The following is a 56316-nucleotide window of genomic DNA, read 5'->3' on the forward strand; positions in this document are numbered from 1 at the left end:
CCCTCGCGCGCCCCGCCGACGGTGATGCGCGTGTAGCGGCCGGGCACCTCGTCGAACTTGCCGGTGTCCTCGGCCCGCACCAGCACATGCCGGACGCGTCCGCGCTCCACCCGGTCGCGCAGGTCGGCGGGGCCGAGCAACGGGGTGGCCGGGATGACGACGGCGCGCAGCTTCATGGCGGCGAGGGCGGTCTCCCACAGCTCGGCCTGGTTGCCGAGCATGACGAGGACGCGGTCCTCGGCACGGACGCCACGCGCCCGCAGCCAGCCCGCGACGCGGGCGGACCGTTCGGCCATCTCAGCGAAGGACCGCCGGACCTCGCTGCCGTCCTCCTCGACGATGTGCAGCGCGGTGCGGTCGTTTCCGTCCGCGATGACGTCGAACCAGTCGAGCGCCCAGTTGAACCGTTCGGGCCGGGGCCAGGCGAAGCCCTCGTAGGCGGTGGCGTAGTCCTCGCGGTGCTCGAGCAGGAAGTCCCGCGCAGTGCGGAACAGCTCCGTCCCCGTCGTCATCTGTCCTCCTGGTTACCGGACCTTGCCGGGCGGCTCTCTGTCATCGTGTAATCCGTGACGTGGGTCTCACTACCCCCGAACGGGGGTGTGCGCTCGGGCAAGCCGCACTGAAAGGGCGAGTACGTGGCAGTGGACGCGGCCGCATCTGTGGAGATAAGGGGCGCGCTGGCGCGCCTGCGCCGCTCGACCGGGCTCCCGGTCGCCTTCGGCGGCCTGGTGGAGCCGGGGCGCCCGCGCATGCGCATCAGCGAACTGAACGGCACGGCCACCGGGTCCCTGAGCAGAGTCACGGTGACCGCGGGCAACGGCTTGGGCGGCAAGGCGGTGGCGCTGGCCCGCCCCTGCGCGGTCACGGACTACTCCGCCTCACGGCAGATCAGCCATGAGTACGACGCCGCGGTCGCCGCGGAAGGACTGCACTCGGTGCTGGCGGTCCCGGTCGTCGTACGGCGCCGGGTGCGCGGTGTCCTGTACGGCGCCCTGCGCACGGCCCAGCCGCTGGGCGACCGCACGTTGACGGCGGCCGTGGAGGCGGCGCGGGACGTGGAGCAGTCGCTGGTGGTGCGGGACGAGGTGCGGGGGCTGCTGGAGGCGGCCCGGCCGGAGCCGGCGCGGCCCGAGACGGCTCCGGCCGGGCGGGGCTCCGCGTGGGAGCAGGTCCGCGAGGCCCACGCGGCGCTGCGGGCCCTGGCCCCGCGCATCGGCGACCCCGCCCTGCGCGCGGAACTCCTGGACGTCTGCGGCCTGCTGACGGAGGGGCCCGCGCCGAACGGCGTGCAGTTGTCCCCCCGGGAACTGGACGTGCTGGCGTGCGTGGCCGCCGGGTCGACGAACGCGGTCGCCGCCGAGCGGCTGGGGCTGCGGGCGGAGACGGTCAAGGGCTACCTGCGGTCGGCCATGCGGAAGCTGGGCACGCACACCCGCGGTGAGGCGGTGGTGGCGGCTCGGCGGGCGGGGTTGCTGCCGTAGGCCCCGGGGGGCCAGAGGGCCGTAGGACTGCGGGACCGCAGGTCGCCCACCCTCGGTCGAGCCGGCCTGGTCGCCCCTCATTCATTCCGCCGAGCTTTGAATTTCCCCATGCTCCTCCGCTGTTATTTGCCTCACCATGTCTTCGGTCCGAATTTCAAAGATCCGTTGCCTAATATTGGCCCGAACACGACACACGGAGGGGAGCGGTGACCGTGCGACGGGACTTCAAGGAGCCTGCCAGATGCCGCCCCGACCAGGTCATCGGCAGGGAGGAGCTGTTCAGCACGGCGCGTGAGCAGCTCGGGCGGGGCGGCAGCGTGCTGCTTCACGGGCCTGCCGGAATTGGGAAGTCGACGGTCCTGCGGGCATTGGCCGGGGAATACGGCGGGGCGGCACGCACCGTGTTGCGCTGCTCGCCCACGGAGTCCGAATCCCACCTCCCCTTCCTCGCCCTGGCCGACCTCCTCGGCCTCGTCCTGGACGAGGTGTCCGAGCGGCTCCCCACCGCCCAGCGCATCGCCCTGGAGTCGGCGCTCACCGGCCGCGGTGAGTCCACCCTCCAGCGCGACGGCCTCGCCCTGCGGCTGGCCGTGCTGTCCACCCTGCGCGCCCTCGCCGACACCGGCCCCGTCCTCGTCGTCGTCGACGACCTCCAGTGGCTCGATCCGGCCAGCGCCGAGCTCCTCGGCTTCGCCGCCCGCCGCCTCGGCGACACCCCGGTGCGGATGCTGTGCGCGGTGCGGACCGACGGCCAGGAGTACGACCGCCATCTACGCGCGTCCCCGCCGGACACCCTGGCCGTACGGCTGGGGCCCCTCTCCCGCGCCCAGATGTCCGCTCTGCTCGATCACCGCGGCTACACCGGCCTGCCCCGCTCCACGGTCCGGGACATCCACCGCACCAGCGGCGGCAACGCCCTGTTCGCCCTCGAACTGGGCCGGGCGCTCGCCGAGAACTCCATCCCGCCCAGCCCCGGAGAGCCCCTGCCGGTGCCCACCTCGCTGCGCGCCCTGGTGCTGAACCGCCTGGAGATGCTGTCGGAGGAGGCCCGCCGCACCCTGCTCGTCGCGAGCGCGGGCGCCCGCCCCACGCTGACCCTGCTGCACGCGGCCGGCCGGGACAACGCCGAGGCCGAGACCGCCCAGGCCGCCGAACTCGGGCTGCTGGCGACCGAGCCCGAGGGGCCCGCCGTACGGTTCGCGCACCCGATGATCTCCGCCGCGCTCTACGCGGAGGCGCCCGCGCAGGAGCGCCGCGCCGCGCACGCCGCGCTGTCCACGGCGGCCTCCGACCCGATCGAGCGCGCCCGGCACCTGGCCCTCGCGACCACCGGCACCGACCCGGAGGTCGCGGCCCGCCTGGCCGAGGCCGCCGCCCTGGCCCGGGACCGGGGAGCGCCGTCGGTGGCCGCGCAGCTCTCCCTGCTCGCCGCCCGGCACACCCCGGCGGACGATCCGCGGAGCCCGGAGGTGCTGCGGCTGGAGGCCGCCGAGGACGCGATCACCGCCGGCGAGCTGGATCTCGCCCGGGACATCGCCCGCGAGGTCCTCACCCGGGCGACCGTGCCCGCGGACCGGGTGCGGGCCTGGATCGCGGTGATCGAGACGGCCGGCCATGCCATGGCGGAGGTCGACGCGATCTTCCCGCAGGCCCTGGCCGACGCGGGTGACGACCCGAAGCTGCTCGCCCTGGTCCACTACCAGCTGACGTGGCGCGCCCTGCTCGTGGAGGGCGACTTCGACGAGGCCCGGGGGGAGGCCGCCTACGTGGCGGAGCTGGCCGCGCGGGCCGGCGACCGCTACACCCAACTGATGGCGCTCGCCTTCCAGGCCCAGATCGAGACCCTCATGGGCCACGCGGACGCCCCCGCGACCATCCGACGGGCGCTGGAGGAACCCCAGGACCCGAGGGTGGCCTGCCACCACAACGGGGCCGGTTACTCCCGCTTCCGCTGGCTGATCATGAGCGACCAGCTGCCCGAGGCCCGCGCGGCGGTCACCGCGCTGCTGCGCGAGGTGCGCCGGCACGGCTGGGTGGAGAGCGAGGTGCACTTCCTGCGCGGGGTCGCGGAGACCGAGCTGCACTCCGGGCACTGCGGGCGCGCCCTCGACCTGGCCCGCGAGAGCCTGCGCCTCGCCCGGGACACCGGGATCGGCGAGGTGGCCTCCGCCGTGCTGACCTCGCTCGCGGAGGCGGCGGGCGGGGAGGTGGACCGGGCGCTGGCGCTGGCCCGGGAGGCGGTGGAGCACGCCGAGGAGGACGGCGACCAGATGTACGTCTCCCGCGCCCTGGCCGCTCTCGGGCACGCCCAGCTGGTGGCCGGGGACGTGGAGGCGGCGGTGCGTTCGCTGCGCCGGGTGCGCGAGGTGGAGCAGAGCCTCGGCATCACCGACCCTGCACGCGGCCGCTGGCACGGCGACCTGGCCGAGGCCCTGGTGCGCAGCGGAGAGTTCGCGGAGGCGCAGGACGTCATCGACGTCACACGCGAGCAGGCGCTGCGGCTGGACCGGGAGAGCGTACTGGCCGTCCTCGACCGGGCCGAGGCGCTGATCCGCGCGGCACGGGGCGAACAGGACGCAGCCCGGGCCCAGTTGACGTCGGCACAGGACCGGCTCGGCAAACTCGGCTACAGCCTGGAGGAGGCCCGGGCCGCCTTCGCGCTGGCCCAGCTGCGCACCAGCGCTCCGGGGCCGACGTCGTACGACGAGCCGGCCCGGCTGTTCCGCCGCTGCCGTGCGCTGCCCTGGCTCCGGCAGGTCGAGGCGGCGGCCGCGGCGCGGCCCGTGGAGGCGGCCCCCACCCCCGCCTCCACGCCGGACGGCCTCGACTGCCTGGACGGGCTCGCCTCGATGGAGCGTCAGGTCGCCGCGCTCGTCATGGAGGGCGCGACCAACCGGGAGATCGCCGCGCGCCTGTTCATCAGCGTCAAAACGGTCGAAGCGACACTTACTCGCGTATACCGCAAGCTCGGGATCCGATCGCGGGTCGACATCGTCAGACTGGCGGCGGGGCGGCGTACGAAGTGAGTTCGGGGCGCCGTACGACGTGAGTTCACCCGTCCTTGTCGGTCCGTGCAGGTTTAGCCGGACACGACCGAGGGTTTTCCCTGCCCAACTCCCTTAGGGGGTTCCCTCATTGGGAAGGGGAACTTCCGGGACCTACCTTGTGGATGTGCCGCTCGCCCGGGCACACGGGGGTCGGTCCCGCGACCCCCGTGCACACCCCCCACACCCGCGCGCCCCCCACCGGCAACACCCAATGAGGAGACTCATGTTCGGGCTCACCCGTGCCAGAAAGACCGCCGCCGTCGCGGCGACCGTTGCCGCCGCCGCGGCCGCACTGCTCAGCGCCCCCACCGCTGAGGCCGCGTCGACGCGCATCGTGGGCGGCACGACGACCACGACGACCGCGTACCCCTACGTCATGCAGATCACGGACGCCTCGCAGAACCAGTTCTGCGGTGGCACGCTCGTCTCCGCGACGAAAGTGATCACCGCCGCCCACTGCATGGTCGGCGAGACCCCGAGCGGCGTGCGGGTGGTCGGTGGCCGCACCTACCTGAACGGCACCAACGGCACGGTCCGCCAGGTCAGCGACATCTGGGTGCACCCCGACTACACCGACGCCACCAACGGCAACGACGTGGCCGTACTGACCCTGTCGTCCTCGATGCCGTACACGACGGCCTCGTACGTCGACGCCTCGGACACCGGCGTGTACGCGACCGGCGCCACGGCCCGCATCCTCGGCTGGGGCACCACCTCCTCGGGCGGCAGCTCCTCCAACCAGTTGCGCACGGCGACCGTGCCGATCGTCTCCAACTCCAGCTGTGCGAGCTCCTACGGTTCGGACTTCATCGCGTCCGACATGGTCTGCGCCGGATACACCTCCGGCGGCGTTGACACCTGCCAGGGCGACAGCGGCGGTCCCCTGCTCATCGGGGGCGTCCTGGCAGGGATAACTTCCTGGGGCGAAGGCTGCGCCCAGGCCGGTTACCCGGGTGTCTACACCCGGCTGACCACCTTCTCGGACGAGGTGACCGAACAGGTCGAGTCGTAACCGGGAACGGCACCCAGAAGGTCTCCTGAGCACACCTCAGGTGAAAGACCAGGGGGCGTTGCGGGCCTCCACGAGCGGCCCGCAACGCCCCCTATCCATGTCCGCATCCATGTCCGCATCCATGTCTGTTGTCAGTGGCGCCTGTTTGAATGGCTGACGGATGAGGGGGATGACCCTCGGGGGTGATGGGCATGGAGGTGATGGGCATGGTGTCCGCGGACCGTTTCCTGGCCTTCGCGGCGATGTCGCTGCTGGTGATCGTGATTCCGGGGCCGAGCGTGCTGTTCGTCATCGGCCGTGCGCTGGCCCACGGCCGGCGTACCGCCGTGGCCACGGCGGTCGGCAATGTCTTCGGCTCGTATCTGCTGGTGGTGGCGGTCGCCGTCGGGATCGGTTCGCTGGTCGAACGCTCGGTGGTCGTCTATATGACGGTGAAGCTGGCGGGCGCGGCCTATCTGGTCTACCTGGGTGTGCAGGCGTACCGGCACCGCGGGGAGCTGAAGGCGGCGGCGGTCAGAGCGACCCCGGCCGCACCGAAGCGCGGCGATCTGCGAACCGTCCTCGACGGCGTCCTCGTCGGTGTCACCAACCCGAAGGGCGTGGTGTTCTTCGCCGCCGTGCTCCCGCAGTTCGTGGACCACTCGGCGGGCCATGTCCCGCTGCAGATGCTGCTGTTGGGCCTGATACCGATCTCCATCGGCCTGGTCACGGACACCCTGTGGGGCCTGACCGCGTCGGCGGCCCGCACCTGGTTCGCCCGCTCCGATCGCCGGCTGTCGCTGATAGGCGGAGCGGGCGGCTGCACGATGATCGGGCTCGGAGTGACGGTCGCGGTGACGGGGCGGGCGGAGTGACGCCGTGGGGTGACGGTCTCCGGGGGTGGTCGGCCGACCGACGACGACGCGGTTGGGGGGCGTCCCCCTCTGAGGGAGCCCGCACCATACCCGCGACGTGGACATGATCCAGAAGACACCCCCACGCCCCTAAGGAATGAGGGTGCCGAAGCGGATGTCGTACGACGCCTCCGGATGCATCACCTTCAGCATCCGCTCCCCCTCCTCGGTCACCTCCCCGCGCTGGGCCTTGGTGAGTTCGGTGAACTCCTCGATGACGAGGGCGTCGCCGAGGATCCGCCACACGCCGGCGAGGAAGCCGTCGACGAGAAGGGGGCAGTAGAACGTGTTCGCCTGCCAGGTGCGGCCGCGGTTGGCCGGGGGAATCACCCGGGTGCGGTCGGCGTGGGAGAGGAGGAGGTTGTCGAACTCGGGCAGGAAACGGGGCGGCGCCGGGGTCTCCGGGTCCGGGCGTGGGGCCTCGGGGAGATCGAAGAGTTCGATGCCGCTCTCGTCCCGGAAGGTGACCAGTTCGGGGCGGAGCCGTTCGAAGACGGGACGCATCCGGGTCAGCCCGGACCAGGTCTGCATGTCCTTCACGGAGGCCGGGCCGAAGGCGGCCAGGTAGCGCAGGACGGTGGAGTCCGGGGAGGCGGCCGGCTCGGCGGGGCGGCCCAGCCAGTGCTCGGCAGTGGTGAGGGCGACCTGGGCACTACGGCCCCACAGTCCGCGCGGGGTGACCTGGACGAGGGGCAGCTTGCAGCGGGCGGCGACGGCGAGGGACTGCGGGTCGGCGCCCGGCCACTCGGCGCCGAGGGCCTCGCGCAGCTGCTTCATGGTGCGGGGCTCGGCCTCGACGAGGTCACGGGCGAGTACGGCGAGCCGCTCCAGGTCGACGCCGACGAGGCCCTTGCGGAAGTAGTTGATCTCACGGTCCCGGGCGGGCTGGACCAGCGGACGCAGGGTGAGACTGTCCTCGGCGGTGTGCAGGTGGATGGTCGAGCGCATGGTGACGATGCGCACGGCGGCACGGTCGGCGAGCAGCCCGGACAACTCCCCGGGCGTGAAACCGTCGAGGCGGGCGGCGAGCGCGTAGTACGGCGGCTTGACCTCCTGGCCCTGCAGGCCGACCAGATGCTCCACGACGGCCCTCGCGGCCAACGGCGAGCGGCGCAGCAGCAGCTGCCGGTCGAGGGTGGCGCGGTTGAGGGCGCGGGGGCTCAGCACGAGGCCGGCCGCGGTCGTCGTCTGTTTCGTGCTGCGCTCGGACGTGGCCGGCTCGGACGTGGCCGGCTCGCTCGCCGTCCGCTCGGACGTGGCCCGCTCCCTCGTCGCCCGCTCGGGCGTCGTCCGCTTGCTTGTGGTCCGCTTCGTCATGCTCCGCACGCTAGCGAGCGGACGGGCACCTTCCGCCCGCAATTCTCACCAAAACCCGAATCGACTCGGCCCCGCCCAGGTCATTCGCCCCGTATATCCTGCTCCGTGATCACGCACACGCATTCGTCGTCCCCACCGGGAGGCAGCCGCGATGTCCGAGCGACGCGCACGCCCCGCCTCGAAGAACCCCATGAAGTCCGTCTGGCGTCGAGCCGTTACCCCACCGCAGCCGCCCAAGCCACAGCAGCCGGAGCCCCCTGCGCACTCCGCGGCTGTCGACAGCTCCGAGGTGGCGAGCGTCGTGGAGGCGGCGCTGTACCAGGACGGCGTCCGGGTCTCCTCCCCCGCCACCCTCGCCGACACCTACCGTGAGCTGCGCGACCAGCCCTCCGGCATGGCATGGATCGGCCTGGCCCGCCCCACGGAATCCGAACTCCTCTCCCTGGCGGCGGAGTTCGACCTGCATCCGCTCGCGGTCGAGGACGCGATGGAGGCACACCAGCGGCCCAAGCTGGAGCGCTACGGTGACACGCTCTTCGTGGTCCTGCGCGCCGCCCGCTACCTGGACGCGCCCGAGGAGGTCGACTTCGGCGAACTGCACGTGTTCGTCGGCCCCGACTTCGTCATCACGGTCCGCCATGGCGCGGCCCCCGACCTGTCGGCGGTGCGTCGGCGTATGGAGGAGTCTCCGGAGCTGCTCAAGCTCGGCCCGGAGGCGGTGCTCTACGCGATACTGGACACGGTGGTCGACGGTTACGAGCCGGTCGTGGTGGGCGTCCAGAACGACATCGACGAGATCGAGACCGAGGTCTTCCGCGGCGACCCCGAGGTCTCCCGCCGTATCTACGAACTCTCCCGGGAAATGGTCGAGTTCCAGCGCGCCACCCGGCCTCTGGTCGGCATGCTGCACGGCCTGATGGCCGGTTTCTCCAAATACGGCACGGACGAGGAACTACAGCGCTACCTCCGCGACGTCGCCGACCACGTCACCCACACCAGCGAACGCGTCGACGGCTTCCGCCAAGCCCTCACCGAGATCCTCACGGTGAACGCGACGCTGGTCACGCAGCAACAGAACGCGGAGATGCGGGCGTTGGCGGAGGCGGGGTTCGAGCAGAACGAAGAGATCAAGAAGATCTCGTCCTGGGCGGCCATTTTGTTCGCTCCGACGCTGGTCGGAACCATCTATGGCATGAACTTCAAGCACATGCCGGAGTTGCACTGGGTGTTCGGATACCCCTTCGCTATCGCCCTGATGGGTATCGTGTGTACCAGTTTGTACGTCATCTTCAAGCGGCGATATTGGCTCTGAGTAATCGCCGTGGAGGGCTTCTGTGCTGGGCGCGTACAGCTCCGATCACAGGCGTGGACGACGCGTTTTAGGCCGCTGGGGAGAATCTGGGGAGAATGAGCCGCGCTCCGTTCGGGACGCTCTCCTGCGATCGTGGGCGCTGGCGTGCGAGAGCCTCGCCGCTGTGATGGCGTCTGGGAGCGTCGACGGTCACGGAATGTAGTGGTCTTCCGGGCTGAAACGCCGAAACGGATGGGCACAGCGAAGTGCTGTGCCCATCCGTTTCGTGGGTTGTGGAGGTTGCCGTCTACACGGCCGTGGTGACGACGGCAGGTCAGCCGAGCAGGGCGTCGATGGCCCCGCGCCCCTTGCCGCCGGCCTCGGGCATGAAGTGGGCGTAGTAGTCCAGGGTGATGGTCGGGCTGGAGTGGCCGAGCCAACGGGCAAGGGTGACGACGGACTCGCCCGCTTCGAGGATGACCGAGGCGTATGTGTGCCGGAGCACGTGAAATCCGTCCTTGCGAGACGCCTTCCAGCGCTCGCCCTTCTTCCGCATGGGGATGACACCGGCGGCGGCCAGGGCCGGCTTCCACACCTCGACGTTGAAGATGTTCGCGCGAAGGGCGTTGCCGTATGTCGTGGTGATGACGAGCGGGAACTTCTTGGTCTCCCGTTCGGGCTCCGGGCCACCCCACGGCAGCTCGACCTCGACTGCGGGGTACTCCATGAAGTACTGGGCCAGGGCTGCCGCGACCGACGGAGGCATGTCGACGACGCGCGTCTTGCCGCCCTTCGGCAGGGTGAAGTACAGGCGCCCGTGGAGGAGTTGTACCTGCCGGCGGACACGCAACACTCCACGTGCGAAGTCGACGTCCTCCGGTGAAAGGCCGAACACTTCGCCCTGCCGCAGCCCACAGCCCAGCGCGACCACGACCGCAATGCGGTAGCGGGCGTTGATCGCGTCCCGTACGCGCTGCGCGGTCTCCAGCGACCAGGCTTCCCTCTGGTCCTCCGGCACCTTGGGCCAGCGCACGGACTTGGCTCGCATCGGATTGCGCACCAGCCGCTTGTCGTCGATGGCGGTCTCGAGGATGTTCGAGAGCGAGGTGAGAATCTGCCGGGCGTATCGCGGCGAGCACTCGTTCTCCAGCGCGGCGATGTAGCCGCGCAGCACCGCCGGACTGATGTCCCGCAGGGCGACGGTACCCAGCTGAGGCCGGATGTGGAGGCGCACGCGTTCGTCGATGCGCTTGATCGTGCCGGGCGCCCCACGAACTCCCGCCTGCCAGAAGCGTGTCACGTAGTCGTCCAGCGTGATGGAGCCGTCGCGGGGGTCGACGAACTCGCCGCGTTCGCTGTCGGTGCCGGCCCTGCGCAGCCACGCCTTGGCGTCTTCGAGCGTGTCGAACGACTTGTCCCTGACGCCAGGGATGCCGGCCACACGGTACCTGGAGCCCTTGCCGTACCGGGTGGTGCGTTCCCGCTTGCCAGTAACCGGATCTTTCTTCTTCTTGAGCCAGCGGTCTTCGATATAGCAAGCCAAATATGCCCCTCCGGGGTAGGTTGCAATGCAGTGGGATCGAGTCGGGTGTCAGGCGCTCGGCGTGTAGTCGGAGCGGGCTTGTGGTGCCGCGTTCAGAGGACTGAGGGCCGCGTTGCAGCGCGCGTCGGCCTGCTCCTGTTCGCGGATCCAAGCGTCGAGGGCCTGGATCCGGTACATGACGCGACCGCGTGGCCCCATGCGAAAGCTGGGCGGTCCTTGGCGTCGGTGCCGCCAGACGTAGAGGGTGTGGGGTGAGAGGCCGAGGTACTGCGCTGCGTCCCTGACATTCAGGAACGCTTGGCCGATGGCTGCAGGCGCATCGGTCGGGGTGGACGGAGCGTGTAGCGGGCGTGGAGGCATGGGAAGTCCCGTGTGGGAAGTAGAGGGCCGCGGGCGGGTGGGAGCGCGGGGCTCGAGCGCCCGCGGCCTTTGCGGAAACGCGGTGAGATGCGCCGTACGCGGACTGACGAATCGCTAGAGATTCCGGGCAGCGCTCCTCGGCTCGCCTTCCAGGTCGGGTATGGCGAAGGCGGCTTCGATGAGGTCGTAGGAGACTTCACCCGACGGCTGGAAACAGTGCGGGAAGCGCCGCGCGAGTGAGGGGGCGCTGACGCCGACGCGCTCGGCCACTGCGAAGATCCCCCAGGCGGTGCGGTACCCGCTGAGCCAGTTTGAGATGCAGGCGTCTCGGAGGTCGGAGACACGCCTTCCGAGCGGCGAGTCGACCTCGTCCGCCTCCAGGACCGCCTCCCGTGCCGCGCGCCATGCCCTGCGGTAGAGACCGCCTGACAACGGCCGGCCATCATCGCGGATGAACAGCCTGTCATCGGGGTGGAGGCCGCGCCGGGCGACCTCCGCCCTCAGGACCTCGACAAGTTCCGGGCACGCCGGAACGATTCGCGGGGCACCCGCGCCCTCCGCTTCCTCGTCCCCGAGACGGCGGGGGTGAATCACCAGAGCGCCAGGACCTTCGTCGGGCAGGTGCGCATCACGAACCCGCAGCGCAAGTGCCTCCTGCGGCCTCAGCGCAGCAAAGGCGATGGTTGACAGGAAAGCGCGCAACGGTCGTCCGTCCCGCGGACGTTGACCGATCCAGCCCAACAGGCCATCACGTTGCTGATCCGACAGCAGGAAACTCTTATCGACAACAGCAGCAGACACAGGCAGAAACTCCTCGTACTGGGGGATGCACTTGCCGCGGGGCAAGGCGTTCTCGGCATCACGGCCGACGAACACCAGCAATGCTCCGCACAATCCCCGGTTTCGGTAACCGGGGATTGCGTGTTATAAGCCGAGGGGCGAAGTCCGACTTGCCCTTGAGGGACCAGTCGCTAAGACATCAGCAAGGACTTCAAAGACGTAGGAGGATCGGTATGCCGGCGCCTGCACGGCCATGCGGGAGGTATCGGACCACCCTCCCCTGACACCCACGACAGCCCTTACAACCCCCGACGTGATCAAGGTTCACATGCCTGCGGCGGGTACTTCCAGTCCGTTCCGCCCTGAATTAGTCTGCCGTCGCCGAACTACTTCGAGAGAGGGGCGTGCTGAATTGCGATCGACAGCAAAGGCCCCCTCCAAGGAAGTTCAGCTAGGGTTGAAGCATCTTTCCGCTTGATGTAAAGTCACAATTCACAGTGGGCTCTCAAGAGCTCTGAAACGCCCTTCCAAAGGCGTGACACACCACCGCCAAACCAGGGGAAAGAGCAACGGCCTCCGGAGCCGTGTGCGCAGGTTCGAATCCTGCCGGGGGCACTCCGGATCAAGCGGTCGCGAAGGCGGTGTTCCACGTAAGTACGCGGAACCGGCCAGCGGCTCCTGCGCCGAGTCCCGGCGGCTGAAGCCGTCGTCGATGCGGAAGGGACTGGAGCTGGGGGGTGTGGCGTAAGCCCTGTTGGCCGCCGCTCACTCCCTCGCCAACAGTGAAGCCTGGGCGATACGGGACATGGCCCGGATCGGGATGGAGAGCACAGCGCAGACCAGGCCGACCGCGGCCAGGGCCACCAGAAGTGCGGCACCGGTCATCGTCAATAGCCGTCCTTCCTAGAGACCCTGACCGATCATCAGGACCGTGGCCAGTCCCACGACGGCTCCGGTGAGGCCCCCCAGCAGGGCGAGGCCGGCGCCCTCGTACAGGGCGAACCGGCCGAGTCCGCGCCTGGACCAGCCGGTGGCGCTCAGCATGGCGAGGTCGGCGGCCCGCTCCCGCTGGGAGAGGACCAGTACGTCCACGGGGCCGGCCGCGCCGAGCAGCACGGACAGGGCGACGCTGAGGTAGTCGGCGGTGCGGGCCTGGGCGACGACGGCGTTGCCGAGGAGCGAGCAGACCACCTCGCCGCGGAAGGCGAAGGTGAGGGAGAGCAGCACGGTGAACGCGGCCACGCCGAGCGCCAGTCCGGCGGCGCCGAGCACGGTCCGGCCAGGGGGGGGGCGCGCAGCAGGTTGCGCAGCGCGAGGCCGGCCACGGAGCGGACGGCGACCGCCCGACGGGTGCCGGTGACCGGGGGTGTGACCGCGTCCAGCGGCTGGACCCGGGTCGCCCGCCGAGCGGGCAGTACGCCCGCGGTCAGCGCGAGCAGCAGGGCGACGGGCAGCACGAGGGCCGCCTTCGCCGCCGAGGTGGGCAGGCCGAGCAGGGCGCCCAGGCCGTAGGCGAGGAGGGCGCCGAGCGTGCCCGATCACCGCGAGTTCGCCGAGGATCAGCCGGAGGATCTCCGGCGCGCTCCAGCCGACGCAGCGCAGGGTGCCGATCTCGCTGCGGCGTGAGCGTACGGAGGCCAGGGCGGCCTGCGCGAGGAAGAGCCCGCAGACCACCAGGACCAGACCGAACAGCACCGCGCTCTTGGTATCCACGGCCCGCAGGATCTTCAGGGCGACGCCCTTGGCGACCCAGTACTCGGTGACCTTGACGCCCCTGGGCAGCGGGGCGGGCGAGCTGCCGACGGTGACGTCCACCTGGAGGTCGGGGTAGGCGGTACGGATCTGTCCGGCGACGGAGTTGGCCCGGGCACGGGAGGCCGGGTCGACGCCGGCTACCCGGATGCGGATGGCGCTGACCGGCGCCTTCTCCTGCGCGGTGGGCTTTCTGCGGCTGTGCGTGATGACGGAGAGCGAGTCGAGGGTGGTGAGCAGGGTGGGCGGCGGGCTGAGGCAGCCGCCGAGGTTGCGGTCGGGGCGCAGCGGCTGGTTGCCGAGGGCGACCCGGGAGGCCGCGTCTGCGCCGGTGAGCTGCGGGGACCGGTAGATCTCCAGAGGGACCTCGGAGAGGGTGGAGAAGCCGCGCAGTTTGTCGGTGTCGTAGCGGCCGACGATGTTCAGAATTGGCGTGGGACCGCGCCCGGCGTCTTCGCCCCTGCACGTCTTGGAACCCATGCAGCTGGTGGATGCGTGAGCGGTGACCTCGCGGAACTGGGTGCCGGTGTTCTCCTCCGGGACGTTCTGCACCAGGTCGTCCTCGAAGTGGTCCGCCTCAGGTCGCGCGGCTGGGTGGAGCGGGTCCGCGCGGTGAGGCCGTCCTCGGTGGCGCGGTAGTCGACGGGGCCGGCGGTCCAGTGCTGCCCGCCGGAGAGTTCGGACGGCAGGGCGTCGGCGCGGGCGGCAAGGCCGACGGCGTCCAGGAGTTCCATGGCGCGGGTCCTGCGGTCGAAGTCCACGCGGCGGGGCAGCACAGGCGCGAGGACGTTGTCCAGCACGGTGAGCGCGGGCAGTGGTGGACCCGCTGGAAGACGAACCCGATCCGCCGCCGGTGCGCGTCCAGTTGACGCGCCGTCAGTTCCGAGCCGTCGACCTCGATCGTCCCCTCGTCCGGCCGGTCCATGCCGCCGACCAGGTGCAGCACGGTTGACTTCCCCGACCCCGACGGGCCGGTGACCACGACCGCCTCGCCATCGCCGATCTCCAGATCGACGGAATCCAAGGCGACAAGCCCCGGATACCGGCGGGTCGCCGGTGTGGGTGCGGCGCAGCCGGGTCGGCCCGGCGAGTTCGGAGAGGTAGGTCTGCCGCTGCGCCGCGACGAACGCGTCCAGCGTTTCGGCGCCGAGCGCGCTGGCGCCGAACAGCTTCAGGAACAGCTCGTCGCGGAACCCGCCCGTGCGCACCCACGCGCTGGTGGCCCAGTCCCGCACCTCCTCCTGCCCGGCCGGGGTGAGCCGGTAGAGGGTCTTGTCGGGCCGGTCCGGCTGGGCCACCTGGGACCGTGTGACGAATCCGTCGCGGACCAGTTGGTTGAGGATCTGGTAGAGGTGGCCGATGTTGAGGCCGCCCCACTGCGGGCCGATGGCCTCCTCGAAGCGCCCCTTGAGCTCGTAACCGTGGCTCTCGCCCTCGGTCAGCAGGGCGAGCACGGCGTGGTGCAGCGGCAATTTACACACCCCCTGCATTGTCACAATGCAGGAGGAGCGGCAGTGGGTGTGAGGTTGAGGGGCGTGCCCCGTTGGTATCCCTCCTCCGCGACGCGGCCATCGGCCACACCAAGGCCGACCTGGAGCTGGTGGAGGGCGCGGCCGAGCGGCTCGCGCCGGCGGCCGGGCGGGGCGAGGCCAGGGCCGACGGCGGCATCGGAGAGGTCAGCCGCCGTCGCCGGGCCTGAAGGGGCTCACCTGCGGGACCGACGCCTTGCCCGTGTTGGAGACCTTGCCACCGCTCCAGGCCACCTTGATCGGCGCGGTCTCGTCGGGCGGGGTGACGAGGACCGCCGCCGGGGTCACGGTGGTCACGCCGGTGACCTCCGGGTTGGTGAACGTCAGCGCCGACCACGCACTGGCGCCAGGCTTCAGCGTGACCGTCGGCTCCTCCTGGCCGGTGGCCCGCTCGGGGTCCGGGGTGACCGCCTCGCCGTCGCCGTTGATGAAGGCGATGCCGGGGAAGCCGTAGACCGTGCAGGTGCGGGTGGAGTTGTTGGTGAGGAGGACAGCGAAGTTCTCCTGACCGGCTCCGGGATCGTTAGGGCCGATGGAGGCGCGCAGATCTGAAGTGTGGCAGCGGGCGGTCGTCGCGGGGGACGCGGAGGGCCGCGTCGGGGCCGCTGACGTTGCCGACGTACTCGCGTTCGGGGTGGTACCGGCGACCGAACCGCTGCCGGTGGCACCACCATCCGTATCGGAACCAGTGCATGCGGTCAGTACGACGGCGAGGGCCCCGGCCGCTGCCATGGCCAGGGTGGCTCGGTGGCGTGCGGGGTGATTCGGTTGGCTGGGCATGATGCTCCTGACTTGTTCCGCGCGGCGGTCCGGATCATGAGACCGCCCTGATCAGGCTAGGGAGGAGTCCGGGAGAAGGATTGACCGTCAGCGCACGGTCCGGGGCCTGGCAGTGCACGGGCCGGTCACCGCACGGCCGCGTTCACCACGGCTGTCCTTGCCCGGAGCGCGGCCACGGGGTCGGCCGGGGCAGCGGCGAGCGCAGCTGTGTCCTCCTTCTCTCCGGCGAGCACGACGGCGACCTCGACCCGGAGGCGTGGCGTGAAGGGACCTGACGCCCGGGCCTCTTGAGAGCCCATCCCTCCACTCCCGCCTGCTCGATCCGCTCAACGAATCACAGCGTCCGCCGCACGCCCGCCTGACGTTCGAGGTTGCGCAGCTGCACCGCCAGGTTCCCTTCGACGGCGTCGTGGGCGGGGCCCCGACGTCCTACGGGCAGAACCTCCTCGCCCCTCATGTCCTCCAGCATGAGCGCGAACGCGGCATACATCGCCACTCCCGCGAGGAGCAGTCCGAAGGCCCCGGACACGTAGCCGAGCCAGGCGGCACCAGTGAAGTTGAAGAGAGAGGCCACTGCGAAGCGTGGTACAGCCACGCACAGCACGAACCACATCGCGCGCTTGCGGTGCGCGACGGTCGCCATCATCAGGGCGAAAACGGCGAACACGAGATTGAGCACGCCAAGCGTCTCGGCACCCGCCGGCGGATCGAGGGCCAGTACCAGGGAGCTCGCCAGCCAGGTTCCGGAGAAGCACGCCATGAGCGTCGCCGCGAGCACGTCCCTCGCCCCGAATGCCAGGATGCTGACGATCAGTTGCAGGATGAAGGCCGGGAGGATCGTGAGGGCGACCGCCTGATGGGCGTCGTCGCCCAGGAAGCCCAGTTGCAGGCTTCCGACGATGATGGAGGCGATCGCCACCGCGAAGAATCCGACCGGCATCGGGGAGGCGATGGGGCGGAGGTGGATGCGGGTCATCGGCCGTAGGTCCGGTTCGAAATGCCTACCTGTCGGCTCGGCCCGCTCCCCGGGCGATTCGGGACTGGTCCTCATGGTGAACTCTCCTGTAAGTCGTGCTTGCAAGGGAGCGGGGGGTGGTCATCGCGACAGTCGGCATGCGACGCTCGGGCATTGCCACTGTCCGGCCCACCGAGGCCACGCCGTTCCAGCACGTGGTCGTGCCCGCTCCGTGGGACGTCGAAATTGCTGATCGTCAGTGCGCGCCACCGCCCACGCTCGCGATGTGTGCTTCGCTCGGCGGCACCGCGATCTGCTGCGTGGTGCGGTCGAAGAGGGGTCGACGCCCGGTTCCCGCTCAAGAGCCCGAGCCATGTCGGCACCGCGGAGTGACGCGTGCAGCCGCTGGGCTGCCGGCGTGAAGCCGAGGTGGCTCTGTCACCGGGACGACGGCTTCCACCAACCGCGGACTCACCCCGTGTAACGACACGCCGGTTCAGGCGCGGACCAGAGGGGTGTCCACCAAGTGCTCGGCCAGGAACCACGCCTGGAGTTCACCGGTCCGGATCACCTGTGAAACCAGCAGGTCGTTGGTGCCGTCGTCGCCCAACTCCCCGATGCGGGCCGCCGCGTCATGGGCCTCGATGAGGATGGTCTCGTGTGCCTCCAGCAGCCGCGACAGCATGGCCGGCACCTCCTCCACACCGTCCGGGGGCCGCGGGATCGACGTGATCTCGGCGACGTGCCGGGGGTCCCCCACCGCGACACCGCCCAGGGTCTGGACCCGTTCGGCGAGGGCGTCGACAAGTGCGAGCTGTTCTCCCGCGTGCTTGTCCAGCACCAGGTGCAGTTGGTAGAAGGTCGCGCCGCGCATCAGCCAGTGGTGCTTCTTGTAGAGGCCGTAGAGGATCTGCGTGTCGGCCAGGACTTTGTTGAGCCGCTGGCAGGAGTACATACGGGTCTCGTAGGACAGGCCGAGAGGGAACTGCTTGACGGTCCCGAACTCCTGGATGATCTCGCCCTTCTGATGCAGCCGCGGCTGGCTGCTCACGTGCTGGGAAGTGATGGTCATGATCCGCCTCCTGCGGTCTGGGCTCTGTTGGCACGAGTGACGCTAGGTACCCACACGGCGGACTCGTTGCCCAGGAGCGCACGCGGTGGTGCTCGGCAGCGCACTCGGCGAGGAGTCCGTGCCCGGTGTTCGCTCTCGGGCAAGTCACCGTGCGCTGACGGGCACGGCACGGTGCCCCGCCCCTTCTAGCCTCGGGCGCACGGCGCGAGCCGACGACCAGCAAGGAGAGGCATGAGGGTGAGCGAGCAGGCAGATGTGGTCGTCCTGGGGCTCGGGCCCGGGGGCGAGTACGTCGCGGGCACGCTGGCAGAGGCCGGACTGGATGTGGTGGGCATTGAGGCGGAGCTCGTCGGGGGCGAGTGCCCGTACTGGGGATGCGTGCCCAGCAAGATGATGATCCGGGCCGGGAACCTGCTCGCCGAGGCAGGCCGCGTGCCCTTCCTCGCCGGTGATGCGGAGGTGACGCCTGACTGGAGCCGGGTTGCCGGACGTATCCGGGGCGAGGCGACCGACGACTGGAACGACCAGGTGGCCGCCGACCGCCTCGCGGCGAAGGGCGGCCGGCTCGTCCGCGGAACGGGACGGCTCACCGGGCCACGGCAGGTGACGGTCGGCGAGCGTACGTTCCGGGCCCGGCAGGGTGTGGTCCTGGCCACGGGCTCCCGGCCCTGGATTCCCCCGGTCCCGGGCCTGGCCTCGACGCCGTACTGGACCAATCGGGACGCCATGGCGGCCAGGGAGCTGCCGGCCTCGATGGTCGTGCTCGGAGGGGGCGCCATCGGCGTGGAACTCGCCCAGGTCTTCGCCCGTTTCCGGTGCGCGGTCACCGTGGTGGAGGGAGAGGAACGGCTGCTCTCACAGGAAGAACCGGAAGCCGGGCAGCTGGCCGAGAAGGTCCTGAGGGAGGACGGCGTCACCGTCCTCACCTCGGCCCGGGCCCGGCAGGTCGGTCATGACGGCACCGGCTTCATCGTCCACCTCCAGGGCGAGGAGGAGCCCTTGCGCGCCGAGCGGCTTCTCGTCGCCACCGGGCGCCGCGCCGACCTCGCAGCGCTGGGCGTCGACGCGGCGGGGCTCGACCCTTCGGCACGAGCCGTGCGCACGGACGGGCAGATGCGTGCCGGGGAAGGGCTCTGGGCGATCGGCGACATCACCGGCCACGGCGATTTCACGCATGTGTCGATGTACCAGGCGGAGATCGCCGTCCGGGACATCCTCGCGCGTCCTGGTCCCGATGCCGACTACCGGGCGCTGCCCCGGGTCATCTTCACCGACCCCGAGATCGCGGCAGTGGGACTCACCGAGCGTCAGGCGCGCGACCAGCGGCTGCGGGTGCGCACCAGCGTGGTGCCGATCGACTCCTCCACGCGCGGCTGGATCCACGGGCGGGGCAACGAGGGGTTCATCAAGCTGATCCAGGACGCCGACCGGTACGTGCTGATCGGGGCCACCTCGGCCGGGCCGGCCGGAGGTGAGGTGTTGTACGGGCTGAATGTCGCCATCCACGCGGAGGTGCCCATCGAGCGCCTCAGGCACATGATCTACACCTACCCCACCTTCCACCGAACCGTGGAAGCCGCTCTGGGAGCCCTGCGCTGAGCCGTTTCTCCCCGGGGCGTACGCAGCGAGCCGGACGATGGCACCAGGGGCCCGGCGGCACCATGCCGGGCCGGGACCCCGGTGAACCGCACAGGACCGCCACGTCGCTGGAACTCCTCTTCGACCTGTGCTTCGTCATCGCGGTGGCACAGGCGTCCGAGAGCCTGAGCACAGCGGTGACCGGTGGGCACTACATCACCGGCTCTCTGCGCTTCGCGCTGGTGTTCTTCACCATCTGGTGGGCGTGGATGAACTTCACGTGGTTCGCGTCCGCCTACGACCCGGACGACGTCCCGTACCGGTTGACGGTGCTGGTCCAGATCACGGGGTCCCTCATTCTCGCCGCCGGCGTCCCGCGGGCGTTCGAGGACGGCGACCTGCGCGTCATCACGCTGGGATACGCCGTACTGCGCACGGCCCTGGCCGTCCTGTGGCTGCGTGCCGCGCGATCGGACCCCGCTCGGCGGCGGACGGCGCTCCGCTTCGCAGCCGGAGTGACGGGCTGCCAGATCGGCTGGGTCGCAATGCTCTTCCTCCCGGCCCCGGCACAACTGCCGGCCATCATCGGGTTGATCGTTGCCGAGCTTTCCGTCCCGGTGTGGGCGCAGTCAGCCGGGATGACCCCGTGGCATCCGCACCACATCGCGGAACGCTACGAACTGTTCACCCTCATCGTGCTCGGTGAGTCCGTCGCAGCCGCCGCAGCCGCGGTCCGCAGCGCCTTCGACCGGCACCACAACGCCGGTGCGCTGTACCTGATGGCAACGGGTGGCCTGCTCATGGTCTTCGCCATGTGGTGGCTGTACTTCGCCAGACCGGCGCACACTCTGCTCGCCACGACGCACCAGGCCCATCGCAAGAGGTTCACCTGGGCATACGGCCACTACCTGATCTTCGCTTCGGCAGCCGCCGAGGGGGCCGGCCTGGCGGCATACGCCGAGCTGATCACGCGGCGCGCCGATGTTCCGTCGCCTGCCGCAGGCGTCGCGATCACCATGCCGGCGGCGATCTTCCTGATCACCGTGTGGGCCATACACGTCCGGCCGCACCAGCAGAGCGGGGTCGAACAGCTTGCGTTTCCCGCTGTCGCGGTCGCTGTGCTGGTGGCCGGTCACACCCCGGCGCCGGCCGTAATCGCCGGTCTGCTGGCGGCGGCCCTTGTCGTCGTGGTCACGGTGGCTGACCGGACCGAACAAGTGCGGCATTGAGGTGGGAACACGGCTGCGCGGACGAAACGAGTTCGTCCGCGCAGCTGGTGTGCCCCTGGTCAGCTCGTCGCCCGTGCCGCGTCGCGGATCAGGTCGGCCACCTCCTTGGGCCGGGAGACGGCAACCGCGTGCGACGCGCCCTCGATCTCCACCACGGTCGCCCCGGCGCGCTCGGCGCCGAACCGCTCGACCTCGGGGTTGATCGCCTCGTCCGCGCCGGCGACCAGGGCCCAGGACGGCTTGGTCTTCCACGCGGCCGCGGCGGCCGTCTCCTCGAAGGCCGCGGCGGCCAGCGGCCGTTGGGCCACGGCCAGGACCCTGGTGAGGTCGGCGGGCACATCGGCGGCGAAGACCGACGGGAAGGCGTCGGCGTCGATGGTGACCTCGACGGCGGGGTCACCGCCTTCGACGGGGTACGTCCACTGCTTCAGGTTGCTCACCAGCGGCAAGGCGGGGAAGCGGCCCTGCAGCTCGCCGAGGCTCTCGCCCTCCTCAAGGACGTAGGCCGCCACATACACCAGCCCGACCACGTTCTCGGTGGTGCCCGCCACGGTGATCAGCGCCCCGCCGTAGGAATGACCGACCAGTACCACGGGGCCGTCGATCTGCGACGCCACGGACGCGACGTACGCCGCGTCGGCGGCCAGTCCGCGATGGGGGTCCCCCCGGTTCGAGCGCAGCCGAGAACTGGGGGAGGGTTGGGCGGCGCGATCACCGGGATGCCGTGACTGTGCAGTTCCGCGATGGCCCCGATCCAGCCGGCCGAATCGGCGAACGCACCGTGGACGAGGACGACCGTGAGGGTGGACGGGGTCATGGCGGTGCCTCTTCTCGCTGTCAGGGGGTACGCAGGGCGGCACGCAGAGTGCCGGCGGCCAGCGTGATGGCGGCCTCGGCCGCGTGGGTCTCGCGCAGGGCGTTGAGCATCACGAAGTCGTGGATGACGCCCTGGAAACGGACCGCGGTGACCGCCACGCCCGCCTCGCGGAGCTTGTTGGCGTACGCCTCGCCCTCGTCCCGCAGCACGTCGGCCTCGGCGGTGATGACGAGGGCCGGCGGCAGGCCGGTGAGCTGCTCGGTGGTGGCGCGCAGTGGGGAGGCGGTGATCTGCGCCCGCTCGGCCTCGTCGGTCGTGTACTGGTCCCAGAACCACTGCATGCCGTCGCGGCGCAGGAAGTAGCCGGTGGCGAACTGGTGGTACGAGCCGGTGTCGAAGCTCGCGTCGGTGACCGGGTAGAACAGCACCTGCTGCACCAGCGGGATGCCGCCGCGCTCCTTGGCCATCAGCGTCAGCGCGGCGGTCATGTTGCCGCCGACCGAGTCACCGGCGACCGCGATGCGGGAGCCGTCCAGCCCCTTCGTCGCGCCCTGCTGGACGACCCACTGCGCGACCGCGAAGTTCTGCTCGATGGCGACCGGGTAGCGGGCCTCGGGCGAGAGGTCGTACTCGGGGAAGACCACGGCGGCGCCCGCGCCGACGGCGAGTTCGCGCACCAGACGGTCGTGCGTGTGGGCGTTGCCGAACACCCAGCCCGCACCGTGGATGTAGAGGATCACCGGGAGGGTGCCCTCGGCGCCGGCGGGCTTGACGATCCGCGCACGGACGCTGCCCGTGGGCCCGCCCGAGACGGTGATCCACTCCTCGTCGACCGCGGGCTTGTCGATCTCGCCGGACTGCGCCTCGTCGACGGCCTTGCGCCCTTCCGCGGGGCCCAGGTCGAACAGGTACGGGGGATTGGCGGTCGCCGCGGCGAAAGCGGCTGCCGAGGGTTCCAGCACCGGCTGAACCGGCTCGACGGCATCGGACATGTGAATCTCCTGGAGTATTCGCGCGAACGCCGGTCCTTCCGGCAATCAGGCTCGGATCCCGCGAAGGCGTCCCGGAGCCGCTGTCCGCCACGCTAAGCCGCCGGGCGCACGGTCATTGCCTACGAGCGCACTACTGCTGTTCTCACAGTGCACGGGCGCCTTCGGGCTTCTCCCTTCGCATTTCAGAGCATGGATGAGCAGTGCGCTGTGAGGCAAAGCCCTGTGCGTTGACAGGACATAGGGGGTGCGTCTGTGGCGTCTATCGTGATGGCGAAGCAACCGCGGCCCTCATACACAGGGCCTGCCCTCGTTCTCAGGGCACGACGAGTGTCGGTGGAATTCACCCGGCTCGATTCGAGCAGACAGCATTTGAGCGTGGCCGAATCGCCAAAGGCCGCCTATATCGGCCATGACTTGGATCGAAGTCGTATTCCCAGAGGGGTTTCCAGAGATGTCAACAATGCCCGTCGGCGGGTTGGTTCCGCAGGCCATCGACGATGCCGCGGACCTCGTCGTCCGCAACGCGAAGATCCACACCGGAGACCCGGGCCGTCCGCATGCGGAGGCGCTCGCCGTCCGCGACGGCGTCATCACGGTCGTCGGTGACGACAAAGACGTGGCTCCCCACATCGGTGCGGGCACGAAGGTGGTCGACGCGCTCGGGCGACGGATGATCCCCGGCCTCAACGACTCCCACCTGCACGTGATCCGCGGGGGCCTCAACTACGTACTGGAACTGCGCTGGGACGGCGTGCGCAGCCTGCGTCAGGGCCTGGCGATGCTGCGTGAGCAGGCCGCTCGTACCCCGAAGGGCCAGTGGGTGCGGGTGGTCGGGGGCTGGTCGGCCGAGCAGTTCGCCGAAGGCCGGCTGCCGACCGTCGCCGAACTGAACGCCGCCGCCCCGGACACCCCGGTCTTCGTCCTGCACCTGTACCAGTCGGCCGTGCTGAACCGGGCAGCGCTCAAGGCCGCCGGCTTCACCAAGGACACGCCCGACCCCAAGGGCGGCCAGATCGTACGGGGCCGGGACGGGGAACCGACCGGCATGCTGCTGGCCGCACCCAGCGCTCTCATCCTCTACTCGACGCTGGCCAAGGCGCCGACCCTGGAGAGCGCGGAGGACCGGAAGACCTCCACCCGGCATTTCCTCCGGGAGTTGAACAGGTTCGGCCTGACCTCGGCGATCGACGCCGCGGGCGGTTTCCAGAACTTCCCCGACAACTACGCCACCGTCATCGAACTGGCCAAGGCCGGACAGCTGTCGTTGCGTATCGCCTACCACCTTTTCCCACAGACTCCCGGTCAGGAGATCGACGATCTCGCCCGCTGGATCGAAATGGCCCGCCCCGAGGACGGGGACGAATGGCTGCGGCTGAACGGCGCGGGTGAGAATCTCACCTGGTCGGCCGCCGATTTCGAGAACTTCACCCAGCCGCGTCCGGAACTCGCCCCTGACTACGAGGCGGAGTTCGAGAAGGCGGTGCGCCTGCTCATGGAGAACGGGTGGGGATTCCGGCTGCACGCCACGTACGACGAAACCATCCGCCGTGACCTCGCGGTGTTCGAGAAACTCGCCGCAGACGGGCTTTTCCCGGCCGGAAACCGGTGGCTCTTCGACCACGCCGAGACCGTCTCCGCGGACAGCCTCGACCGCATCGCCGCCCTCGGCGGTGCGATGTCCGTGCAGAACCGCCTGTCCTTCCAGGGCGAGGCGTTCGTACGGCGCTACGGCCCCGGCGCCGCGGCGGACGCCCCGCCGATCCGGGCCATGCTGGACCGCGGCCTGACCGTGGGCGCCGGCACCGACGCCACCCGAGTCTCCACCTACAACCCCTGGGTCGCCCTGCACTGGCTCGTCAGCGGTCGCTCGGTCGGCGATCTGGTGCTGCGCCCGCCGGCGAACCGCGTCGACCGGCAGACGGCACTGGCGATGTTCACCCGCGCCGGCGCCGCACTGACCGGCGAGGACGAGGTCAAGGGCGTACTGCGGCCGGGATGTTACGCGGACCTGGCGGTCCTGTCCGAGGACTACTTCGCCGTGCCCGAGCCGGACATCGCACACATCGAGTCGCTGCTGACGGTGACCGGCGGCCGGATCGTCTACGCCGCCGCCGAGTACGAGGGGCTCGACGAGGAACTTCCCCCCGTCAGCCCGGCCTGGAGCCCGGTGGCGCACTTCGGCGGCTACCAGGCGTCCCGTCGGACGACCCTTCCCGGCGCCCGCCAGGCGGAGTTGCTCGGCCAGGCCGTCATCGAGTCGGAGCAGCACCGCCAGTGGCGCATCGCGCGTGGTCTCACCCCCGAGGCCGCGAGCACGCCCTTCGATCCCTGCTTCGACCTCTGAACTCCCGGAAGGGGCCCGGCCCTTGAGTCGCCCCTTCCGGGACACCACCCACAAGCTCCGTCCGACCGGACGGTTCTTCCCACGGCACGGACAGCAGTCCGCGCCACCGCTTAACGAGAAAGGCTCCACTCTCATGGTCAACATCTCCGAGGTCACCGCCGCCCCCAGCCCCGACCTGCTCACCCCGGACAACTGCGCGGTGCTGTTCATCGACCACCAGCCGCAGATGTTCTTCGGCACCGGCAGCGGCGACCGCACCGCCATCATCAACTCCACCGTGGGCCTGGCGAAGTCCGCGAAGGTGTTCGATGTGCCGGTCGTGCTGAGCACCGTGGCCGCCGAGACCTTCTCCGGCCCGCTCATGCCGCAGCTGGCCGACGTCTTCCCCGACCAGAAGATCATCGACCGCAGCACGATGAACGCCTGGGAGGACGTGAACTTCGTCGAGGCGGTCAAGGCGACCGGCCGCAAGAAGCTCGTCATCGCCGGTCTGTGGACCGAGGTCTGCGTCGTCCTGCCGGTGCTCTCCGCCATCGCCCAGGGCTACGAGGTCTACGTGGTCACCGACGCGTCGGGCGGTGTCACCCCGCAGGCCCACGAGCACGCGATCCAGCGCATGGTGCAGGCCGGCGCGGTCCCGGTGACCTGGGTGCAGGTGCTCCTGGAGCTCCAGCGCGACTGGGCCCGCACCGAGACGTACGCCGCCGTGGGCGACGTGGTCAAGGAGCACGCCGGCACCTATGGCCTCGGCATGGTCTACGCGTACGCCATGACCGGCACCCAGTCCGCCGGCTGATTCCCGCACCGGCACTGAAACGTCAGGAACAGGCAGGGACACGATGGACGCTGGACTGTTGATCCTCCGGCTGGCGGTGGGGTTGCTCATCGCCGGGCACGGTGTGCAGAAGGTGAGCTTCCGGCTCGGCGGCAACGGATTGGCGGGCGGGACCGAGGAGTTCCGCCGTGACGGATTCCGCGGCGGTCGGCTGACCGCCCTCGTCGCGGGAGCCAGTCAGATCGGTTCCGGCCTGTTCCTGGCGGCCGGCCTGCTCACGCCCCTGGCCGCGATGGCCGCCATGGGCGTGATGACAGTCGCGGGCACCGTCAAGTGGCACAAGGGGCTATGGGTCCAGAACGACGGCTACGAATACCCCCTCGTTCTCGTCGTCGTCTCCGCCGCACTGGCCCTCACCGGGCCCGGACGGTGGTCCGTGGACCACGCACTGGCCGTCACCCCCTGGCCGGTGTGGGTCTCCGTCGCCGCGATCGTGATGGGTCCCGCGAGCGGCTTGCTCACCCGCATGGTGCTGCACCGGCCGCCCACGGCGGCGGAAGGGAAGCGGTATGCGCAGGCTGCTGAGTGACGCGTTCCGCACCCTGGTACCGCGCGGGGAGGAACGTCACGGCCCGCTGCCTCCCCTGATGTTGATCCTGACGGTGGTCACCGGGCTGGTCGACGCGGTGAGCTATCTGGCGCTCGGGCACGTCTTCGTCGCCAACATGACCGGCAACGTGGTCTTCCTCGGGTTCGCTCTGGCGGGCGACGAGAGCCTGTCCGCGCTCGCATCCGTCGTCGCGATGGGCTCGTTCCTCCTCGGCGCGCTCGCAGGGGGCAGGCTCGGCACGCGGTTCGCCCTGCACCGCGGGCACCTGCTGCGCACGTCGACGGCCGTGCAGACGATCCTGGTCGCGGTCACCGTGGTGGTCGCCGCCGTATCGGACGGCCGGGTCACCCCCGGCGTCCAGTACACCCTGATCGTTTTCCTGGGACTCGCCATGGGCCTGCAGAACGCGGTCGCCCGACGCCTGGGCGTTCCGGACCTCACCACGACCGTCCTGACCCTGACCCTGACGGGCCTGGCAGCGGACTCCGCCACGGCCGGCGGCGAGGCGCCACGCCCCGGCCGCCGGATCCTCTCCGTGCTCGCCATGTTCCTCGGCGCCCTCGTCGGAGCGCAGCTGGTCCTGCACGGCCATCTCGCCCTCACCCTGGGCCTGACGCTGGTGCTGCTCGCGGTCACCTCCGTGATCACCCACCGTCTCTCGACCGCCGATGCCGCCTGGATACGGCCGCGGCTCTGAACAACACACCGGCCCACCGGTGGCACTGCGCCGAGGGAACACACCCCGTGCGCTGACGGTCAACAACGACCGGTGGGCCGGTCCTAGGTTTCCACGACGACAGTCGCCTGGCATACGCGACATCCGCCGGAGTCAACGCATCCGCACCCACCCGCCTGGACCGCCATGAGCACCGCTCCACCCTCCACGCCAACGCAGTCCCCCAAGCCGGATTCGGCGTGGGCCCCGCTCGCAGCGCGCGTCTTCCGGGCGCTGTGGATCGCCCAGTTGGTCTCCAACATCGGCAGCTGGATGCAGATGGTGGGCGCCCAGTGGCTGCTGATCGGGCACGACGCGGCACTGGTGACGCTCGTCCAGACGGCTTCCAGCCTGCCCGTCGTACTCCTGGCTCTGCCCTCGGGCGTGGTCGCTGACCGCTACGACCGTCGCAGGGTGCTCCTGGCCGCACAGTTGGCCATGCTCGCGGTCTCCGGCGCGCTGACCGCGCTGGCGTTCGCGGACGCGCTCACCCCGGTGCTGCTGCTGGTGCTCACGTTCCTGCTGGGCTGCGGGGCCGCGTTGATGGGCCCGGCCTGGCAGGCGATCCAGCCGGAGCTGGTGGAACGCCGTCAGCTCGGACAGGCCGCCGCGCTCGGCGGCGTGAACATGAATCTGGCCCGCGCCGTCGGACCGGCCGTAGGTGGACTGGTCGTGGCAGCGGCGGGCGCGGGGTGGGTATTCGCCTTCAACGCCGCTTCCTACCTCGGCATCGCCGCCGTCCTGCTGCTCTGGCGGCCTCCCCGGACGGTTGTCCCCGCCCCCAGCGGTGAGAAGCTGCTGACCGCCCTCGACGCCGGCCGTCGCTACGTGTGGTACGCACCCGGCATCCGCCGGGTCCTGCTGCGCATGATCCTGTTCATCCCTGGTGGCGCCGCCCTGTGGGCGCTGCTGCCGCTGGTCGCGAGCCGCTCCCTGCACCTGGGCTCGGGCGGCTACGGGCTGCTCCTGGGCGCGGTCGGCGTCGGAGCGGTCGCGGGGGCGTTCGTGCTGCCCCGCAGCAACCGGGTTCTCGGCGCCAACGGAACTCTGGGGGTCGGTGCCCTGGTCTTCGCGGGTGTCCTGGTGGTGCTGGCCACCGTACGCATCCCGTGGCTGGTGGCGGTGGCGCTGCTGTTCGCCGGTCTGGCGTGGATCGGGGTCCTGTCCACCCTCAACGCGGCCATGCAGACTCGGCTCCCGGGCTGGGTCAGGGCCCGTGGCCTCGCTGTCTATCTCCTTGTCTTCCAAGGCGGCCAGGCGCTGGTGGCGCCGTTGTGGGGCGCCCTCGCCGACCGGCTGGGGCTCGCCGTGCCCCTCCTGGCCGGCAGTGCGTTGCTGTTGGTCAGTGCCCTCAGCCTGCGGCGCTGGCCGCTGCACGGCGCAGAGGGCGTCGACCCCTCCCCATCCGAGCACTGGCCGGTCCCGCCCCTGGTGTTCGAGCCCGGGCCGGCCGCCGGCCCGGTGCTGGTCACCGTCTCCTACCGCGTCGCCCCGGGAAACCGCTCCGCCTTCAGTAACTGCATGCATCACGTGGCCCGTTCCCGGCGGCGAACCGGGGCCCTCACCTGGGGGCTGTACCAGGACGGACAGGATCCCGAACGCTTCATCGAGAACTACCTTGTCGCCTCCTGGTCCGAGCATCTCGCCCAGCACAGCGACAGACTCACCCTCACCGACCGCCGCTACGAGGAGCGGGCACGCCGTCTCCTCGTCCCCGGCACCCGGCCAGAGGTCACCCACGCGTTCGACACGTCATCGGGACCCGTCGTCCCGGAAGGAGGCGGCGCTCAGTGAGCAACGTCGAAACAGAGCCAACCGAGTCGCACCGCGGAACACCGGCCGACGACGAACGGAGCGCGAGGGTCCCGCACATCGACGTACTCGCCCCACGGGACGTCCCCCTCGGCGGCCCACGGGCGATGAAGGTACGGCGCACACTGCCGCAGCGCACCCGGCCCCTGATCGGAGCCTGGTGCTTCGCCGATCACTACGGCCCCGACGACGTCGCCGTCACGGGTGGCATGGACGTCGCCCCGCATCCGCACACCGGCCTGCAGACGGTGAGCTGGCTGTTCAGCGGGGAGATCGAGCACCGGGACAGCCTCGGCAGCCACGCGCTGGTACGACCGGGCGAGCTGAACCTCATGACGGGCGGGTACGGCATCAGCCACTCGGAGGTCTCGACCGCCCGGACGACGATCCTGCACGGCGTCCAGCTGTGGGTGGCGCTGCCCGAACAGCACAGGAACGCGGAACGCGACTTCAAGCACCACGTACCCGACCCCGTACGAATCGCCGGAGCCGAAGTCAGGGTGTTCCTGGGCTCCTTCGCCGGGGACGTCTCCCCCGTACCGACCTTCACGCCCCTGCTCGGTGCCGAGATCGTCCTGGAGCCCCACGCGGCCGTCACTTTCGCCGTCGACCCCGGCTTCGAGCACGGCCTTCTCGTCGACCACGGGCACGTCCGCATGGCCGACACGCTCCTGCACCCTGCTGAGTTGGGATATGCCGACACCGGTAACGACACGTTGACGTTGACGAACGAGTCGGACGACACAGCCCGGACGGTCCTGCTCGGCGGTACCCCGTTCGGCGAACAGATCGTCATGTGGTGGAACTTCATCGGCCGCAACCATGAAGAGATCGTCCGGGCTCGGGAGGACTGGCAGAACGCCTCCCAACGCTTCGGCGCGGTCGAGGGATACGACGGCGAGCGCCTTCCCGCGCCGGTCCTGCCGAACGCCGTGATCGCACCGCGTGGAAATCCACCGCGCCGTTGACTCTGATTGGGCGACCTCGCCGTCATACACAGCCCTCAGGCTGCCTCGCCCCCTTCGCTCCGCCGGCCCGAGCCCGTCGACGACGGCACGAGCTTCCCGCGCTGCTGCCCCAGGCCGCTTGGTTGCATCCGCTCGGCCGTCTGCCATTCGCGGGGAGACATTCCGTACGTGGCGCGGAAGACGCGGCTGAAGTGGCTCGGGCTCACGAGGCCCCAGCGCCGGCCGACCGCCGCCACCGTGAGGAGGGGGCCCGAGGCCTGCGACAGATCCCGCCTGCACCTTTCCAGCCGTTGCTGCAGGATCCAGCGGCTCACTGTGGTCTCTTCGTACTCGAAGAGCTTGTGGAGATACCGGACCGAGATGTGGTGCGCGCCCGCGACCACCTCCGGTGACAGGCCGGGATCGGACAGATTCCGAACGATGTATTCCTTGATCAGCGCCAGCATGGCGTGGGCCGATCCCGGCGCCTGCGGGTTCAGCTTTCCGGACCGCTCTTCGACCAGCAACGCCAGGAGGTCGGTTGCGATGATGCCGAGCCTGCGTCGGACAGACACATCGAAGGTCCCCATGCCCTGAGACAGGCGCGTCAGGTACGTCGCCACCAATCCGCTGCTGCCTCCGCTGCTGGAGAAGAGGGTGGCGGTCAGCGCCCGCAAGTCCTGCTCAGACACTCGTAGATCCTTACGGGGCAGGTGAAACGATGTGAAGCTGAACTCCTCCGCCAGTTCGTTCCGGAAGGGACGGCCGGAGTCGGCCATCGCGAACTCGCCAGGCTTCATGAGGACCTGCCTGCCGCCCTGTTCGAGCGCGCCCGTCCCGCGGTGCTGAAGCACGACAGTGACCCACTCATCGCCGTCCTTGGCGATCAGGCGTGGAGTGCGGGTGACCACCTGTGGGCCTGCCCGCACCGCGGACACCTGCAGGGATCCGAGCTGCTCGCTCGATATCGCCCCCACCGAGGGCTCACGCTCGAGCAGCTTCACCCCGAGCGGCATGAACGTGTTCGAAACCACCTCGTGCCAACATTCCGCCCGCTGGGACGGAGACAGCGGTGCGGTCGACAGAACGACAGACATGGGACCTCCTGCAGAGATGTGAGTGGATCAACCCGGCCGTCAGCCCAACTCCGTGCCCAGCCACCGGAGGACCTCAGGGGTCACCGGGTCGGCGATGTCGTTGAACTCTTCATGCCGGGTCAGGTACTTGGCCACATAGGGACAGACCGGCACGATGCGCTTGCCCGACCTGCGCACGTCGGTGAGTGCCTCATGGACCAGCTGCGCGGCCAGCCCCTGTCCGGCGAAGGCGTCGTCGACTTCCGTGTGGTAGAAGACCCGCTGCTCACCACGGTCGCGGTACGCGGTCAGGCCGACACGCTTGCCATCGACGAGGATTTCGTAACGGTGCCTGTTGTCTCTCCGCTCTACGGCCGGAGCGGCGGAAGACTGGGTCATCGGGATCCTTTCGGTTGGTGCGGGTAAGTCGCCGGCGATCAGCCGTCAGCCCGCGCGTTGGTGAGCGGCGAGCCGACGCCCGACGCTGCCAATGCCTGCCACTCGCTGGGGGACATTCCGTAGGCGTCCCGGAAGGTACGGCTGAAATGCGACGGGCTGCTGAAGCCCCAGCGGTGCGCCACAGCAGCCACGGTGACCGTTCGGTTCGACGTCCGACCCAGCTCGTGCCTGCAGGAGTCGAGCCTCCGCTGCCGCACCCACTGACTCACTGAGGTGCCGTCGTTCTGGAAGAGTTTGTGCAGGTAGCGGACGGAGATGTGGTGCGCGCGTGCGATCGATTCCGGTGACAGGTCCGGCTCCATCAGATGCTCTTCGATGAAGCTGCGGATCCGGGACAGCATCTCGCTGCCGGCCTTCGGTGCGCCGCACGTCTCCTCTCCCGCCTCTGTCTGAAGGAGTTCCATGACGAGGATGGCGAGGAGATCCACGGCACTACGGGCGAGCCGGTCACCGATCGCCGACCGGTGGAACTCCGCCTCGGCGGCGAGCGCGGACAGGAAGTCCGACACCAGCGCGCCCATGCCCTCGCTGTGCCGCACCGGCACTCCCAGGACACGGTCCAGGTCGGACTCCGAAACGCCCAAGTAGCAGCGGGGTACGCGGAAGAACGTCATCTGGCAGTCCTCGCCGAACTGCAGGAAGTGACGCCGAGCCGGATGACAGAAAACAAGGTCACTCGGCTCCAGGGAAACCTTGTCCCCAGCCCAGGTGATCGCGACCGACCCACGGACATGCATTCCCAGGTACAGGAATTCGTCATCACCGCCGTCGGGTAGTTCGGAAAGAATCCGAATAACCCCGCGATCAGAGGGAAAAAGGGGGTCGGATGCTTGCGCACTCCCCGTTTTTGGCACACGTGTCATCAAGGACTGGGTCATGAGAACTCCAACTGAATGTTAACCCAGGGGGCGAAGCCTAAATTTCAGATTCCTCCGCCAGGAACTTCTCCACCAGGGCATTGAAGGCGGCGGGGTTTTCGAGGAAAGGGAAATGTGAGCTTGCCACGTCGGTCGGGAAGACGTGAAGTCGTGCGTCCGGAATCTGCTCGGCGATGAAGCGCTGCGAACCGGGATTCACGTGGCTTCCGTCGCAGCCGATCACCAGTGTCGGCACATCGATCCTGGGAAGGACATCGCGCCAGTCCTGTGCACAGTGGTCGAACAGCAGGGGAACGCCGGCATAGGGCGGCGTCGATGTGATCTGCTCGGCGACGAAAGCCAGCATCTCGGGGTCAGGGTCGCCGGAGAACATGCCGCGTACGAAGTCCTGACGTGTCTTCTCACCGTCCGGTCCGGCGAGCGCCGCACCGAGTTCCATGAGTCCCGCCACGTCGAAGATGGCGCCGGAGTCCTGCTGCTCCTCGACCGTCATCCAGGGAACGGCCGCAACGGCCGCGGGCTGGTCGACGGCGACGAACCGCCGGATCCGGCCGGTGCCGTACTGGTCCATGAAGCTCCACCACACCGAGACGCCCATCGACCAGCCCAGGGCGTCGAACCGGTCCAGGTGGAGCTGGTCGACGAGTTCGAGCACATCGCGCGCCAGGCGGGCGATCCGGTAACCGTGGTGCGGTTTGCCGGACAGTCCGTGGCCGCGCAGATCCAGTGTGACGACCCGGCGGGACGGGGACAGGTCGCTGAGCTGGTGCCGGAACATCTCCTGCGTCTGACCCCAGCCGTGGAGCATGACCAACGGGACGCCGTCGCCTCCACTGTCGCGGTACACCAGCTTCGTACCGTCGTTCGTCGTCAGTTCTCCCACAGCTTCCCTACCCGGTGTCCAGCCTGCGCGCCAGGCTTGTCCTGCCTCTTCGGCAACCGAACACCGACGAGGACCAAGGCTGTCAGCGTTCGTGTAAGACATTCTCGGACATCGGCCATTTCGGCTGCCACCGCGCGTCGTAGGGATCTGGCTGAGGAGCTTTCTCTCTCTGTAGAAAGCCGCCGGACTCCGCGACGTTCGACGAGGTGACGTCAGACACCGATGTCCTCGGTCCGCGAGGCGAGGAGCTCCTCGATCCTGAGACCCATGTGCAGGATGAGCCGGTCAGCGCCGTTGTCCAGGTCGAGACCGGTGATCTCCTGTATCTGCCGCAGGCGGTAGTACAGCGACGTCCGGTGAAGCTGCAGTGCGTCGGCAGTCCTGGGGATCGAGCCGGCGTTCTCGAGGAAGCACCGCAGCGTGTCCCGCAGCCGGGGGTCACCACTGGCCTCGGTCAGGGTGCGCAGCGGCTTCGGAATCAGCGACTCGTTCAGGGCGTGCTCCGGTAGCTGCAGGAGCACGGCGAACTCCCCCAGCTCCTCCCAGTCACCCACGCCCTTCAGGGCGGGCAGCCGACGCGCCGCACGGACCGCCACGAGCGCCTGCTCGTACGAGGTCCACACGTCGGCCAGACCGGCCTGGCACCCGCCGATGCCGACCACAGGAGCGGCCGACGCGTCGAGGAAGGTGCCGAGCGCGTCGATGACGCGCCTGGACTGCTCGCCGAGTTCGTCCGGGCCCGGGGGCCGGTCGCGCACTTGGAGCAGGATCGCGCGGTCCTGCTCGATCGCCATGATGCCGTGCGCCGAACGCGTCCGCAGGAACCCCTCCACCGCGCCCCGGAGGGCTACCTCGATCTGCCCCGGAGGCTCCTGGCTCCGGGACACCTGGATGACGCTGACCCCGACGTACGGCGTCTCCCTCAGCAGCCCCCTGTCCAGTGCCCGCTGTCGGGCCGCGTCGCGGGCCGCCGGGCTGGTGCCGAGCAGTTCGAGCAACAGGTCCCGCGCGTCGGACTCCTCGGTGTCGGCCGCGAGGTGTTCCGCGTACATCTGCGCGGTCATGGCGCGCGCTGCTCGCGCGATGGCCTTCGTCTCCTGCTCGGTCAGTACCTGCTGCGGCACGACGATCATCATCAGGCCGAGGAGGTGGCCACGCTCCCGGAGCGGCACGACGTAGCGGGGCAGCAGCCCGAGGTCGTCCCGGCCGTCGACGAATCCGGGCTTGGACCACTGGGCCACGCCCTGCGCGAGGACGTACCGGATGGCCTCCCTGTCGGCGCGGCCCTGCAGCAGCGTGCGGACACGCACGGGGTCCTCGTCGCCGAAGTGCCGACTCGTGCAGATCATTCTGACCAGCGGGTCGTCGATCGCCACGGACCGGCCGAGCTCCTCCGCGAGTTCGTCGACGAGACACTGGAGCGCCTCACTGCCGGGGCGGGCTCGCTGGAGCCGTTCGGTCATGCCGAGTCCCTCTCTCGATGACCCCTTTCTACAGACAGTGGAACCCTGTCGGCAAATATTCGACAATGTGAGAAACGGCTGCGCTGCCCGAGCCGGTCTGTCAGTCGCTTTCCGCCATGAGCTCGGCGACGACCCGGTCCATGTCGATGTGCAGGTGCTCCGTGCCCGGCGGCACGACCAGATCGGTGTGCTTCAAGAACGCGGTGACCGCCGAAGCCGCGATGTCCAGCAGAGCGGCTCCCGCGGCGGACCTGACGACCACGCGCACCGCGGGCCGAGCGTGGCGGCGCCGGGGTATCACCAGGACGTCTCCCACGCCCACCGGTTTGCGCAGCCCTTCCGACAGCAGACTGCGGGCGAACACCCAGTCGACCGTGCCGGTCGACGTCCCCCCGAGGGAGAGGCACACGGCGTAGGGATCCGTCCTGTCGTAGCGCAGTTCCGCGGGCAGTGATATCGGCGGTTGGTCCGCGACGACGACGTGCACCACAACTTCGTGGGTGACCGAGATCTCGTCGGCGGCACCGGAAAACAGATTGCTCATTTCGCACCCCGATCATCGGGTCCCTCAGGGGAAGTTTCTTTGCGAACAACCTAAAACTTCCCATGGGGGCTCCTTGTCGAAGAACGTACGAGGTGTTGTCTGAGAAAGAAGAAGCGGCCGCGGACTTTGCCGGATTGGCGGATCTCACGAGAACTCGGGCGTGCGACGCCGATCCGCGAACGTCGCGCCACTCGCTGGGAGCCATCCCATAAGCGGACCGGAATGCCCGGCTGAAGTGAGCTGCGTTGGTGAAACCCCATCGGGGTGCCACTGCGTCGACGGTGAGAGCCGTATTATCCCCCTGGCCCAGATCCCGCAGGCACGCCTCCATTCGGCGGCGCTGGATCCACCGACTGACCGTGATGAGCTCGCCTTCCACGACTTCGCGCAGGGAGCGCACGGAAATGTCGTGGGCACAGGCAATCCTGGGGGTCGGCTCCGGATCGGCGAGATGCCGGCCGACATACGCCCGGATCCGCAGCAGCATCGCCACGTCACCGCTCGAGTTCCCTGCGGAGATCCTGCCGAGCCGCTCGTCGGCCAGGACGGTCAGGATGGCGACGGTGCCGAAGGTCCGGGACAGGGCCTCGCGCCAGTTGGTCCGTCCTTGGTGGTCAGGCACCGGAGCCGCGGTGAGCAGGTTGCCGGCGAGGCTTCCGCCATCGGGTACCGGTGCGTCTGGCATCGCACCTCGAACGTCATGTTTCAGAGCCACATCGTCATCATCACGACGGGGCCGGTTCCCGCACATCGCACGAATCGTGCGGCGGGGACCGGCCCGTCGTGTGATACCAAGCGATTACTCTGCGTTGTCGCGGCTTCTCGTCAGTTCGGTCAACTCGACGCGCGAGGTGAGGTTGAGCTTGGTGAAGGCTCGCCGCAGATGCGAGCTCACCGTGTGCGGCGAGAGGGAGAGGCGTTCCGCGACCTGCCGGTTCGTCAGCCCCTGTGCCACGAGTCGCACCACACCGACTTCCGAGGCGGTGAGCTCCGGCCACGCCTTCACGTTTCCCCTGGACGTGGCGCGCCTTTGGACGCCCGCGGCCCGCAGGCGGCGGCGGACCCGTGCGACGTCCCGCTCGGCGCCCGCCTCCGTGTAGAGGGCGAAGGCCGAATCGAGGTAGGGCACACCTTCGGACGCACGGGTGGCGGCCATCTTGCGTCCCGCGTCCTCCAGCGCCGACGCGCGGGGCAGTAGCCGGGGGCAGTCGTCGTACAGGCGGACCGCACGCAGGAGGTGAGTGAGGTCGTTGTCGAGCAGCCCGCGGGCATGAGCGGCTGATGCCGCCAGGATCGGGAAGGCGGGGTTGAGCCTGGCCCGTCGCTCCGCCGTGGAGACTGCCTGTGCGGCCCTGTCGTGGGCGCCGGCCCGCAGTGCCATGCGGACGAAGATCGGAGCGTCGGCGGGGTCGTCGGGACTGGCGAGGGAGGGTCTCTGCTCGGGGATCGCCACGGTTGCTTCGTCGAGCGCCTGCATGGCCCGGTCGGGCCGGCCCTCGAAGTCCGCCACCAGTGCCACCATCCACGAACCGACGTTGCGGACGAGCGGTGCCCCGTCGCTCAGCATCCGCTCCGCCTGGGCCGCGTACATGCGTGCGGCCTCTTGGTCGTTGGTGTGGACGGCGACACGCACCAGCGCGTACAGGAGCGTGGCGTCGGCGAAATTACCCATGCCCATTTCGTCGACCATCGCCGACGCGGCTTCGGCCTCGGCCCGGGCGTCCGCCAGCCGCCCGGCGTCCAGGAGTGCGCGCGAGCGGTTCGTGAGCCACAGGAGCATGGCAGCGGCCTGGCCCTGGCGGCGGGTGTCCCGGACGCCCGCCTCCGACTCCGCGAGAGCCTCGGCGGACCGGCCCGCCGCGTTCAGCAGAAAGCCCTGCCACAGGGCTTCCGGCACCCACAGGGAGTGGGCGATGCCCAGGTCCTTGGCCAATGCGGCGGCCCGCTCCGCCAGCCGGAACGACTCGGACCAGCCCATCCGGTAGAAGCGCACGACCGAGTCGACGGCCAGAGCGGTGGCCTCGGCGCCCCGGTCCCCCGCCTGCGCGGCAGCCTCCAGCGCGTCGGTCACGGCGTGGGCGCATGCGTCGATGTCGCCGGTGTTCGCCAGATTGAGGCACAGCAGTGCCAGCAGCTGGGCCCTCAATGGCGCGGGCAAGCCGGGCAGCGCCACTGCGGCACGGGCTTGCCGGACCGCCTCCATGAAGTCGAACTGGGTGGACAGGCGCGCCAGGCCGAGCCGTACCTGTGCCTCGTCCTCGGCTCGCATGATGCCGGGCAGGGATGAGTCACCCAGCGCCCGGGCACGCGCTGCCTGCCCGCTCTGCCAGAGCAGAAGAATCGTTTCTGAAACGATCGCGGGCCGTTCCGGCGCGTCTTCGGCGGTGAGCTCCAGGGCCCGCCAGCTGAGGTCGGCCGCCGGTGTGGAGGCGGTGGCGGCGAGTTCCGCCGCAGCGGTGCGCAGCCGCTCGATGGCCAGGCGGTCACCGGCCTCGGCGCTGTCGGCCAGCAGCGTGGCGGTCTCGACGGCGGGCGCGCCTTGTTCCAGCAGCACGTCGGCGGCATGGCGGCGCAGGGCCCGGCGCACGGAGACCGGCAAGCCGGCCTCGACTGCCTCACGGATCAGGTCGTGGCGGAAGTACAGACGACCGTCCCGCTCCGCCAGCAGATCAGAGTCGAGGGCTTCCCGTACCGCTGCGGCCAGGGCGGCGGCCGGTCTTCCCAGCAGCTCGGCGAGCAGGTCCACGGTGACCGAGCGGCCCACGGCGGACGCGGTCTGCACGACGTCGCGGGCCGGTTCGGAGAGCAGAACGAGGCGGCGTCCGACAGTGGACAGAAGACGGGCCGGGATGGCTTGGCCCGACAGCCGGGCGACCTCGTTCTCGACCAGTACGGAGTCCTCGTCGCGCAACCCGCCGAGCATCTCCACGAGCAGCAGCGGCAGACCCTCCGCGCGGCGGGCGACCTTCATGACCTCGGGATCGGGCGCTGCGCCCAGGACGTCCTCGGCGATCTGCGCGACCGCCTCGTCCGGGAGGGGCCCGAGGGGCAAGTCGTGAGCACCGGCCTGTCGCAAGCGGTCCAGTGTGCCCCGCACCAGGGGGGTTCCGGTCCCGCTGCGAACGGCCACGAGCCACAGGATCGCGTGCGACGACAGCCTCGCCGAGAGAGTACGCAGGGCCAGGAGCGTCAGATCGTCACACCACTGCACGTCGTCGAGGACGATGAGCAAGGGCCGGTCCAGGGCCATCTGCTCCAGCCGGTCCTGCAGCTCCTGGAGAATCCAGAACCGCTGGTCAGGTGCAGTGGAGAGCTCCCGCAGCTTCTCTGCATCGAACAGACGCTCGGCACCGGACAGCAGTCCGTCCAGCAGCGGACCGAGCGGCACGAACTGCTCGTCGGGATCCGCGCCGCCCCGGAACGCCCGGATGCCTTGCCGCACCGCGGATTCATACCCCTCCGCCAGGAGCCGGGTCTTGCCACTGCCTGGGGCGCCCTCGACACACACGACCCCGCCGTGGCCACGGGCAAGGGCGGTGAGTCGTGTGTCGATGAATGCGAGTTCCTCGTCCCGGCCGCGGACCGGCGCCTGTGCGGCACCCGTTCTGCCAGCAGGGAGCCGCTTCGTAGTCCGGTCCACGTGCCATCCCGAAAAGCCATGGCCGCACGGAATGCAACTCTGGCAGGCGTGCGGCGCGCTGAATCTGCGCGAAGCATGCCATACGAGTGTGAACAGCTGGAATGTCCTACGCCCCCGGCTCTCCGCGGAGAGCCGGGGGCGGTGACCTGCTCGACGCCAGGCCGGCCGGACCTGTCGTCACTGCGCGGCCCGCCCGCCTCCCGATCGGGTGGCTCTTACGTCCTCAGTCGAACCGCAGGTCGGAGAGCTGCCGCTCGAGCGCGGTGATGTCGTCCTCGGTCGTCTAGTGCCGCGGCAGGCAACGTTTGCCCGTCAAGGAGCGGCGGCCGGTGCGTGCTCTCGGCGTGCCGGCCGGAAGCCCTCGTACTGGACGTACTTGGGCTTTCGGCCGGTGCGGCGAGAGGGCGTGCCGGGCGTCGCGACGGGGCGAACGTTGCCTGTCGCGGCACTAGGGCCGGGCAGGCGGCCACCAGGGCAGCCAGTTCGCCGCCTGCCCGCCGTATGCGCGCGGGCAGGCCCTCGGTGTAATCGTCGCCGCCGGATCCCCAGTCCCCGGACGCCGCGTACACCACAGTGGGGATGACGACGGCGCGCAGGCAGGCGAAGAGCGCGCGGGGCATGTTCTTGGCCGAGCCGGTGAGGAGGGGGCGGCTACGCCTGTTCAGCTGTGTCCGTCCTGCCGTCACCGTGCGGTGAGGCCGCCCACTCGGCGTTCCGAGACCCAGTACAGGAGGGCCAGGAGCGGCAGAGCCCCGCCGAGAAGCGTCACCGCCGTCCAGCCGCCGACGTCGTAGGTGAGCGAGCCCAGCTGGGAGCCGACGGCACCGCCCAGGAAGAAGGTGGCGATGAAGGCGCTGTTGAGGCGGGCACGCGCATCGGGGTCGAGCTGATAGATGGTGTGCTGGCCGAGAATGAGGGTCGTCTGCACGGCCATGTCGATCAGGATCGCGGCCAGGCCCATCAGGACGATGCTGTGCTGTCCGAAACCGGCGAGCGCGAAACCCACGGCAGCGACGGCGAAGGCGGCACCGGTCATGGGCCGTGTCAACCTGCGGTCGGCCCAGTGCCCGGCAACCGGGGCCACGACCGCACCGGCCGCTCCGACGAGGGCGAAGAGGCCGACCCCCACCTCGGAGTAGTGGAACCGGGGCCCTGTGAGGACGTACGAGATGGTCGTCCAGAAGGCGCTGAACGAACCGAACATCGCCGCCTGGTACAGCCCGCGCCGCAGCAGCTCCGGGTGGGTGCGCACCAGCTGGATGGTGGAGCGCAGCACCCTGGCATAGGGGATGGTCGTGGTGGGCGCGTGCTGCGGCAGAGCGGTGCGCAGAGCAAGGGCGAGGAGAGCCATGAGGGCGGCGGAGCCGAGGTAGACGACGCGCCAGCCCGCGAGGTCGGAGACCAGGCTACTGAGGGTTCGGGAGAGCAGGATGCCGGCGAGCAGGCCGCTCATCACTCGGCCGACAATGCGGCCGCGGGCGTGGTCGGGGGCGAGGCTCGCGGCGAAGGGCACGAGGATCTGTGCGACGACCGACGTTGCACCGCTGATCAGGGAGGCGGTCAGCAGCATGGGGAAGTTCGGGGCGAGCCCGGCCGTGACGAGGGCGAGCGTGGTGACCGCCAGCAGCACGGTGATCAGGCGGCGCTTCTCCAACCGGTCGCCGAGTGGGACGAGGAAGAGCATGCCGACCACGTAGCCGACCTGAGTGAGGGTGATCAGCCAACCTGCACCCGCCGTGCTGACGTGGAAGGTGTCACGCAGTGAGGAGAGCAGCGGCTGGGCGTAGTACAGGTTGGCGACGGTCATGCCGGAGGCCACGGCCAGCAGCGCTACCAGCCAACCCGGCACGCCGTGCGAGGTCTTTCCTTTGGCGGCCAGGCGTGAGGCCTGGAGTTCGGGCGAATCGGACATGGGTACCTTCTTGGGGAGAACCGGGCAGCCCGGCCCGAGAGGCCGGCCGGGGCAGGACCTGGCGCGGCGAACCCAGGCCGGAACGCAACCGGATCACTGGACAGATCCGGCGTGACGACGTGCTCGCCTCGGGGCCCGCCGGGGGTCACCTCAGTCGAAGCGCAGGTCGGAGAGCTGCCGTTCGAGCGCGGTGATGTCGTCCTCGGGCGTCTCCTCGGCCGGACGGGCGGCCACGAGGGCGGCCAGTTCGCCGCCCGCCCGCCGGATGCGCGCGGGCAGGCCCTCGGTGTACTCGTCCCCGCCGGATCCCCAGTCCTCGGACGCCGCGTACACCGCGGTGGGTACGACAGCGGCGCGCAGGTACGCGAAGAGCGGGCGCAGGGCGTGTTCCAGGACCAGGGAGTGGCGGGCCGTTCCTCCCGTCGCCGCGACGAGGACCGGTTTCCCGGTGAGGGCGTCCGGGTCGATCAGGTCGAAGAAGGACTTGAACAGCCCGCTGTAGGAGGCGGTGAACACGGGGGTCACGGCGATCAGGCCGTGGGCGCCCGTCACCGCGTCGATCGCGGCGGCCAGTTGGGGGGACGGGAAGCCGGTCACGAGGTGGTTGGCGACGGCAACGGCCAGTTCGCGCAGCTCGATGACCTCGGTCTCCACGTCGTGGCCCTGAGCGGCGAGTTCGTCACGGGCCGACTCGGCGAGACGGTCGGCGAGCAGGCGTGTGGAGGACGGGGTGCTCAGTCCCGCGGACACGGCGACGAGCTTCATGCGGCGGACACCTCCTGGACGGCCCGCAGGGACTGGTGGGTGGGCGCGTCCGGCACGGTTGCGCGGCGGCCGATCGCGAACTCCTTTCGCAGCACGGGCACGACTTCCTCGCCGAGGATGTCGAGCTGCTCCAGGACGGTCTTCAGCGGCAGGCCCGCGTGGTCCATCAGGAACAGCTGTCGCTGGTAGTCGCCGACGGTCGTACGGAAGGACAGCGTCCGCTCGATGACCTCCTGGGGAGAGCCCACTGTCAGCGGAGTCTGCTCGGTGAACTCCTCCAGCGAGGGCCCGTGCCCATAGACGGGCGCGTTGTCGAAGTAGGGGCGGAACTCCCGAACGGCGTCCTGCGAGTTCTTCCGCATGAACACCTGCCCGCCGAGGCCGACAATGGCCTCCTCGGGCCTGCCGTGCCCGTGGAAGGCGTACCGCCGCCGGTACAGCTGGACCATCTGCCTCGTGTGCTCTGCGGGCCAGAAAATATTGTTGTGGAAGAAGCCGTCGCCGTAGAAGGCCGCCTGCTCGGCGATCTCCGGCGAGCGGATCGAGCCGTGCCACACGAACGGCGGTACGCCGTCCAGCGGCCGAGGCGTGGACGTGAACCCTTGCAGGGGCGTACGGAACTTCCCCTCCCAGTTCACGACGTCCTCGCGCCACAGCCGACGCAGCAGCGCGTAGTTCTCCTTGGCGAGGTTGATGCCCTGCCGGATGTCCTGGCCGAACCACGGATACACCGGGCCGGTGTTGCCGCGCCCCATCATCAGGTCGACCCGCCCGTCGGCCAGGTGCTGGAGCATCGCGTAATCCTCGGCGATCTTCACCGGGTCGTTGGTGGTGATCAGCGTCGTGGCGGTGGAAAGGATCAACTTCTCGGTACGGGCGGCGATGTAGCCCAGCATCGTGGTCGGCGACGACGGCACGAACGGCGGGTTGTGGTGCTCACCGGTCGCGAAGACGTCCAGGCCGACCTCCTCCGCCTTCAGCGCGATGGCGACCATCGCCTTGATGCGTTCTTGCTCCGACGGGGTACGGCCGTTGGTCGGGTCGGGGGTCACGTCCCCCACCGAGAAAATTCCGAACTGCATGGGTGCCTCTTCGTTCCGGCGACTGTGTAGGTACCGGAAATGTAGGCACCGGTCGGACGGTCGTCATGCCTGTCCGTGCAGAGGAGCTTGCCCGTCAGCGCCCTCTCCCGGCCCGTGTGGTGGGCCGCTGCCTGTGCGACCGCAAGTGTGCAGCATCGGGCAAGTGCAGGGGCGCTCGTAGGCAATCGTCGTACCCGGTCAGCCGTCTAGTGTGTCGGTGCCACAGGGCGGCGATCGCATCCTCTTCCCCTGGTCGGCTCGGCCGCAGCGACGGTGGACCCGGCACACGACAGCGGTCCCCACCGAAAGACCCACTCGGGCAGTCCGCGCCTGATGCCTCGCCCCGCGCGGGCCGTGAACACGCGCGACCTTCGCCAAGAACCGCTGCCTCCCTGGAGTTGCCCATGGACTCGTCAACCGTCGTCGAACTGTCCCGATGGCAGTTCGCGATCACCGCGATCTTCCATATGACCTTCCCCGCACTCACCGTCGGCCTCTCCGTGCTCCTCGCCGTCGTGTACACGGTCCACGTGCGCACGGGAAACCCCCTGTACCTGCAGATCTTCCGGTTCTGGAAGAAGATCTTCGCCGTCGGCTTCGGTCTGGGCGTCGTCGCGGGCACAGTGATGACGTTCGAGTTCGGCCTCAACTGGGGCGTGTACGCCCACGCGGTCGGGCCGATCATCGGGGTCACCATCGGCATGGAAGTCATCACCGCCTTCTTCCTGGAGGCGGGCTTCATCGGCCTGATGCTCTACGGGGACGGGCGGATCCGCCCGCGCACCATGGCCCTGGCCAGCTGGATGGTCGCCCTCGGAACACTGCTGTCCACCACCTGGATCCTGTCGGCCAACAGCTGGATGCAGGACCCGGTCGGCTACGAGAAGGTCGCCGGCCAGTTCCACGCCAGGGACTGGATCAGCATCCTGTTCAACCCCGCCTTCGCCCACCGCTTCCCGCACATGCTGCTGGCCGTGCTGATCAGCGCCGCCTGGTTCGTCGGCGGGATCTCCGCCTGGTACCTGGTGAAGAACCGGGTCCACGCCCAGCCCATGGCCCGACGCTGTCTGTCCATCGCGCTCGGCGTGCTGGGAGTCCTGATGCCGGTACAGCTGTACGTCGGAGACGGCACGGCGGTCTTCATGGGCCAGCACCAACTCCCCAAGTTGGAGGCGTTCGAGGGCAACTGGAAGAGCGACAACAACGGCTACAACCTGCTCATCGTCCCCGACACCGACAAGGGCGAGAACCGGATGCAGATCGGCATTCCCTACCTCGGTTCGGTCATCGCCCAGGACCTCAGCGGCAGGACGACGACGCCCGGACTGCTGCAGACCCCGCCCGACGAGCGCCCCAACATGTGGACCACCTTCTACGGTTTCCGCGCGATGTACTTCACCGCGCTGCTCATGTTCGCCACCGCCTTCGCGGGCGTCGTCCTGCGCATGCGGCGCCGCCTGTTCGACTCCCCACGCTTCCTGCGGTGGATGGTGTGGATGACCCCGGCCGGGATCATCGCCATCACCGGCGGCTGGATCGTCGCCGAGACGGGCCGCCAGCCCTGGGTCGTCTACGGCCAGCTGCGCACCGCCGACGCGGTCTCCCACCTCAACACCTTCGAAGTCGCGGCCAGCCTGGCCGGTTTCACCCTGCTCTACATCACCCTGCTGGCCATCTGGGCCCGCTACATCGTCCGCACGGTCAAGGCCGGCCCCGAGGCACTGGCCACCGGGCCCGCCTCGCGCGACGCATCGGAGGCCCAAGTTGCTTGAGTACGTCAGTTACGCCCTGGTTCTCTTCTCGCTCGGCATGTATGTCGTCCTCGACGGTTACGACCTCGGGGTGGGCATGCTCAGCCTGGCGGCCCGGCCGGAGCGCCGACGGGAGTACGGCGAGATCGTCGCCACCGCCTGGGACGCCAACGAGAGCTGGCTCATCCTGGCCGGTGTCGTCCTCTGGGCCGGCCTGCCGGGCGCCTACGCCGTGGTTCTGCCCGGTGTCTACCTGCCGTTGATCGGCATGCTGATCGCTATCATCCTGCGCGGCCTCGGCCTGGAGATGCAGAGTGCGGCCGGCGACTACCGGCGAGGCTGGGCGCTGCTGTTCGGCGGGGCGTCGCTCGCAGCGACCGTGTGCCAAGGTCTCGTCCTCGGCGCCGTGCTCACCGGCCCGAACCAGCGCAACGGGACCTTCCAAGGCGGGGCCTTCGACTGGCTCAGCCTCTACGGCGTGCTGTGCGCGCTCGGGCTGGTCGCCGTCTACCTGCTGGCCGGAGCCGCCTGGCTGCAGGACAAGACCGAGGGCTGGTCACGGTCGGGCGTCCGCCGCACCGGACGGTCGCTGCTGGTGGTCACCGCGGTCATGGCACTCGTACTCGGCCTGCTGCTGCCGAGCGCCGACCCGCAGCAGTCGCAGCTGGGCCAGCCCGTGCGCGCTGTGCTGTTCTGGCTCACGGTCGTCGCCGCTGTCGTGGCCGGTGCGGTCGCCTGGCACGGATTCGGCCGGCGCCCCGACTGGCGGCCGTTCGCCGCCGTGGCCACGATGACGGCCTGTGGGCTGCTGGGCCTGGCGGTGGTCTCCGCACCGGTCGTCGTACCGCCCGGACTGACCGTCCATCAGGCCGCGAGTCCGCACTCCTCGCAGCTCTTCCTGGTCTTGGGCGTCGGGTTGTGCATGCCGTTCGTACTGGCCTACAACCTCTACGCCTGGCGCAGTTTCCGCGGCAAGTACACCGATCCGGTGGAGCGTCCGATCCCGCCGCTGCATGCCCGTGTCTACCCCTTGGCGGTCTCCCCGGCGCCCTCCGGCACCTTCCGGACGGTCGTACGACGGACCCTGCTGGTGGCGCTCGGCATCCTGGCGACCGCCCTGTCCCAGGACGTGTTCGGCGGTGTCGCCGACTGGATCGGCCCGGTCGGCGTCACCGTCCTGGGCTGTACGGCACTGGCCGCCTGGATCGTGGGCGACCGGCGGGACCGGCGCGCCGGGTACTTCCACGCGGAGATCACGGGCGTCGGCACTGCGGGCATCGAGGCGGAGACCAGCTCGTGAGCACCACCGCCGTACTCCTCGACCAACTGGACGGCGACAAGGCCGAAGACCCGGTGCCCACCGCCCGGTTGAGGGAATGGGCGGCCGCAGGCGGGCGGGAGCTGCGCCGCGCGGGCCTGCTGCGCGGCGCGGCCCAGCTGGGCACGGTCATCTGGGCGGGCGGGCTCTCCTGGGGCGCCGAGCGCGGCCTGTCCGCACTCGACGGCGCCCCCTACCCCGCGGCGGCCGTAGTGCTTCCCGCCCTGCTCATAGGGGTCGGCGTGGCCCTGCGCGCCGTACTGCTGGCCGCGGGCGACGCGGCAGCCGCGCGCGGCGCCCGCTCCGTACGCGAGAGCCTGCGCGGCCGGCTCATCGAGACGGCGCTGCCCACACGCGGCCCGGCCCGCACCGACCTGGACGACGCGGCACTTGTCCAGGCCGTCGACGGCGAGGTCGGCGAACTGACCGACTGGCTCACGGACTACCTGCCCGCGCGGACCGCCATGCTGCTCGGCAGCGGCGTCACCCTGGCCGCGATCGCGTCCCGTAGCTGGTTCGTCGCCCTGCTCGTGCTGGCCGCCACCCCGCTGCTGCCGGCCAACCTGAAGGTCATCGGCCTGGGAACGCAGGCTGCCGTGCGGGCCCAACTGGCGTCGATCCGCACCCACCAGGCCCGGCTGCTGGACCATCTGCGCGGCCTGCCCACCCTGGTCGGGCTCGGGGCGCACGACCAGGCGGCCGCTTCGCTGGCCCGGCACGACCGGGAAGTCGCCGGTCGCACCGAGAAGGTGCTGCGGATCGCCTTCCTGTCGACCGCGTGGGTCGAACTGCTCATCACCGGCACCCTCGCCGTGGTGGCGACCTACTGCGGACTGGTCCTGCTCGACTACCTGGACCTGCCCGTCGTACCGGACCACATGAGCCTGTCCGCCGCGCTGTTCGTCCTCGTCCTGGTGCCTGCCTACTTCGCGCCGGCCCGGGACCTTGCCGCCGGCTACCACGCGCGCGCCCGGGCGACCGCCGCCGCCGGTCTGCTGGCCGAGGTCCTGGACGCGTATCGGGAGACCGTGGTGCCGCCGGCCCGCCGTGCCCGACGGGCCGCAGCGCCACCCGGGGTGTGTCTGGAAGCCGTCACGGTCCATCACCCCGGACGGGAGGCACCCGCGCTGGACAAGGTCAGTGTGTACCTCGCACCAGGCCAGTGCCTCGCCGTCACCGGCCCCAGCGGGGCCGGCAAGTCCACCCTGCTCGCCGTCGCGGCCGGGCTGTACGCCCCGCACAGTGGGCGCGCGCTCCACCTGCTGAACCGCCTCCCGGTTCCCGCCGCCCCCGGCCGGGTCGCCTGGGTGGGCCAGCCCGCGCACCTGCTGCCCGGCACCCTGCGCGAGAACCTCCTGTTGGCCCGGCCCACCGCGGACGACCACGACCTGCTGGACGCCGTAGCCTCCCTCGGCTTCGACGACCTCCTCGCCGCGCTGCCGCAGGGACTGGACACCCCGCTCGGCGAACGCGGCACCGGCCTGTCCTCCGGCCAGTCCCAACAGCTGGCCCTCGTCCGGGCGTTGCTGCGGGACGCACCCGTGCTGTGCCTGGACGAACCCACCGCCCATCTCGACCCGGAGGCGGAGCGGCGCGTCCTGTCCGCGCTGCGCACGCTGGCACGCGACCGTACGGTCCTGCTCGCCACCCACAGTCCCGCGCTGCTGCCGCTGGCGGACCACGTCATCACGCTGGACCACGGGAGAGCCCGATGAACCGGATCAGCGCCTGGCGGCTGCTGCGTACGGCGGCTCCGCGCCGCTCCCTCCTGACCGGCATGCTGTTCGCCGTGGCGGCGGAACTCAGCGGCGCCGCACTGCTCGGTGTGTCCGGCTGGTTCCTGACGACCTGCGCCGTGGTCACCCTCCAGGCCAACACCACCTGGTCCTGGATGTACCCCTCGGGCGCCGTCCGGGCCCTGGCCCTGACCCGCACCGGCCTGCGCTACCTCGAACGCCTGGCCAACCACCGGACCCTGCTCAACACCCAGGTGGCCTTGCGAGCTCGGCTGGCCCGAGGCGCTGCCGGCCTCACGCCCCATGAGCTGCGCGGACAACGCGACGGGACACTGCTCACCCGGCTCACCGCCGATGTGGAGACGGTCGCGGGCCTGCCCGCGAACGCCATCGCACCGCTGATGGCAGCGGTCACGACCGCGTGCCTGGTCGATGCCCTGCTGCTGTGGGCCATGCCGGTCCTGGGAATGGCCGAACTCGTCGTCTGGGCGGTCGGCCTCGCCTGCGCCCGGCACGCCCACCACCGCGCGCGGACCCACCTCGCCGACGCCGCCGACGCCAGGGCCGCACTCCGTACCGTGCTCCTCGGCAGCCGGGCGGCCTTCAACGAACTGCGGTGCCTGGACGCCGTGCCGCAGGCTCAGCGGACGGCCACCAGCGCCATGGCCGCCGTCGAGTCCGCCGAGTGGGCCGCTGCGCGAGCCGAGCGGCACGGCCGGCTGGCGCTGCGTCTCCTTGCCGCACTGGGGCAGGCGGCGGTCTTGGTCATCGCCCTGCGCGCCGCCCCGGCCCAGCCGATCACCGTCGTGGTGGGCGAGGTGCTGCTCGTCGCCGCCGGGTGGGAGCTCCTGGAGAGGCTCCCCGGGCTGATGCAGCACCTGGCCCAGGCCAGGGACGCAGCCGGGCGTCTGGCCGCCCTCGCCGCCGAGGCGCACCCCGCGGGCCCGGCGGGCCTGGCGGGCCCACGGCGGGAGGCCGTCCGCTCCGTCGAGACGGACGGCCTCCCGCTCATCGCTTCGCCCGCGGACCTCACGATGACCGTGCGAGGCCCAGGCCTGGTCCTGGTCACCGGCCCGAACGGCAGCGGCAAGTCGACGCTGCTCGGCCAACTGGCCGGGCGCGTACCAGCCCCGGCCGGCACCGTGCTCCTAGACGGCACGCCTGTGCACGAACTGCCGACCTCGGCCGTCGCCGATACGGTCACCCTCGTCGAGGCCGACGACTGGCTGGCCGACGACACGGTCGCGGCCAATCTGCGTCAGGCGGCAGCGTCGGCCGACACCACCGCGCTACGGGACGCACTGGATCTCGTCGGCTTGTCGGCCCTGCCACTCGACACACCGGTGGGCCCTGGCGGCCGCCTGCTGTCCCAAGGGCAGCGCAGGCGCCTCGCCACGGCACGCGCCGTACTGAGGCGTCCACCGATCCTGCTGCTCGACGAGCCGGTGGCCGGCCTGGACCGCCCCACCGCCGAGGCGCTCCTGGCCGTACTGCCCGAGGCCCTGCCCGAGACCGCATTGGTGATCGCCCTGCAGGAGCAGGACCTCGACCTGCTGGACGACACACCGACCACCGTCGTACGACTCGGCCGGACCGCCGAACGGCAGCACGTCGGCAAGCGGACGGTCGAGCACGTGCAGGGGTAGACCACCGTCGGAGTCACAGCCCAGGCGATACGCCGACTGCCCGACCGGATTTCCGGTCGGGCAGTCGGCGTTGGTGGGCCCTGCGTGGTGCGGGACGGCAATCCCGCGGCGGTCACTTCCCCAGGAAGGTGAGCAGCGCCGCGTTGACCTCCTCCGCGTGGGTCCACAGCAGGCCGTGCGGGGCGCCCTCGATCTCCACGTAGTCGGCGGACGGGAGCGCCTTGTGGAACGGCCGCGCGGTCCCCTCGACGGGGAGGATCCGGTCGCCCGTGCCGTGCAGGATCAGGGCCGGCACGTCGATGGCCGGGATGTCGGCCCGGAAGTCGGTGTACCAGGTCGACGGCGCGGCGGCCGCGGCGAAGAAGCCACCGCCCGCGGCGACGTTCCAGCTGTTGCGGACGGCCTCCTCGCTGATCCGGCTGCCGAGGTTCTCGTCGAGGTTGTAGAAGTCCTTGTAGAAGTTGGTGTAGTAGGCGTAGCGGTCCGCCTTGACGGCCGCGACGACACCGTCGAAGAACTCCTTCGGGGCGACCCCGTCCGGGTTGTCGTCGCTCTGGAGCAGGCAGGGCTCCAGCGAGGCCAGGAAAGCGACCTTGGCGACCCGGGCGGAGCCATAGCGGGAGACGTACCGGGCGACCTCACCGGTGCCCATCGAGAACCCGACCAGCACGGCATCCCTCAGGTCGAGGGTCTCCATCACCGTGTTCAGGTCGGCCGCGAAGGTGTCGTAGTCGTACCCGGTCGTCGGCTGGCTTGACTGCCCGAAACCGCGGCGGTCGTAGGTGATCACCCGGTAGCCGGCGTCCAGCAGGTCGGCGCTCTGCCGCTCCCAGGAGTGGCCGTCCAGCGGGAAGCCATGAATGAGGACGACCGGCTGCCCGGTTCCGTGGTCCTCGTAGTACAGGTCGATGGTGGTGGAGTTCTCCTGGCCCACGGTGATGTACGGCATGCGTTTGCTTCCTCGTTTCGGGATGGCTGGTGCCTGGATGGCACTCGGCCACGCTAAGACGGGCGCCGCGCCGCCAGTTGTCGCGCAGTGCACCGCTCCTTGCCCGCAGACGCAGAGGTCACGGGCCCGGTCAGGACAGCGGCGGGACGCTGACAGGCAATGCGCCCTCTCCCTTCTTCCTCACTGTTCCGTTCGTGCCTGCGGCTCTTCTCTTGCCCGGATGTCATGCCGTCGACCGGCCTGCCAGACGTCCGCCCACGAGGCGGCCGCTGCCGGCACGGGCGCCTTGCCACCGCACTGCGCCCGTGCCGACCTGGGGCACTCGCCCGTCCCTTCGGGCGGCCTCCGTTCCCGGCGCGGGCGACCGGTCCACCTCGATCAGCCGGGACTTGCCTCAGCCGATCAATGCTCTCCACGAGGAGTCACACATGTCCCGTTCCGGCAGCCCGACCGTCGTCCTGGGTCACGGTGCGTCCGCCGGCGCCTCCAGCTTCTCCCGTGTCATCCCCGAGCTGATCGCCCGCGCCCCGCGATCTGATCGACGTGTTCGCCGCTTCCCGCCGCTGGACAAATGCCGAGCTCGAGGAGTTCGGCCGCCGCCACGCCCGTGGCCGCTTCGAGCGCGAGGACCTCCAGGCGAACCTCACCGGCGCCGAGTGGACCGACGCGAAGCCTTCACCGCCTACGGCCTCGACGATGCCACCATCACCGCTCTGCGCACGTGGGCCATGGAGTGGGCCGACGACCTCGAGCCGCCTCCTCGAAGAGTCCGACGACCCCGACATCGACTGAACACAGCCAGGCGAGACCCCATCTGTTGGGCCGCGAGCGTGCAAGCAGAACACGTGACGACACAGGTCCGGGCCTCTGAGGAGGGACTGCTGCATGATCGGGTGACAGCAGGGTTTATGCAGCCAGGGCTGCGGGTGGGGCCATGATGGTCTCGTACTCGATGGGGGGGCAAACGGGCCAGGCGCCTCTGGCGCCGCCGGCGGTGGTAGGTGCGTTCGATCCAGGTCACGATCGCGATCCGCAGTTCCTACCGGGTGACCCAGGTGCGGCGGTCAAGGACGTTCTTCTGCAGCAGTGCGAAGACCGGCCTCCAGCAGGAGGCTCGGGGACAGGTCCGTGTCATGACCGCGACCATCGAACCTACGATCATCAAAGAGCGCCTGCCTTCGGCGTCGGCCCGGCTGTCCCTGGCCCCGACCGGCTCGGGTCCAGGTCTCCTGGACGGTGCCTGGTGGCCCCGCTCCCGTGATCTCCTCCGGGAGATCCCCACTCTGACGGACGCGCTGGACGCGTGCTGGGGCCGGATCACCCACGTCACCGTGAACCCGGCCCACTGGCCCGTCATCGCGCGTAGGGTCCCCGTCGCGGGGCACACGGTGCATGTCGGCTGGTTCGCCGACGAGCAGGACCCGAAGAAAGTGATCCTCCTCTCCTACACGGTGGGCCGCCTGGACCTGCTGGTGATCCCTCCGGAGACGGAGCCCGCCGCCGGCCGGCTGATGGCAGCAGCAACCGTTCCGGGAGGTATCCGCACGGCCAGCCGATGGCCGACGAAGCCATGAGCCACGACGCGGCGGAGGCTCGGAGCCGGGAAGAGGATTGGGAGACCGACGGGGAGCCGCTTCGGCGGCCGGAGCCTCGATCGGGATCTTGAGTTCCGCCCTGGGGAGGTGAGGATGTGGAGATAGCCGTCACCATCGCCGTGATCATCTTCGTCATCATCGTGGGAATGTTCCTGATCCACCGGCTCAATGCGCAGCATGACGAGAGGATCGGGGCGTTCCGTTACAGCGACGCCCTTCCGGGAATCGGTCGGCGGAACCGAAAGAGCCCACGTGCGACCGCGCCGAAGGGTTCTCCTGCCGATGCCACCCGCCGTGAGCGTCGAGACGGGAGCCGCTGATGACGCAGACCACTTCCAGCCGGGGGTGGGTATGGGGCGACGGCCGTCGCCCCCACCGACACTCCGCCCCTGATGCACGCCGTCCTGAATGAGCAAGGGGTCACCATGCAGGCACCGGAACTGCCGTCGGCCGGGCACGCGGAGGTTCGTATCGTCGCCGCGGACCCGGAGGCGGCTCGCCATGTCGCGGAGATTCTCCGCCGTTGTTTCGCCGCCACCGAAGCGCGCAGCTACCCCGCAGGCGCCGACGGCGGAACACGCCTCCACCTCACCGTGGACACGACCCGCATGGCGGAGCCGGTGCGCTCCTGGCTGCTGACCAGCCAATCCTCCCCAGACGATCACACACAGCCGGACGAAATCTGAGGAGATGCCCCTCAGCGGGGGAAGGTGGATACCGCCCCAGACCTACGGGTTTTCGTCGGTGCCGGCACGAGAGGCAGGCAACCATGGCGACACTGCACCAGCGGCGGCACTACCGCGAGGCGATCATGAAAAGCCTGTACGAGGCCATCGAAGGCAATCGCCTCCTCGGCCTCACCGGGGCGCAGTTGCGCGAGGACGTCGCCATGCCCGAGGAGGACCTGGCCGCCGCCTGCACATACCTGGCGGCCGAGGGACTGATCCAGGTCGACTGGGCGCGAGGGAATACCCCCTCGATGGTCACACTGACGCACAAGGGGATCCAGCTCATGGAGTCCGAGGAGAAGGACGGTGGCTGACATGACCGAGGCCGCCCTCAGGGCTCCTGCCGGTCACATGACGGCCATGTCCTCCCATATGACTGAAATGGCGTCCCGGGCCTACCCTGGTGAGTGGGTCGGCGCACTCTCACGTGCAATGACCCGGAAGGGCGGCCCCGGTGTGTATACGCCGGGGCCGTTGCGTCACCGGCGTCGTCGGGGCACTCGGCAGGGACACGCTCCACCTGCTGATCATCGGGGTGATGGTGCTCATCGCCGATCTTGTCCTCCTCAGATCGCGGACGGGCGCAGCCGCAGGTCCCGCGTCCGGTAGGGCGGTCCGACCGGCTGGCCGACCTGCCCTTCTGCGTGGGTCACCACCGCTGCTTGCTGGCGCAATGCCCGACACCGCTCACATGCCATTTGCCTGAGCGAGGTCGGGCACTCGCCGTTAGCGTGAAAAGGGAGGGGCACGACAGGCCGCCTGTTGCGTCGGAAAGTGGTGACCGAAGATGACGGATACCGGACTGCCGAACCAGCCCGAGACTCCTCGCGCGGGGTCATTGGGCGAGCGCGGCGGGAAGAGTGCGGGGGTGCCGCACGGAAGCGATCCGGGGTCGCGCGGCCATACGACTATCGCCGACGGTGTGGTGGCGAAGATCGCCGGGATGGCGGCCCACGATGTGCCGGGCGTCCATTCGATGGGCGGTGGGTTCGCCCGTGGCGTGGGGGCGATGCGTGAACGTATGCCCGGTGCCGGTGGGAAGTCCGTCACCAGCGGGGTGAAGGTCGAGGTCGGCGAGGTACAGACCGCGGTCGACCTGGAGATCGTCGTCGAGTACGGCGTCTCCATCATCGAGGTCGCGGGCGACGTCAGAGAGAACGTGATCGCTGCCATCGAGCGGATGACCGGTCTGGAAGTGGTCGAGGTCAATATCGCGGTCGGCGATGTGCATGTGTTCGACGAGGAGGAGGAACAACCAGAGCGGCGGCTCGAGTAATCGCTTGCCGGAGCGGGGGCGAGCAAGGAGCGCGCGATGGGTATGGCCGCGGTTGGCCTGTTCACCAGGATGGCTCTGGGCTCTGCCGGACACTTCGCCGGCTTCGGCGCGTCCTTGCTGGTGGCAGCACGGGATGCCATCGGGTTCGTCGCCGGACGGTTCGCCGACGGTGACGGGGAACTCGGCGACCTCTTCCACGGCCGTGAGCACGGCAACCGTAGGCGGTGAGACCAGCCGCTCCTCGGAGAACGACCGCCGACGGAAGTGAGCCGACGTCCAGGAGCGGTCCGTTCGGCCTCTTCGGGGAGTAGCGTGAACTCATCGGGAGCACTTCGCACACCGGCTCCGATGCCGGTTTCGTTCCCGGTGAGCAACGACACCGGACGGCTGCCCTCGCGCAGAGGTGCAGAGGTCCGGAGACGGGTTCGCGCGATGTCCGCGACCACCTCTCATCCCCCGCTACGGGCCGTTCCCTTCAGGGCCCCGACCGCGCGCCTCGCGCTGAAACCCGTGAGTCCTTCGCCAGGGCACGCCGAACTGGACGGCGCCTGGTGGCCCCGTTCACGTGACCTGGCACACGAACTCTCCGCTCTGGCGGACGTACTGGATCCGCTGTGGGGACGGATCACCCATATCGCCGTCAACCCACGTCACTGGCCGATCCGCCCTCGCAAGATCCTCGTCAACGGCCATGCGGTGAGGGCCGGTTGGTTCCCGTCAGGGCAGGATCCGCACAAGATCCTGCTGCTGTCCTATACGGCGGGCCGCTGGGCCCTCCTGGTGATACCCCCGGAGACCAGCGCCCCCTCCGCCGCCCGGCTGATGGCCGCCGCGAGCGCGAACACCGGCCCGCCGACGACCGCGACCGCCCTCCTGACGGCGGAACAGGCCGGCGAAACCTCCTCGTCGTACGAGGCCGCCACCGGCCCGCCCGGCCGACTGGTGGCGGGGATGTGACCGTCGTCGCCGACCCCGGCCGTCGGTGCCCTGATCATTCGCCGGGCAGTCCGTGGCAGGCCGGATCAGACGTGACCACTTGCCGCGGCCGCCATGAGCGGTTCCGCGGCCTCCTCGGTCGTATCCGGAGGCACGACCAGCAGGTCCCAGCGCCCCCGGCCGGGGGCGAGCAGGACGATGGTGTGCGGGGCGGATGCCGCCACGGTCCTGCGCAGTCGTACGACCTGGTTGAAGACGAGCATCCGGCCGGGCACCGCGGACCACGCCGCCCCGTTGACGGTGACGCTGGTGATGTGGCCCCACGCGCGCGGCAACCCGGCGAGCAGCCGGGGGAGTTCGGCGAGCAGGTCGTGCGAACGGGGCCACCACGCTCCGTCGATGGGCCGGGGCATGCCCCCGTGGGAAGCCAGGCGCAGGCGGAGAAGGGATTGGGAGGGAGGAGGGGGTTGCAGCGCGGTGGTCATGAAAGCTCCTGTCGACTGCCGTGCGGCGGAGGAGGTGAGTGACCGGTGTCAGGCTCGGCGGGCTGCCACGCGGTCCGGAGTGGGCCAGCGCACGTCGGACACCCAGCCAAGGCGTTCGAGGAGGCGGATCACGGCGGCGGAAAGGTCGAGTTGGCCGCGGTCGACGCCGTGGCGGGCGCTGGTGGGGTCGGCGTGGTGGAGGTTGTGCCAGCTCTCGCCGAACGACAGCAGGGCGAGGGGCCACAGGTTGGTGGCCCGGTCGTGGCGCCGGGTGCGGAACGGGCGCTCACCGATCATGTGACAGAGGGAGTTCACGCTCCAGGTGACGTGGTGGAGCAGCGCGATGCGTACGAGTCCCGCCCACAACAGGGCGGTTACGCCGTGCACCCACGTACCGCCGATGGCCCAGCCCAGCGCGAACGGCAGGGCGAGCGTGAGGACGCACAGCGCCGGGAAGGCGCGGGCGACGGTACGGATGTCGCGGTCGGCCAGCAGGTCGGGTGCGTACCGGTCGGCGGGCGTGCGGTCGTTGCGGAAGAGCCAGCCGACGTGTGCGTGCAGCAGTCCGCGCAACTGACCGCGCAGGTGCGTGCCGTAGCGGTACGGGGAGTGCGGATCACCCGGCCGGTCGGTGAAGGCGTGATGGCGGCGGTGGGTGGCGACCCAGCCGATGACGTCACCCTGGAAACTCATCGAACCGGCGACCGCGAGCGCGATCCGCACGGGACGGACGGCCCGGTAGCCGCCGTGGGTGAGGCCACGGTGGAAGCCGACCGTGACGCCGAGACCCGTGATCGTGTACAGGACGAGGGCGAGCACGATGTCGGCGGGATGGATGAGGCTCCCCCACAGCAGCCAGCCGGCGAGACCGATCGCCACGAACGGCAGGACGACGATCATCGCCGTCACCGTGACGTACAGACGCTCACCGCCGTCGCGCGCGGGCGCCGGGCCGTCCGGCAGGAAGGGGGACGTCCCGTCGTAACCCTGGGGCGGCGGGGCGCGGTGCGAGGGTGTGACCGTCGTGGACGTGGTCGGACTGAGTGGCATACGTGACTCCTCGGCCTGGATGCGGATGGCGCGGCCGGGGTCAAGGGCTGCCCATGAGATGGGAGTCGCGAGGACGGGGCCGGTTCGGACACCGGCATACGAAGAGCCCTCGCTTCCTCCACAGTACTCCCGCACGCTCCGAGACGAGGCGGGCCGGATCGCGTGGCCGCCGCGTTGACACGGACCATTGCCGGACGTTGACTGGCAGCATGGTGCAAGGCCATGCCACTCCGGAAGACACGGCGAAGCATTCCGCCTTTCCGCCTCGCCCAGCCCCCGCGAGAACCATCCACCGGTCAACAGCGAGGTCGGCCATGACCGTTTCACGGACCATCAGGAACCAGGCGCAGACGATGAAGGGCAGGATCACCGAAGAGCTCGGCCGGGTCACCCACAACAGGCGACTGCAACGCCGGGGCAGGGCCGACCGGGTCTCCGGAAACCTGAAACAGGCCGCCGAGAAGGCCAAGGACGCCTTCAGGCGGAACGGAAGCGGTCCCCGCTGACGTACGA

The 56316-nt window shown here is 70.0% G+C and carries 53 protein-coding genes and 5 pseudogenes (2 of these 58 cut by a window edge); 28 read left to right on the forward strand and 30 right to left on the reverse strand.

The features are described from left to right. Positions 1 to 512: the 5' end (the start) of an AMP-binding protein gene (locus ACIREI_RS19500; RefSeq protein WP_403334223.1), read on the reverse strand. 1159 nt of this gene lie to the left of the window's left edge; 512 of the gene's 1671 nt are visible here — the first part of the coding sequence; it begins with the start codon at positions 510 to 512; the stop codon falls past the left edge of the window. A gap of 129 nt (positions 513 to 641) precedes the next feature. On the opposite strand from ACIREI_RS19500, the gene ACIREI_RS19505 reads away from it, so the two are divergent. From ACIREI_RS19505 to ACIREI_RS19520, 4 genes are all read left to right on the forward strand, one after another. After that, complete coding sequence (locus ACIREI_RS19505; RefSeq protein ID WP_403334365.1) at positions 642 to 1481, forward strand: response regulator transcription factor; 840 nt, start codon at positions 642 to 644, stop codon at positions 1479 to 1481. 206 nt (positions 1482 to 1687) lie between these two features. After that, the gene (locus tag ACIREI_RS19510) at positions 1688 to 4507 is read left to right on the forward strand and encodes an AAA family ATPase (RefSeq protein WP_403334224.1); all 2820 of its coding nucleotides are present in this window, start codon (positions 1688 to 1690) and stop codon (positions 4505 to 4507) included. A 244-nt stretch (positions 4508 to 4751) separates the two neighbouring features. Then, complete coding sequence (locus ACIREI_RS19515; RefSeq protein WP_403334225.1) at positions 4752 to 5540, forward strand: S1 family peptidase; 789 nt, start codon at positions 4752 to 4754, stop codon at positions 5538 to 5540. Between the two features lie 206 nt (positions 5541 to 5746). Then, complete coding sequence (locus ACIREI_RS19520; protein ID WP_403334367.1) at positions 5747 to 6394, forward strand: LysE family translocator; 648 nt, start codon at positions 5747 to 5749, stop codon at positions 6392 to 6394. A 129-nt stretch (positions 6395 to 6523) separates the two neighbouring features. On the opposite strand, the gene ACIREI_RS19525 is transcribed toward ACIREI_RS19520, so the two are convergent. Next, positions 6524 to 7750 carry a winged helix DNA-binding domain-containing protein gene (locus ACIREI_RS19525; protein WP_403334227.1) on the reverse strand — a complete coding sequence of 409 codons (1227 nt, stop codon included), beginning with the start codon at positions 7748 to 7750 and terminating at the stop codon, positions 6524 to 6526. A 151-nt stretch (positions 7751 to 7901) separates the two neighbouring features. On the opposite strand from ACIREI_RS19525, the gene ACIREI_RS19530 reads away from it, so the two are divergent. Beyond that, positions 7902 to 9062: a magnesium and cobalt transport protein CorA gene (locus ACIREI_RS19530; protein WP_403334229.1), complete on the forward strand. Its 1161-nt coding sequence runs from the start codon at positions 7902 to 7904 to the stop codon at positions 9060 to 9062. A gap of 313 nt (positions 9063 to 9375) precedes the next feature. Here ACIREI_RS19530 and ACIREI_RS19535 read toward each other — a convergent pair whose 3' ends face one another. The 6 genes and pseudogenes from ACIREI_RS19535 to ACIREI_RS19560 form a co-directional block, all read right to left on the reverse strand. Beyond that, positions 9376 to 10584 carry a tyrosine-type recombinase/integrase gene (locus ACIREI_RS19535; protein ID WP_403334231.1) on the reverse strand — a complete coding sequence of 403 codons (1209 nt, stop codon included), beginning with the start codon at positions 10582 to 10584 and terminating at the stop codon, positions 9376 to 9378. Between the two features lie 48 nt (positions 10585 to 10632). Beyond that, positions 10633 to 10944: a helix-turn-helix transcriptional regulator gene (locus ACIREI_RS19540; protein WP_403334233.1), complete on the reverse strand. Its 312-nt coding sequence runs from the start codon at positions 10942 to 10944 to the stop codon at positions 10633 to 10635. Positions 10945 to 11058: 114 nt separating this feature from the next. Then, positions 11059 to 11826 carry a hypothetical protein gene (locus tag ACIREI_RS19545; protein ID WP_403334234.1) on the reverse strand — a complete coding sequence of 256 codons (768 nt, stop codon included), beginning with the start codon at positions 11824 to 11826 and terminating at the stop codon, positions 11059 to 11061. An 801-nt stretch (positions 11827 to 12627) separates the two neighbouring features. Continuing rightward, on the reverse strand, positions 12628 to 14028 hold the full coding sequence (locus ACIREI_RS19550; RefSeq protein WP_403334236.1) for an FtsX-like permease family protein: 1401 nt from the start codon (positions 14026 to 14028) through the stop codon (positions 12628 to 12630). Positions 14029 to 14053: 25 nt separating this feature from the next. Continuing rightward, positions 14054 to 14458 carry an ATP-binding cassette domain-containing protein gene (locus tag ACIREI_RS19555; protein WP_403334369.1) on the reverse strand — a complete coding sequence of 135 codons (405 nt, stop codon included), beginning with the start codon at positions 14456 to 14458 and terminating at the stop codon, positions 14054 to 14056. A gap of 259 nt (positions 14459 to 14717) precedes the next feature. Continuing rightward, positions 14718 to 14966: pseudogene (locus ACIREI_RS19560) on the reverse strand (PadR family transcriptional regulator); the annotation flags it as partial. A 53-nt stretch (positions 14967 to 15019) separates the two neighbouring features. On the opposite strand from ACIREI_RS19560, the gene ACIREI_RS19565 reads away from it, so the two are divergent. Beyond that, positions 15020 to 15175 (forward strand): hypothetical protein, encoded by a 156-nt coding sequence (locus tag ACIREI_RS19565; RefSeq protein ID WP_403334238.1) that lies wholly within the window; start codon positions 15020 to 15022, stop codon positions 15173 to 15175. Here ACIREI_RS19565 and ACIREI_RS19570 read toward each other — a convergent pair. The 4 genes from ACIREI_RS19570 to ACIREI_RS19585 form a co-directional block, all read right to left on the reverse strand. Then, complete coding sequence (locus ACIREI_RS19570; protein ID WP_403334240.1) at positions 15153 to 15785, reverse strand: DUF4232 domain-containing protein; 633 nt, start codon at positions 15783 to 15785, stop codon at positions 15153 to 15155. The genes ACIREI_RS19565 and ACIREI_RS19570 overlap by 23 nt on opposite strands. A 125-nt stretch (positions 15786 to 15910) precedes the next feature. Continuing rightward, the gene (locus ACIREI_RS19575; protein ID WP_403334242.1) at positions 15911 to 16084 is read right to left on the reverse strand and encodes a hypothetical protein; all 174 of its coding nucleotides are present in this window, start codon (positions 16082 to 16084) and stop codon (positions 15911 to 15913) included. A gap of 35 nt (positions 16085 to 16119) precedes the next feature. Further along, the gene (locus tag ACIREI_RS19580) at positions 16120 to 16836 is read right to left on the reverse strand and encodes an acetate uptake transporter family protein (protein WP_403334244.1); all 717 of its coding nucleotides are present in this window, start codon (positions 16834 to 16836) and stop codon (positions 16120 to 16122) included. 400 nt (positions 16837 to 17236) lie between these two features. Beyond that, the gene (locus ACIREI_RS19585) at positions 17237 to 17812 is read right to left on the reverse strand and encodes a Dps family protein (protein WP_403334246.1); all 576 of its coding nucleotides are present in this window, start codon (positions 17810 to 17812) and stop codon (positions 17237 to 17239) included. A gap of 237 nt (positions 17813 to 18049) precedes the next feature. Here ACIREI_RS19585 and ACIREI_RS19590 point away from each other — a divergent pair, with 237 nt between their 5' ends. Together ACIREI_RS19590 and ACIREI_RS19595 are read left to right on the forward strand one after the other, a co-directional pair. Further along, positions 18050 to 19411 (forward strand): dihydrolipoyl dehydrogenase family protein, encoded by a 1362-nt coding sequence (locus ACIREI_RS19590; protein WP_403334248.1) that lies wholly within the window; start codon positions 18050 to 18052, stop codon positions 19409 to 19411. Between the two features lie 62 nt (positions 19412 to 19473). Continuing rightward, a complete protein-coding gene (locus tag ACIREI_RS19595; protein WP_403334250.1) occupies positions 19474 to 20619 on the forward strand; it encodes a low temperature requirement protein A in 1146 nt (381 codons plus the stop codon). Positions 20620 to 20678: 59 nt separating this feature from the next. Here ACIREI_RS19595 and ACIREI_RS19600 read toward each other — a convergent pair whose 3' ends face one another. Both ACIREI_RS19600 and ACIREI_RS19605 read right to left on the reverse strand, forming a co-directional pair. Then, positions 20679 to 21479: an alpha/beta fold hydrolase gene (locus ACIREI_RS19600; RefSeq protein ID WP_403334252.1), complete on the reverse strand. Its 801-nt coding sequence runs from the start codon at positions 21477 to 21479 to the stop codon at positions 20679 to 20681. Next, entirely contained in the window at positions 21457 to 22428 is a 972-nt protein-coding gene (locus ACIREI_RS19605; RefSeq protein ID WP_403334254.1) for an alpha/beta hydrolase, read from the reverse strand. Before ACIREI_RS19605 ends, ACIREI_RS19600 begins: the two co-directional genes overlap by 23 nt. A 451-nt stretch (positions 22429 to 22879) precedes the next feature. Between ACIREI_RS19605 and ACIREI_RS19610 the strand changes: the two genes are divergently transcribed. The 6 genes from ACIREI_RS19610 (at position 22880) to ACIREI_RS19635 (ending at position 29652) form a co-directional block, all read left to right on the forward strand. After that, positions 22880 to 24772, forward strand: a complete 1893-nt coding sequence (locus ACIREI_RS19610; protein ID WP_403334256.1) for an amidohydrolase — start codon at positions 22880 to 22882, stop codon at positions 24770 to 24772. Between the two features lie 133 nt (positions 24773 to 24905). After that, positions 24906 to 25568 carry a hydrolase gene (locus ACIREI_RS19615; RefSeq protein WP_403334258.1) on the forward strand — a complete coding sequence of 221 codons (663 nt, stop codon included), beginning with the start codon at positions 24906 to 24908 and terminating at the stop codon, positions 25566 to 25568. Between the two features lie 43 nt (positions 25569 to 25611). Then, positions 25612 to 26136 (forward strand): DoxX family protein, encoded by a 525-nt coding sequence (locus ACIREI_RS19620; protein WP_403334260.1) that lies wholly within the window; start codon positions 25612 to 25614, stop codon positions 26134 to 26136. After that, on the forward strand, positions 26117 to 26854 hold the full coding sequence (locus tag ACIREI_RS19625; protein WP_403334262.1) for a YoaK family protein: 738 nt from the start codon (positions 26117 to 26119) through the stop codon (positions 26852 to 26854). The genes ACIREI_RS19620 and ACIREI_RS19625 overlap by 20 nt, the downstream gene beginning before the upstream one ends. A 165-nt stretch (positions 26855 to 27019) precedes the next feature. Continuing rightward, on the forward strand, positions 27020 to 28666 hold the full coding sequence (locus ACIREI_RS19630) for an MFS transporter (protein WP_403334264.1): 1647 nt from the start codon (positions 27020 to 27022) through the stop codon (positions 28664 to 28666). Next, entirely contained in the window at positions 28663 to 29652 is a 990-nt protein-coding gene (locus tag ACIREI_RS19635; RefSeq protein ID WP_403334266.1) for a pirin family protein, read from the forward strand. The genes ACIREI_RS19630 and ACIREI_RS19635 overlap by 4 nt, the downstream gene beginning before the upstream one ends. A 35-nt stretch (positions 29653 to 29687) precedes the next feature. Here ACIREI_RS19635 and ACIREI_RS19640 read toward each other — a convergent pair whose 3' ends face one another. The 12 genes and pseudogenes from ACIREI_RS19640 to ACIREI_RS19695 form a co-directional block, all read right to left on the reverse strand. Further along, on the reverse strand, positions 29688 to 30728 hold the full coding sequence (locus ACIREI_RS19640) for a helix-turn-helix domain-containing protein (protein ID WP_403334268.1): 1041 nt from the start codon (positions 30726 to 30728) through the stop codon (positions 29688 to 29690). 39 nt (positions 30729 to 30767) lie between these two features. Next, positions 30768 to 31106 carry a GNAT family N-acetyltransferase gene (locus ACIREI_RS19645; protein ID WP_403334270.1) on the reverse strand — a complete coding sequence of 113 codons (339 nt, stop codon included), beginning with the start codon at positions 31104 to 31106 and terminating at the stop codon, positions 30768 to 30770. 38 nt (positions 31107 to 31144) lie between these two features. Further along, complete coding sequence (locus ACIREI_RS19650; protein ID WP_403334272.1) at positions 31145 to 32044, reverse strand: helix-turn-helix domain-containing protein; 900 nt, start codon at positions 32042 to 32044, stop codon at positions 31145 to 31147. Between the two features lie 37 nt (positions 32045 to 32081). Continuing rightward, entirely contained in the window at positions 32082 to 32927 is an 846-nt protein-coding gene (locus ACIREI_RS19655; RefSeq protein WP_403334274.1) for an alpha/beta fold hydrolase, read from the reverse strand. Between the two features lie 212 nt (positions 32928 to 33139). Further along, positions 33140 to 34390 (reverse strand): PucR family transcriptional regulator, encoded by a 1251-nt coding sequence (locus ACIREI_RS19660; RefSeq protein WP_403334276.1) that lies wholly within the window; start codon positions 34388 to 34390, stop codon positions 33140 to 33142. A 100-nt stretch (positions 34391 to 34490) separates the two neighbouring features. Further along, positions 34491 to 34934, reverse strand: a complete 444-nt coding sequence (locus ACIREI_RS19665; RefSeq protein WP_403334278.1) for an SsgA family sporulation/cell division regulator — start codon at positions 34932 to 34934, stop codon at positions 34491 to 34493. A 196-nt stretch (positions 34935 to 35130) separates the two neighbouring features. Beyond that, positions 35131 to 35685 (reverse strand): annotated as a pseudogene (locus ACIREI_RS19670) (helix-turn-helix domain-containing protein); the annotation flags it as partial. Between the two features lie 48 nt (positions 35686 to 35733). After that, positions 35734 to 38574 (reverse strand): AAA family ATPase, encoded by a 2841-nt coding sequence (locus ACIREI_RS19675; protein ID WP_403334280.1) that lies wholly within the window; start codon positions 38572 to 38574, stop codon positions 35734 to 35736. A 467-nt stretch (positions 38575 to 39041) separates the two neighbouring features. Next, a pseudogene (locus ACIREI_RS19680) lies at positions 39042 to 39188 on the reverse strand (oxidoreductase); the annotation flags it as partial. 68 nt (positions 39189 to 39256) lie between these two features. Then, positions 39257 to 40423 (reverse strand): MFS transporter, encoded by a 1167-nt coding sequence (locus tag ACIREI_RS19685; RefSeq protein ID WP_403334371.1) that lies wholly within the window; start codon positions 40421 to 40423, stop codon positions 39257 to 39259. A gap of 213 nt (positions 40424 to 40636) precedes the next feature. Beyond that, a complete protein-coding gene (locus tag ACIREI_RS19690) occupies positions 40637 to 41251 on the reverse strand; it encodes an FMN reductase (protein WP_403334282.1) in 615 nt (204 codons plus the stop codon). Continuing rightward, entirely contained in the window at positions 41248 to 42333 is a 1086-nt protein-coding gene (locus ACIREI_RS19695) for an LLM class flavin-dependent oxidoreductase (RefSeq protein ID WP_221748767.1), read from the reverse strand. Before ACIREI_RS19695 ends, ACIREI_RS19690 begins: the two co-directional genes overlap by 4 nt. Before the next feature lie 404 nt (positions 42334 to 42737). On the opposite strand from ACIREI_RS19695, the gene ACIREI_RS19700 reads away from it, so the two are divergent. From ACIREI_RS19700 to ACIREI_RS19715, 4 genes are read left to right on the forward strand one after another with little or no spacing between them, the layout of a single operon-like run. Then, complete coding sequence (locus tag ACIREI_RS19700) at positions 42738 to 44105, forward strand: cytochrome ubiquinol oxidase subunit I (RefSeq protein ID WP_403334284.1); 1368 nt, start codon at positions 42738 to 42740, stop codon at positions 44103 to 44105. Beyond that, on the forward strand, positions 44098 to 45384 hold the full coding sequence (locus ACIREI_RS19705) for a cytochrome d ubiquinol oxidase subunit II (protein ID WP_403334286.1): 1287 nt from the start codon (positions 44098 to 44100) through the stop codon (positions 45382 to 45384). Before ACIREI_RS19700 ends, ACIREI_RS19705 begins: the two co-directional genes overlap by 8 nt. Beyond that, positions 45381 to 47117 carry an ABC transporter ATP-binding protein/permease gene (locus tag ACIREI_RS19710; protein ID WP_403334288.1) on the forward strand — a complete coding sequence of 579 codons (1737 nt, stop codon included), beginning with the start codon at positions 45381 to 45383 and terminating at the stop codon, positions 47115 to 47117. Before ACIREI_RS19705 ends, ACIREI_RS19710 begins: the two co-directional genes overlap by 4 nt. After that, positions 47114 to 48784: an ATP-binding cassette domain-containing protein gene (locus ACIREI_RS19715; protein WP_403334290.1), complete on the forward strand. Its 1671-nt coding sequence runs from the start codon at positions 47114 to 47116 to the stop codon at positions 48782 to 48784. The genes ACIREI_RS19710 and ACIREI_RS19715 overlap by 4 nt, the downstream gene beginning before the upstream one ends. A 112-nt stretch (positions 48785 to 48896) precedes the next feature. On the opposite strand, the gene ACIREI_RS19720 is transcribed toward ACIREI_RS19715, so the two are convergent. Beyond that, positions 48897 to 49733 (reverse strand): alpha/beta fold hydrolase, encoded by an 837-nt coding sequence (locus ACIREI_RS19720; RefSeq protein WP_403334292.1) that lies wholly within the window; start codon positions 49731 to 49733, stop codon positions 48897 to 48899. A 522-nt stretch (positions 49734 to 50255) separates the two neighbouring features. Between ACIREI_RS19720 and ACIREI_RS19725 the strand changes: the two are divergent. Continuing rightward, positions 50256 to 50525: pseudogene (locus ACIREI_RS19725) on the forward strand (hypothetical protein); the annotation flags it as partial. Positions 50526 to 50639: 114 nt separating this feature from the next. Here ACIREI_RS19725 and ACIREI_RS19730 read toward each other — a convergent pair. After that, positions 50640 to 50856 (reverse strand): annotated as a pseudogene (locus ACIREI_RS19730) (IS3 family transposase); the annotation flags it as partial. Between the two features lie 10 nt (positions 50857 to 50866). Between ACIREI_RS19730 and ACIREI_RS19735 the strand changes: the two are divergent. The 7 genes from ACIREI_RS19735 (at position 50867) to ACIREI_RS19765 (ending at position 54289) form a co-directional block, all read left to right on the forward strand. Beyond that, complete coding sequence (locus ACIREI_RS19735) at positions 50867 to 51307, forward strand: DUF5994 family protein (protein ID WP_403334294.1); 441 nt, start codon at positions 50867 to 50869, stop codon at positions 51305 to 51307. 116 nt (positions 51308 to 51423) lie between these two features. After that, positions 51424 to 51648, forward strand: a complete 225-nt coding sequence (locus ACIREI_RS19740; RefSeq protein WP_403334296.1) for a hypothetical protein — start codon at positions 51424 to 51426, stop codon at positions 51646 to 51648. A gap of 105 nt (positions 51649 to 51753) precedes the next feature. Continuing rightward, on the forward strand, positions 51754 to 52014 hold the full coding sequence (locus tag ACIREI_RS19745; protein WP_403334373.1) for a hypothetical protein: 261 nt from the start codon (positions 51754 to 51756) through the stop codon (positions 52012 to 52014). An 83-nt stretch (positions 52015 to 52097) separates the two neighbouring features. Next, a complete protein-coding gene (locus ACIREI_RS19750; protein ID WP_403334298.1) occupies positions 52098 to 52370 on the forward strand; it encodes a hypothetical protein in 273 nt (90 codons plus the stop codon). A gap of 473 nt (positions 52371 to 52843) precedes the next feature. After that, positions 52844 to 53332, forward strand: a complete 489-nt coding sequence (locus ACIREI_RS19755; protein WP_403334300.1) for an Asp23/Gls24 family envelope stress response protein — start codon at positions 52844 to 52846, stop codon at positions 53330 to 53332. 36 nt (positions 53333 to 53368) lie between these two features. Continuing rightward, positions 53369 to 53560: a hypothetical protein gene (locus ACIREI_RS19760; protein WP_403334302.1), complete on the forward strand. Its 192-nt coding sequence runs from the start codon at positions 53369 to 53371 to the stop codon at positions 53558 to 53560. Positions 53561 to 53842: 282 nt separating this feature from the next. After that, the gene (locus ACIREI_RS19765; RefSeq protein ID WP_403334304.1) at positions 53843 to 54289 is read left to right on the forward strand and encodes a DUF5994 family protein; all 447 of its coding nucleotides are present in this window, start codon (positions 53843 to 53845) and stop codon (positions 54287 to 54289) included. Between the two features lie 65 nt (positions 54290 to 54354). On the opposite strand, the gene ACIREI_RS19770 is transcribed toward ACIREI_RS19765, so the two are convergent. Further along, positions 54355 to 54753 carry a DUF5994 family protein gene (locus tag ACIREI_RS19770; RefSeq protein WP_403334306.1) on the reverse strand — a complete coding sequence of 133 codons (399 nt, stop codon included), beginning with the start codon at positions 54751 to 54753 and terminating at the stop codon, positions 54355 to 54357. 48 nt (positions 54754 to 54801) lie between these two features. Then, the gene (locus tag ACIREI_RS19775) at positions 54802 to 55803 is read right to left on the reverse strand and encodes an acyl-CoA desaturase (RefSeq protein WP_403334308.1); all 1002 of its coding nucleotides are present in this window, start codon (positions 55801 to 55803) and stop codon (positions 54802 to 54804) included. Positions 55804 to 56117: 314 nt separating this feature from the next. Here ACIREI_RS19775 and ACIREI_RS19780 point away from each other — a divergent pair, with 314 nt between their 5' ends. After that, positions 56118 to 56309, forward strand: a complete 192-nt coding sequence (locus ACIREI_RS19780; RefSeq protein WP_217207320.1) for a CsbD family protein — start codon at positions 56118 to 56120, stop codon at positions 56307 to 56309. Further along, on the forward strand, positions 56306 to 56316 hold the 5' end (the start) of the coding sequence (locus ACIREI_RS19785; RefSeq protein WP_403334375.1) for a hypothetical protein. It continues 337 nt past the right edge of the window; 11 of the gene's 348 nt are visible here — the first part of the coding sequence; it begins with the start codon at positions 56306 to 56308; its stop codon lies off the right edge, out of view. The genes ACIREI_RS19780 and ACIREI_RS19785 overlap by 4 nt, the downstream gene beginning before the upstream one ends.

The organism is Streptomyces sp. NPDC093591 (assembly GCF_044764885.1).
In the GTDB taxonomy this organism is placed as follows: domain Bacteria; phylum Actinomycetota; class Actinomycetes; order Streptomycetales; family Streptomycetaceae; genus Streptomyces.

Bases quoted from the DNA above. Each gene is read 5' to 3' on its own strand.
- ACIREI_RS19605 (WP_403334254.1), bottom strand. From the start codon at position 22,428: ATGTCCGATGCCGTCGAGCCGGTTCAGCCGGTGCTGGAACCCTCGGCA.
- ACIREI_RS19770 (WP_403334306.1), bottom strand. From the start codon at position 54,753: ATGACCACCGCGCTGCAACCCCCTCCTCCCTCCCAATCCCTTCTCCGC.
- ACIREI_RS19530 (WP_403334229.1), top strand. From the start codon at position 7,902: ATGTCCGAGCGACGCGCACGCCCCGCCTCGAAGAACCCCATGAAGTCC.
- ACIREI_RS19780 (WP_217207320.1), top strand. From the start codon at position 56,118: ATGACCGTTTCACGGACCATCAGGAACCAGGCGCAGACGATGAAGGGC.
- ACIREI_RS19760 (WP_403334302.1), top strand. From the start codon at position 53,369: ATGGGTATGGCCGCGGTTGGCCTGTTCACCAGGATGGCTCTGGGCTCT.
- ACIREI_RS19755 (WP_403334300.1), top strand. From the start codon at position 52,844: ATGACGGATACCGGACTGCCGAACCAGCCCGAGACTCCTCGCGCGGGG.
- ACIREI_RS19520 (WP_403334367.1), top strand. From the start codon at position 5,747: ATGGTGTCCGCGGACCGTTTCCTGGCCTTCGCGGCGATGTCGCTGCTG.
- ACIREI_RS19665 (WP_403334278.1), bottom strand. From the start codon at position 34,934: ATGAGCAATCTGTTTTCCGGTGCCGCCGACGAGATCTCGGTCACCCAC.
- ACIREI_RS19615 (WP_403334258.1), top strand. From the start codon at position 24,906: ATGGTCAACATCTCCGAGGTCACCGCCGCCCCCAGCCCCGACCTGCTC.
- ACIREI_RS19745 (WP_403334373.1), top strand. From the start codon at position 51,754: ATGCAGGCACCGGAACTGCCGTCGGCCGGGCACGCGGAGGTTCGTATC.
- ACIREI_RS19735 (WP_403334294.1), top strand. From the start codon at position 50,867: ATGACCGCGACCATCGAACCTACGATCATCAAAGAGCGCCTGCCTTCG.
- ACIREI_RS19610 (WP_403334256.1), top strand. From the start codon at position 22,880: ATGTCAACAATGCCCGTCGGCGGGTTGGTTCCGCAGGCCATCGACGAT.
- ACIREI_RS19580 (WP_403334244.1), bottom strand. From the start codon at position 16,836: ATGAGGACCAGTCCCGAATCGCCCGGGGAGCGGGCCGAGCCGACAGGT.
- ACIREI_RS19750 (WP_403334298.1), top strand. From the start codon at position 52,098: ATGGCGACACTGCACCAGCGGCGGCACTACCGCGAGGCGATCATGAAA.
- ACIREI_RS19570 (WP_403334240.1), bottom strand. From the start codon at position 15,785: ATGCCCAGCCAACCGAATCACCCCGCACGCCACCGAGCCACCCTGGCC.
- ACIREI_RS19700 (WP_403334284.1), top strand. From the start codon at position 42,738: ATGGACTCGTCAACCGTCGTCGAACTGTCCCGATGGCAGTTCGCGATC.
- ACIREI_RS19715 (WP_403334290.1), top strand. From the start codon at position 47,114: ATGAACCGGATCAGCGCCTGGCGGCTGCTGCGTACGGCGGCTCCGCGC.
- ACIREI_RS19595 (WP_403334250.1), top strand. From the start codon at position 19,474: ATGCCGGGCCGGGACCCCGGTGAACCGCACAGGACCGCCACGTCGCTG.
- ACIREI_RS19515 (WP_403334225.1), top strand. From the start codon at position 4,752: ATGTTCGGGCTCACCCGTGCCAGAAAGACCGCCGCCGTCGCGGCGACC.
- ACIREI_RS19695 (WP_221748767.1), bottom strand. From the start codon at position 42,333: ATGCAGTTCGGAATTTTCTCGGTGGGGGACGTGACCCCCGACCCGACC.
- ACIREI_RS19575 (WP_403334242.1), bottom strand. From the start codon at position 16,084: ATGGGCTCTCAAGAGGCCCGGGCGTCAGGTCCCTTCACGCCACGCCTC.
- ACIREI_RS19625 (WP_403334262.1), top strand. From the start codon at position 26,117: ATGCGCAGGCTGCTGAGTGACGCGTTCCGCACCCTGGTACCGCGCGGG.
- ACIREI_RS19525 (WP_403334227.1), bottom strand. From the start codon at position 7,750: ATGACGAAGCGGACCACAAGCAAGCGGACGACGCCCGAGCGGGCGACG.
- ACIREI_RS19640 (WP_403334268.1), bottom strand. From the start codon at position 30,728: ATGTCTGTCGTTCTGTCGACCGCACCGCTGTCTCCGTCCCAGCGGGCG.
- ACIREI_RS19630 (WP_403334264.1), top strand. From the start codon at position 27,020: ATGAGCACCGCTCCACCCTCCACGCCAACGCAGTCCCCCAAGCCGGAT.
- ACIREI_RS19660 (WP_403334276.1), bottom strand. From the start codon at position 34,390: ATGACCGAACGGCTCCAGCGAGCCCGCCCCGGCAGTGAGGCGCTCCAG.
- ACIREI_RS19775 (WP_403334308.1), bottom strand. From the start codon at position 55,803: ATGCCACTCAGTCCGACCACGTCCACGACGGTCACACCCTCGCACCGC.
- ACIREI_RS19650 (WP_403334272.1), bottom strand. From the start codon at position 32,044: ATGACCCAGTCCTTGATGACACGTGTGCCAAAAACGGGGAGTGCGCAA.
- ACIREI_RS19585 (WP_403334246.1), bottom strand. From the start codon at position 17,812: ATGACCATCACTTCCCAGCACGTGAGCAGCCAGCCGCGGCTGCATCAG.
- ACIREI_RS19690 (WP_403334282.1), bottom strand. From the start codon at position 41,251: ATGAAGCTCGTCGCCGTGTCCGCGGGACTGAGCACCCCGTCCTCCACA.
- ACIREI_RS19720 (WP_403334292.1), bottom strand. From the start codon at position 49,733: ATGCCGTACATCACCGTGGGCCAGGAGAACTCCACCACCATCGACCTG.
- ACIREI_RS19540 (WP_403334233.1), bottom strand. From the start codon at position 10,944: ATGCCTCCACGCCCGCTACACGCTCCGTCCACCCCGACCGATGCGCCT.
- ACIREI_RS19645 (WP_403334270.1), bottom strand. From the start codon at position 31,106: ATGACCCAGTCTTCCGCCGCTCCGGCCGTAGAGCGGAGAGACAACAGG.
- ACIREI_RS19620 (WP_403334260.1), top strand. From the start codon at position 25,612: ATGGACGCTGGACTGTTGATCCTCCGGCTGGCGGTGGGGTTGCTCATC.